Annotated in this window: 56 protein-coding genes (1 of these 56 running past the window's edge); 27 read left to right on the top strand and 29 right to left on the bottom strand. The window is 61.3% G+C overall.

The genetic code is table 11. From position 1 onward, the window contains the following. On the top strand, positions 1–1,452 hold a 1,452-nt coding region (locus LRS53_RS22260), incomplete at its 5' end, for a hypothetical protein (protein ID WP_231357369.1). Further along, positions 1,449–2,567, top strand: coding sequence for a hypothetical protein (locus tag LRS53_RS22255; protein WP_231357368.1), 1,119 nt, complete (start codon positions 1,449–1,451; stop codon positions 2,565–2,567). The genes LRS53_RS22260 and LRS53_RS22255, both read left to right, overlap by 4 nt. A 103-nt stretch (positions 2,568–2,670) precedes the next feature. Here the strand turns inward: LRS53_RS22255 and LRS53_RS22250 are convergent, their stop codons facing one another. Then, positions 2,671–3,762, bottom strand: a complete 1,092-nt coding sequence (locus LRS53_RS22250) for a phosphoadenosine phosphosulfate reductase domain-containing protein (RefSeq protein ID WP_231357367.1) — start codon at positions 3,760–3,762, stop codon at positions 2,671–2,673. A gap of 147 nt (positions 3,763–3,909) precedes the next feature. Here LRS53_RS22250 and LRS53_RS22245 point away from each other — a divergent pair, with 147 nt between their 5' ends. From LRS53_RS22245 to LRS53_RS22225, 6 genes are all read left to right on the top strand, one after another. Further along, on the top strand, positions 3,910–4,494 hold the full coding sequence (locus tag LRS53_RS22245; protein WP_231357366.1) for a hypothetical protein: 585 nt from the start codon (positions 3,910–3,912) through the stop codon (positions 4,492–4,494). After that, entirely contained in the window at positions 4,494–4,781 is a 288-nt protein-coding gene (locus tag LRS53_RS22240) for a hypothetical protein (protein WP_231357365.1), read from the top strand. The genes LRS53_RS22245 and LRS53_RS22240 overlap by 1 nt, the downstream gene beginning before the upstream one ends. Next, the gene (locus tag LRS53_RS22235) at positions 4,774–5,193 is read left to right on the top strand and encodes a hypothetical protein (RefSeq protein ID WP_231357364.1); all 420 of its coding nucleotides are present in this window, start codon (positions 4,774–4,776) and stop codon (positions 5,191–5,193) included. Before LRS53_RS22240 ends, LRS53_RS22235 begins: the two co-directional genes overlap by 8 nt. A 216-nt stretch (positions 5,194–5,409) precedes the next feature. Continuing rightward, positions 5,410–5,673 carry an EexN family lipoprotein gene (locus tag LRS53_RS24070; protein ID WP_442968542.1) on the top strand — a complete coding sequence of 88 codons (264 nt, stop codon included), beginning with the start codon at positions 5,410–5,412 and terminating at the stop codon, positions 5,671–5,673. A 237-nt stretch (positions 5,674–5,910) separates the two neighbouring features. Next, positions 5,911–6,210 (top strand): HigA family addiction module antitoxin, encoded by a 300-nt coding sequence (locus tag LRS53_RS22230; protein ID WP_231357363.1) that lies wholly within the window; start codon positions 5,911–5,913, stop codon positions 6,208–6,210. An 83-nt stretch (positions 6,211–6,293) separates the two neighbouring features. After that, on the top strand, positions 6,294–7,619 hold the full coding sequence (locus LRS53_RS22225; protein WP_231357362.1) for a type II toxin-antitoxin system HipA family toxin: 1,326 nt from the start codon (positions 6,294–6,296) through the stop codon (positions 7,617–7,619). A 131-nt stretch (positions 7,620–7,750) separates the two neighbouring features. Here the strand turns inward: LRS53_RS22225 and LRS53_RS22220 are convergent, their stop codons facing one another. Together LRS53_RS22220 and LRS53_RS22215 are read right to left on the bottom strand one after the other, a co-directional pair. Beyond that, positions 7,751–8,332: a hypothetical protein gene (locus LRS53_RS22220; protein ID WP_231357361.1), complete on the bottom strand. Its 582-nt coding sequence runs from the start codon at positions 8,330–8,332 to the stop codon at positions 7,751–7,753. A 253-nt stretch (positions 8,333–8,585) separates the two neighbouring features. Further along, a complete protein-coding gene (locus tag LRS53_RS22215; RefSeq protein ID WP_231357360.1) occupies positions 8,586–9,644 on the bottom strand; it encodes a hypothetical protein in 1,059 nt (352 codons plus the stop codon). Positions 9,645–9,891: 247 nt separating this feature from the next. Between LRS53_RS22215 and LRS53_RS22210 the strand changes: the two genes are divergently transcribed. The 4 genes from LRS53_RS22210 (at position 9,892) to LRS53_RS22195 (ending at position 12,335) form a co-directional block, all read left to right on the top strand. After that, the gene (locus LRS53_RS22210) at positions 9,892–11,031 is read left to right on the top strand and encodes a hypothetical protein (protein WP_231357359.1); all 1,140 of its coding nucleotides are present in this window, start codon (positions 9,892–9,894) and stop codon (positions 11,029–11,031) included. 113 nt (positions 11,032–11,144) lie between these two features. After that, positions 11,145–11,321, top strand: coding sequence for a hypothetical protein (locus tag LRS53_RS22205; RefSeq protein ID WP_231357358.1), 177 nt, complete (start codon positions 11,145–11,147; stop codon positions 11,319–11,321). A 5-nt stretch (positions 11,322–11,326) separates the two neighbouring features. Then, the gene (locus tag LRS53_RS22200) at positions 11,327–11,668 is read left to right on the top strand and encodes a hypothetical protein (RefSeq protein WP_231357357.1); all 342 of its coding nucleotides are present in this window, start codon (positions 11,327–11,329) and stop codon (positions 11,666–11,668) included. A gap of 358 nt (positions 11,669–12,026) precedes the next feature. After that, entirely contained in the window at positions 12,027–12,335 is a 309-nt protein-coding gene (locus tag LRS53_RS22195) for a DUF3509 domain-containing protein (protein WP_064306899.1), read from the top strand. 91 nt (positions 12,336–12,426) lie between these two features. Here the strand turns inward: LRS53_RS22195 and sppA are convergent, their stop codons facing one another. Then, complete coding sequence (gene sppA, locus LRS53_RS22190; RefSeq protein WP_231357356.1) at positions 12,427–13,371, bottom strand: signal peptide peptidase SppA; 945 nt, start codon at positions 13,369–13,371, stop codon at positions 12,427–12,429. A gap of 181 nt (positions 13,372–13,552) precedes the next feature. Between sppA and LRS53_RS22185 the strand changes: the two genes are divergently transcribed. The 3 genes from LRS53_RS22185 to LRS53_RS22175 all read left to right on the top strand — a co-directional run bounded on the left by LRS53_RS22185 (position 13,553) and on the right by LRS53_RS22175 (position 15,567). After that, positions 13,553–14,146: a hypothetical protein gene (locus LRS53_RS22185; protein ID WP_231357355.1), complete on the top strand. Its 594-nt coding sequence runs from the start codon at positions 13,553–13,555 to the stop codon at positions 14,144–14,146. Positions 14,147–14,581: 435 nt separating this feature from the next. Then, on the top strand, positions 14,582–14,899 hold the full coding sequence (locus tag LRS53_RS22180) for a hypothetical protein (RefSeq protein ID WP_231357354.1): 318 nt from the start codon (positions 14,582–14,584) through the stop codon (positions 14,897–14,899). 26 nt (positions 14,900–14,925) lie between these two features. Beyond that, positions 14,926–15,567, top strand: coding sequence for a DUF6012 family protein (locus tag LRS53_RS22175; protein ID WP_231357353.1), 642 nt, complete (start codon positions 14,926–14,928; stop codon positions 15,565–15,567). A 216-nt stretch (positions 15,568–15,783) separates the two neighbouring features. Here the strand turns inward: LRS53_RS22175 and LRS53_RS22170 are convergent, their stop codons facing one another. The 12 genes from LRS53_RS22170 to LRS53_RS22115 form a co-directional block, all read right to left on the bottom strand. Next, a complete protein-coding gene (locus tag LRS53_RS22170; RefSeq protein WP_231357352.1) occupies positions 15,784–15,984 on the bottom strand; it encodes a hypothetical protein in 201 nt (66 codons plus the stop codon). 100 nt (positions 15,985–16,084) lie between these two features. Then, positions 16,085–16,231, bottom strand: a complete 147-nt coding sequence (locus LRS53_RS22165) for a hypothetical protein (protein WP_231357351.1) — start codon at positions 16,229–16,231, stop codon at positions 16,085–16,087. Between the two features lie 10 nt (positions 16,232–16,241). After that, complete coding sequence (locus LRS53_RS22160; RefSeq protein WP_231357350.1) at positions 16,242–16,451, bottom strand: DUF551 domain-containing protein; 210 nt, start codon at positions 16,449–16,451, stop codon at positions 16,242–16,244. Positions 16,452–16,465: 14 nt separating this feature from the next. Continuing rightward, on the bottom strand, positions 16,466–16,720 hold the full coding sequence (locus tag LRS53_RS22155) for a hypothetical protein (RefSeq protein WP_231357349.1): 255 nt from the start codon (positions 16,718–16,720) through the stop codon (positions 16,466–16,468). A gap of 14 nt (positions 16,721–16,734) precedes the next feature. Next, entirely contained in the window at positions 16,735–17,007 is a 273-nt protein-coding gene (locus tag LRS53_RS22150) for a hypothetical protein (protein ID WP_231357348.1), read from the bottom strand. Positions 17,008–17,235: 228 nt separating this feature from the next. Then, entirely contained in the window at positions 17,236–17,862 is a 627-nt protein-coding gene (locus LRS53_RS22145; RefSeq protein ID WP_231357347.1) for a phosphohydrolase, read from the bottom strand. Between the two features lie 161 nt (positions 17,863–18,023). Beyond that, positions 18,024–18,524 carry a hypothetical protein gene (locus LRS53_RS22140; RefSeq protein WP_231357346.1) on the bottom strand — a complete coding sequence of 167 codons (501 nt, stop codon included), beginning with the start codon at positions 18,522–18,524 and terminating at the stop codon, positions 18,024–18,026. Between the two features lie 173 nt (positions 18,525–18,697). Then, the gene (locus LRS53_RS22135; protein ID WP_231357345.1) at positions 18,698–20,908 is read right to left on the bottom strand and encodes a DNA cytosine methyltransferase; all 2,211 of its coding nucleotides are present in this window, start codon (positions 20,906–20,908) and stop codon (positions 18,698–18,700) included. 165 nt (positions 20,909–21,073) lie between these two features. After that, a complete protein-coding gene (locus tag LRS53_RS22130; protein WP_231357344.1) occupies positions 21,074–22,249 on the bottom strand; it encodes a tandem-95 repeat protein in 1,176 nt (391 codons plus the stop codon). Between the two features lie 41 nt (positions 22,250–22,290). Further along, positions 22,291–22,602 carry a hypothetical protein gene (locus LRS53_RS22125; protein ID WP_231357343.1) on the bottom strand — a complete coding sequence of 104 codons (312 nt, stop codon included), beginning with the start codon at positions 22,600–22,602 and terminating at the stop codon, positions 22,291–22,293. Between the two features lie 68 nt (positions 22,603–22,670). After that, positions 22,671–24,140 carry an Ig-like domain-containing protein gene (locus LRS53_RS22120; protein WP_231357342.1) on the bottom strand — a complete coding sequence of 490 codons (1,470 nt, stop codon included), beginning with the start codon at positions 24,138–24,140 and terminating at the stop codon, positions 22,671–22,673. Between the two features lie 22 nt (positions 24,141–24,162). Then, a complete protein-coding gene (locus tag LRS53_RS22115; RefSeq protein ID WP_231357341.1) occupies positions 24,163–25,404 on the bottom strand; it encodes an Ig-like domain-containing protein in 1,242 nt (413 codons plus the stop codon). Between the two features lie 380 nt (positions 25,405–25,784). Here LRS53_RS22115 and LRS53_RS22110 point away from each other — a divergent pair, with 380 nt between their 5' ends. Continuing rightward, positions 25,785–26,399, top strand: a complete 615-nt coding sequence (locus LRS53_RS22110; protein WP_231357340.1) for a hypothetical protein — start codon at positions 25,785–25,787, stop codon at positions 26,397–26,399. Positions 26,400–26,534: 135 nt separating this feature from the next. On the opposite strand, the gene LRS53_RS22105 is transcribed toward LRS53_RS22110, so the two are convergent. Continuing rightward, positions 26,535–26,747 (bottom strand): DUF3892 domain-containing protein, encoded by a 213-nt coding sequence (locus LRS53_RS22105; RefSeq protein WP_231357339.1) that lies wholly within the window; start codon positions 26,745–26,747, stop codon positions 26,535–26,537. A 2-nt stretch (positions 26,748–26,749) separates the two neighbouring features. Continuing rightward, positions 26,750–26,914 carry a hypothetical protein gene (locus LRS53_RS22100; protein ID WP_231357338.1) on the bottom strand — a complete coding sequence of 55 codons (165 nt, stop codon included), beginning with the start codon at positions 26,912–26,914 and terminating at the stop codon, positions 26,750–26,752. An 855-nt stretch (positions 26,915–27,769) separates the two neighbouring features. On the opposite strand from LRS53_RS22100, the gene LRS53_RS23735 reads away from it, so the two are divergent. Genes LRS53_RS23735 through LRS53_RS22080 form a run of 4 tightly spaced genes read left to right on the top strand, consistent with a single transcriptional unit; the run spans position 27,770 to position 30,451 of the window. Next, entirely contained in the window at positions 27,770–29,263 is a 1,494-nt protein-coding gene (locus tag LRS53_RS23735) for an AAA family ATPase (protein ID WP_231357337.1), read from the top strand. Between the two features lie 15 nt (positions 29,264–29,278). Further along, positions 29,279–29,668, top strand: a complete 390-nt coding sequence (locus LRS53_RS22090; protein ID WP_231357336.1) for a hypothetical protein — start codon at positions 29,279–29,281, stop codon at positions 29,666–29,668. Further along, positions 29,662–29,853 carry a hypothetical protein gene (locus LRS53_RS22085; RefSeq protein WP_231357335.1) on the top strand — a complete coding sequence of 64 codons (192 nt, stop codon included), beginning with the start codon at positions 29,662–29,664 and terminating at the stop codon, positions 29,851–29,853. Before LRS53_RS22090 ends, LRS53_RS22085 begins: the two co-directional genes overlap by 7 nt. A 31-nt stretch (positions 29,854–29,884) precedes the next feature. Continuing rightward, positions 29,885–30,451, top strand: coding sequence for a hypothetical protein (locus LRS53_RS22080; RefSeq protein ID WP_231357334.1), 567 nt, complete (start codon positions 29,885–29,887; stop codon positions 30,449–30,451). A 514-nt stretch (positions 30,452–30,965) separates the two neighbouring features. Here LRS53_RS22080 and LRS53_RS22075 read toward each other — a convergent pair. Continuing rightward, on the bottom strand, positions 30,966–31,115 hold the full coding sequence (locus LRS53_RS22075; RefSeq protein WP_231357333.1) for a hypothetical protein: 150 nt from the start codon (positions 31,113–31,115) through the stop codon (positions 30,966–30,968). A 2-nt stretch (positions 31,116–31,117) separates the two neighbouring features. On the opposite strand from LRS53_RS22075, the gene LRS53_RS22070 reads away from it, so the two are divergent. From LRS53_RS22070 to LRS53_RS22055, 4 genes are all read left to right on the top strand, one after another. Continuing rightward, the gene (locus LRS53_RS22070; protein ID WP_231357332.1) at positions 31,118–31,507 is read left to right on the top strand and encodes a hypothetical protein; all 390 of its coding nucleotides are present in this window, start codon (positions 31,118–31,120) and stop codon (positions 31,505–31,507) included. Positions 31,508–31,509: 2 nt separating this feature from the next. Beyond that, a complete protein-coding gene (locus LRS53_RS22065; protein WP_231357331.1) occupies positions 31,510–32,319 on the top strand; it encodes a hypothetical protein in 810 nt (269 codons plus the stop codon). A gap of 196 nt (positions 32,320–32,515) precedes the next feature. Then, positions 32,516–32,749, top strand: a complete 234-nt coding sequence (locus tag LRS53_RS22060; protein WP_231357330.1) for a hypothetical protein — start codon at positions 32,516–32,518, stop codon at positions 32,747–32,749. Between the two features lie 65 nt (positions 32,750–32,814). Continuing rightward, the gene (locus tag LRS53_RS22055) at positions 32,815–33,354 is read left to right on the top strand and encodes a hypothetical protein (RefSeq protein ID WP_231357329.1); all 540 of its coding nucleotides are present in this window, start codon (positions 32,815–32,817) and stop codon (positions 33,352–33,354) included. 34 nt (positions 33,355–33,388) lie between these two features. On the opposite strand, the gene LRS53_RS22050 is transcribed toward LRS53_RS22055, so the two are convergent. The 9 genes from LRS53_RS22050 to LRS53_RS22010 all read right to left on the bottom strand — a co-directional run bounded on the left by LRS53_RS22050 (position 33,389) and on the right by LRS53_RS22010 (position 39,898). Then, on the bottom strand, positions 33,389–34,378 hold the full coding sequence (locus LRS53_RS22050; RefSeq protein WP_231357328.1) for a hypothetical protein: 990 nt from the start codon (positions 34,376–34,378) through the stop codon (positions 33,389–33,391). A gap of 39 nt (positions 34,379–34,417) precedes the next feature. Then, positions 34,418–35,572, bottom strand: coding sequence for a glutathionylspermidine synthase family protein (locus LRS53_RS22045; RefSeq protein WP_231357327.1), 1,155 nt, complete (start codon positions 35,570–35,572; stop codon positions 34,418–34,420). A 10-nt stretch (positions 35,573–35,582) separates the two neighbouring features. After that, positions 35,583–36,362: a DUF1190 domain-containing protein gene (locus tag LRS53_RS22040; RefSeq protein WP_231357326.1), complete on the bottom strand. Its 780-nt coding sequence runs from the start codon at positions 36,360–36,362 to the stop codon at positions 35,583–35,585. Between the two features lie 11 nt (positions 36,363–36,373). Then, on the bottom strand, positions 36,374–36,811 hold the full coding sequence (locus LRS53_RS22035; protein ID WP_231357325.1) for a DUF350 domain-containing protein: 438 nt from the start codon (positions 36,809–36,811) through the stop codon (positions 36,374–36,376). Between the two features lie 14 nt (positions 36,812–36,825). Then, a complete protein-coding gene (locus LRS53_RS22030) occupies positions 36,826–37,470 on the bottom strand; it encodes a DUF2491 family protein (protein WP_231357324.1) in 645 nt (214 codons plus the stop codon). Between the two features lie 483 nt (positions 37,471–37,953). Continuing rightward, positions 37,954–38,190 (bottom strand): hypothetical protein, encoded by a 237-nt coding sequence (locus tag LRS53_RS22025; RefSeq protein WP_231357323.1) that lies wholly within the window; start codon positions 38,188–38,190, stop codon positions 37,954–37,956. Positions 38,191–38,235: 45 nt separating this feature from the next. Then, entirely contained in the window at positions 38,236–38,571 is a 336-nt protein-coding gene (locus LRS53_RS22020) for a hypothetical protein (protein WP_231357322.1), read from the bottom strand. Positions 38,572–38,759: 188 nt separating this feature from the next. After that, on the bottom strand, positions 38,760–39,458 hold the full coding sequence (locus LRS53_RS22015) for a PspA/IM30 family protein (RefSeq protein WP_231357321.1): 699 nt from the start codon (positions 39,456–39,458) through the stop codon (positions 38,760–38,762). After that, entirely contained in the window at positions 39,455–39,898 is a 444-nt protein-coding gene (locus LRS53_RS22010; protein ID WP_231357320.1) for a DUF2170 family protein, read from the bottom strand. The genes LRS53_RS22015 and LRS53_RS22010 overlap by 4 nt, the downstream gene beginning before the upstream one ends. Before the next feature lie 369 nt (positions 39,899–40,267). Between LRS53_RS22010 and LRS53_RS22005 the strand changes: the two genes are divergently transcribed. Beyond that, positions 40,268–40,693 (top strand): hypothetical protein, encoded by a 426-nt coding sequence (locus LRS53_RS22005; RefSeq protein ID WP_231357319.1) that lies wholly within the window; start codon positions 40,268–40,270, stop codon positions 40,691–40,693. Positions 40,694–40,751: 58 nt separating this feature from the next. Here the strand turns inward: LRS53_RS22005 and LRS53_RS22000 are convergent, their stop codons facing one another. Further along, positions 40,752–41,288, bottom strand: a complete 537-nt coding sequence (locus LRS53_RS22000) for a hypothetical protein (RefSeq protein ID WP_231357318.1) — start codon at positions 41,286–41,288, stop codon at positions 40,752–40,754. 312 nt (positions 41,289–41,600) lie between these two features. Here LRS53_RS22000 and LRS53_RS21995 point away from each other — a divergent pair, with 312 nt between their 5' ends. Then, positions 41,601–42,239, top strand: a complete 639-nt coding sequence (locus tag LRS53_RS21995) for a hypothetical protein (RefSeq protein ID WP_231357317.1) — start codon at positions 41,601–41,603, stop codon at positions 42,237–42,239. A 220-nt stretch (positions 42,240–42,459) separates the two neighbouring features. Continuing rightward, on the top strand, positions 42,460–42,772 hold the 5' portion of the coding sequence (locus tag LRS53_RS21990; RefSeq protein WP_231357316.1) for a hypothetical protein. 128 nt of this gene lie beyond the right edge of the window; 313 of the gene's 441 nt are visible here — the first part of the coding sequence; its start codon is at positions 42,460–42,462; the stop codon falls past the right edge of the window.

Raw genomic sequence — 42,772 nt, 5'->3', positions numbered from 1 at the left:
TCGTATGCATACGACAAGATGGCCGGTGCCTCGGCCCGGTGCCTGGTGCCCGATTTGGGTAGCTCGATATTGTCGTATGCATACGACAAGACGGTCCGGTGCTCCCCGGCGCCGGCCGCTTCCACCCTGGACGTTCAGGATTTGTCGTATGCATACGACAAGATGGCCGGTGCCTCGGCCCGGTGCCTGGTGCCCGATTTGGGTAGCTCGATATTGTCGTATGCATACGACAAGACGGTCCGGTGCTCCCCGGCGCCGGCCGCTTCCACCCAGGGCGCCCGGGATTTGTCGTATGCATACGACAAAATCGACGAGGCTTCGGACCTGCGCCTGGCGCCCAATATGGATGGTTCAGACTTGTCGTATGCATACGACAAAACGATCCGGTGCTCCCCGGCGCCGGCCGCTTCCACTCTGGGCGCTCGGCATTTGTCGTATGCATACGACAAGATCGCCATCGCCTCAGACCTGCGCCAGGTGCCTGATCTGGTTACTTTGGTTTTGTCGTATGCATACGACAAATCGGTCCGGTGCTCCCCGGCGCCGGCCGCTTCCACCCTGGACGTTCAGGATTTGTCGTATGCATACGACAAGATGGCCGGTGCCTCGGCCCGGTACCTGATGCCCGATCTGGGTAGCCGGATTTTGTCGTATGCATACGACAAGATGGCCGGTGCCTCGGCCCGGTACCTGGTGCCCGATCTGGGTAGCCGGATTTTGTCGTATGCATACGACAAAACGGTCCGGTGCTCCCCGGCGCCGGCCGCTTCCACCCTGGACGTTCAGGATTTGTCGTATGCATACGACAGGATGGCGGGTGCCTCGGCCCGGTACCTGATGCCCGATCTGGGTAGCCGGATTTTGTCGTATGCATACGACAAAACGGTCCGGTGCTCCCCGGCGCCGGCCGCTTCCACCTGGGACGTTCAGGATTTGTCGTATGCATACGACAAGATGGCCGGTGCCTCGGCCCGGTACCTGGTGCCCGATCTGGGTAGCCGGATTTTGTCGTATGCATACGACAAATCGGTCCGGTGCTCCCCGGCGCCGGCCGCTTCCACCCTGGACGTTCAGGATTTGTCGTATGCATACGACAAGATCGCCATCGCCTCAGACCTGCGCCAGGTGCCCGATCTGGCCTCTTCGGCTTTGTCGTATGCATACGACAAAACGGTCCGGCGTTCTGCTGTGCAGGCCGCCTCCACCCTGGTCGCTCAGGATTTGTCGTATGCATACGACAAATTGGATGACCCCATTTATAGCTTCTGGGCCAACCGGCGATTAGCGCCGACCACGATTGGCCTCCCTCGCCAATCAGTAGGCTATGAGTCCGCTCCGCCTGATACAGGCCCACCACCACCACCTCACATAGACCGGCGCCGCCAAATCGGTAGGACGCCCAAGAAACCCGCCACTAGGCGGGTTTTTTTATGCCTAGGAAAAACACGATGACCACCCTATGCACTGTGAACGACCTCTACCATCACAGCAGATCGAAGCCCTTCACTATGATTCCCGTCACCTACCTGAGGCATCTCCAGCGCGCCGCTGAGATCGGCCTTGATAGCTTCGGAATGTGGCTCTCGCTTTACGATCTCTGCAGCAGCAATCCGAACATGGAGCGGGAGATCAGCTGGTCTTTCCTCGCGAAGCGTTTTGGGTTTTCAGAGAACACGGCCAAGCGCTTGTGCAAGCGACTGGTCGAGCGGGGGCTGCTTGAGGTCGTGGTACGAAGAGCAGAGAACGGCATGAGTCTGCCGAACGTCTTCCGCATTAGGCTCAGCGAAGTGATCCTGGCCAAGCTGAATGTCAGCTGCCCTGATCGAAAGCAGCGCGAAGCTGCGCTCGAAGGGTTAGTCGAGACCCTCGAGACCAGCGGGAGAAGTAACCACGTAGAAGGGGAGATCGGTGTGAAGCCGACGGGTATTCGTCAACCGGACGTGCCGAAGTCCACTGCCTCTACCCAGGGTGAGCTATCGGCTTCTGAAGGGCATTCAGATCAAATGGCAGTAACGGTGGAAGCGCACGGTGACGGGATATCCACCGGTGGTGACGTAGAAAGCATTTGCGGAGACGTAAAACAGGCGTGCGACACGGAGGTAGATGCTGCAATGGTCATCCAGGCAGCAGCTCGGAGAGAAGGCCGTTCACTCACTGCCATCGAGCGGCTTGCCCTCAGAAGCATCGGCACGAAACCGAAAGCGCCCGACGTGCCGAGCCGACTACGTATGGCCCACGATGCCCCTCGCGAAGCCGGTAATCAGGTGCCCGCGGCAGGGGGGCCAAATCTGAAAAGAGGGGGGACCAGAATTGCCCCCCAAGAAATAACTCTTCCGAAAGAAAAAACACAAAACGCGTCGTGGCTTTTTTCAATCATGGAAAAGCTTGTGAAGAGCGGCGTCGCCAGCGATCGCCTACCTCAGTTGGCCAAGGAGGTTTTTCAAAGCCTGCGGAATGGCGCGCTGGCCAAGCACCCAACAGCTAAAGCTATCAACATTGCTGCGAAGCTGATCAGGCAGGGCACGTGGACGACGCCAAGACTTCACCACCCGGCGATGCCAGCCTGATGGCCACGAAGCGATCACTGCACGCCTGGGTATTGGGCAGGGCGGGTGAACACTCAGCGTCGCGATCAGAACTCGAACGCGATCTGCGATGCAGCCGGGTGAATCAGGTGAACGGGTGCATCCACGATCTGATCGGGCTTGGCCGCGTACAGCTCCGCATAACGAGCCTGACCTCAGAGCCGGTGGTACACGCTACGTCGAGCTTCAACGATCGCGCGACGGTCAGCCGCACGCCTGCGAGCAGTTCAGCTTCCTGCGCGGTTGGGATACAGGTGGGCCAACCCGAGACGTAGTGGAGATGCCGAGGGATCGTCGCCTCCGCAGATTCGCGTATGCGGCATACCTCTTTCGCATTACGGATCCGCGCCAATGCCTTGTGGTCGAGCAAATGAGGGGCGATGTCGCCCAGCCAGGCGCCGGACTGAAACGAAAACGAAGACCTCGCTTCAAGGGCAACCATCCGGCGATAGGTATCCTGGTTGCTCGCGCAGGCGGCGGAAGCGATCAAATCAGGCTTGGAGGCCATGATGCAGAACGAGCAGCTCACTCGGCTCATGCCGTAACGCGTGTAGGCCTCGTGCAGCTCTCGGCCGTGGCCGGCAATCTCGCCCAGTACCTCAGGCAGCGTCCATTCGATGATCGAATTCCACACCAAGCCTTGCAGGCCGCGCCGGCTGAGTCGGGTGTCTATCTTGGATACCGGCATCTTGCTGCGGCTGGAGCTTTCCTGGCGACGGATGCCAGTGACGTTGATGATGTCTCGTTCGGGAAACCGCTTCTTGAGGTAGCTGGCGATCACCGCACTCTTGAGCTCCGAGGTGCAGAAGCGCATCGAGGGCGTGCTCCAGGGCAGGATCAGCTTCACGCACGAAAGCTCAGCGTAGCGACGAACGTTGTTCTCCCAACGGCCCTCCCATCGCTCCATCATCCCGCCCGCCTCACGGCGAACGACGGCGAGCTCCCAGCCGATCGTACTCGCCAGTTCCTCGCACTTGGGGAGGCTCTGCTCCCACTCCACCGAGCCAAGATCGGCATGGATCAGCAGCCGAGGCCCACGGTGGCCAACCTGGTCGAGGTAGGCGGCCGTTGCCAGTGCACAGGCGTCCGAGTCCTTGCCGCCGCTGACGCCGATGGCGACCACGGCATCACGGGAGAGGAGGGCATCGATTTCAGCAGTTCGGGCGACGACAGACATGGGGAGATCCGCAGTTGGAAGGACCTCTGCAGGATCTCCCACTCTCCAGGAATGCAACGTTTGCATGTTTTGCGTCCATGCGGGATTGCCCTTGCATTCTCAGGAAGGGTGCCAGGGTATCGGGGTACCCCTCATGGACCTGAGACGATGGATATCCGCTACGACGACTTCGTGGACTTACTCGAGCACCTTGCTCACGCGCCGGCGAAAGACATGCCGCCAATGACCGTCACATCGGTGATCAAAAAGGCGCGAGGCACCGGCAATCCGCGCTTGCACTACGCCCGCGGCCACGTGACGGTGACGTTCCAGACACAGTATGGGCCGTTGCAGATCGGTAAGGCGTGGGTGGCCTACCCAGGTCCGGATGACGATACGACCGAGTGGGAGGTGTTCATGGCGGTCGAGCTGCACGAGCAGACCTGGTCATTTGGCGACACCCGTATTGTCGACGAGCACGGCGCCTCGGCATTGATCGGAGCGGGTGACCTGTGCATAGAGCTGATGGATGCGATCAGTTGGGTCGGCTGGGAACCCTATGTCGAAGCCACCCTGCCACCGCGTGAGGCAAGCTGGAACGCGGTCAAGGAGCAATACCCTGACATCCGGGTCGACCCCTGGGGCGCGGGGTGGGGGAAATCAGGCAGGAAAGGTAGGAAGGGCCGAAAGAACCGCAGCGGAAAAGGCCGATCGGGCAGAAAATCCGGAATGGCGCGCCGAGGGGGCAAATAATGCGCAGTAGCAACCTACAGACGATCGATGAGCCGGTGTCCTGTCCATCCGGCGGAAATCGGGAGCATTTCTTCATCAAACGGCACTACCAGGGTTCAGGCGATTACTTCGTCGACCTGGGCGGAGGCACTGCGGACAACACCAACATGTACTCGAACCTGAAGGTCCGCGATGGGAAGATTCTCTACTGCGCCGACTGCGATGAGCCGGTTGCCCAATGGCGCCCGGGTGACCTAGGTAGGGTGCTGTCGCGGCGCGTCGGTGAAGAGGGGAGGGGAGATGGATGAGCTAAAGCCTGCAGGCGCCGTCTGGCACCTGCTCCACCTGCTCCACCTGGTCTCGCTGGATAAGCCGCCGCAGGGCAAGCCGTGCAACGGATGCGGCCTGTGCTGTATTGCCGAGGTGTGCGACCTCGGCAAGGAGCTGGGTGACGAGGAGAGCTGCCGAGCTTTGATCTCGCTCGGTACCGGCCGCTTTGCCTGCGGGCTGGTGGCCGATCCTTATCGCTTTCTGCCGCCGGAGCGGTTGGTGCCTTGGCATGCGATCGACCAGCTTGCCCCGGGCGGCCAGGGCGAACAGGCCTTAAAGGCGCATTTCGCCGGCCTGCTGGGCGTTGGCCGCGGGTGTGATGCTGATGACGAGGCGATCCAGGCGTTTCAAGACGAGGCGGATGCACACCGCCAGTTGCCTCTCTTGTGATGCAACAACAGCAGGCCCTGGGCGTTTACCCCGCGCTGTCTCGCACCTAGCCCTGGAGCATCGTGGGCGGGGCGTACCCATGACCCGAATCCATATGGGGCGCTACGACTCCAAAGGTAACGACCTGGCGCAGAGTTAGACGAGCAAGACGTTCCCGGACCGGGATGCTGTTCGGTATGCAAAGGCGCCGGAGATAATCGGACTTCCACCGTTTAGATCCGAGAAGTCACGAACAAGGCAGTTGTTGTCGTTTTCGCAGGATTGGCCCTCTTGGGCTGTAAAGATGAAAAGGTTGTGCAGACCAAGCAGTGGTACAAAGACCACGACAGTGAGCGCAAAGCGCGGGTAGAGGTCTGCCGGAATGACGTAAGGGAGGAGGCCACGCCCGACTGCCAGAACGCTCTAGAGGCGGAAGCATCGGTGTTCCTGTTTGGTAAGAATCCTTCCGATAATAGGTCGCCGGATATCACTCCCCGGTAAGGCCTTGCTCTGCCAGCGGCAGACTGGCAGGCCACCGGGTGCCCACACCTCGCAAAGGGTGCGTCATCGCCAACAGCGCGGATAAGGTCTCGGCGCGCCAGCGGCTTGCTGCAGAGCCGCCGAGGCTTCGCGTGACCGGTATCTGGTGATACGCCATCAGCCCGCTATAAGCTGTCCTCCTCTCCGCGGCTCGATGGCGGCATACTGACCTGACAAGCCGCCCCCAGGAGAATCGCAGTGATCAAAAACGGTATGCCGCCGATACACCCGGGCGAGATCCTCAGGGAGGAGTTCCTGGTGCCGCTGCAGACCGACATACTGGCGTTTGCTGAGCGGCTTGGCGTTCCGGCCGCTACGATTGAGGCGGTGGTGAATGAGCGCGCGCCTGTGACGCCTGAGCTGGCGTCGAAGTTGGCTGCACTGTTCAAGACATCGGAGGGTTTCTGGCTGTCGTTACAGGCCACCTACGAAGAGAGAAGTACAGCGGTCGCCCAACAGGCTGGCGGGACCATGCCCGCGTGCGGAACGAAGCAATAGCGTATGGCATTTCGACTGCATTCCGCTGCGCAGGCGACACGCCGATATTCAGCACCCCACGATGACAGCTCGGGCGGCAAGCCATGGCCGATCTAGTCGTCCAGGCGTTCGTGGATAATCATTGGCAGGATGCACTCAACATCCACTTTGACGATCCAGGCAGGCATCCTCTCAACAGCCCCTGCAGCTGCCGCTACCTGGCGTCATTTCTCGCTCAGTACCTGTCCGAATCCGGCCCATCGCTGCAGCACGCCGTGAGCGCGAATTTCCCACTGAGCTGGGACGTTTTTCGTCTCCCGCATTGGCCCGCGTTCCTGTTCGATATCGTGCCCTCCGGTGCAGCGCGTCGATTCCTGCTTCCCCGTCTCGCGCTCGTAAGCGGGCAAGCCACCCAGCCGGCATTCGAATTGCTAGCGCGCTGTACCCTTGCTCCGATCGGTCAGCTGCGGATCCGCGAAGCAGCAACGATCGGCGAGGAGCGGGCGCCGATCGCATTCCGGCGAGACCAGGTCATCGATCAGGGCCCCGACTTCCTTGATCACGCCTATGCGCAAGGTGCCCTCCTAGGAAGCGCGACCGGCGCTGGGGGCGATGCGCCAAAGCTGCTGCTGACCCAGGGTACTCAAGGCGAGCTTTACCTGGACGGCACTCTTGCTGACGACTTGGCCGCTCGGCACTGGCTCGTCAAATTTCCCCGCAACCAGGGGCGCGCCGCTGACCAGGACGTGCTTCGTAGCGAGTACCGGTACTACCTGGCGGTGGATAGCCTGGGCCTGGAGACGATCCCTGTTGATGGGCTCATGCTCGAGGAAGGTAGGCAACCGAGCCTATGGTTGCCGCGCTTCGACCGCCGACCCGGTGCCGCGGGTCTTGAGCGGGTCGCTGTCGAGTCTATCTATTCGTTGACGGATACGCTGGTGCCCGGGAGCTACCTGGGGCACCTCGACGCTATTGAGGCCCTGGTAAGGGTGTGGCGGGCTTCCGGCCAGGACGCCGCTATTCCAGGCTTACTCGATGAGTACCTGCTGCGGGACTTGCTCAATCAGGTGGTGGGCAACACAGACAACCATGGCCGCAACGCTGCGATCTTGCGTGACGGAGAGGGCGTACGGCTGGCGCCGATCTACGACCTGGCGCCCATGGTGATGGATGAGCAGGGGGTCACCCGGGCCACCAGATGGCCGGCGCCGGTGGAGCAGGGCGGCACCATCAACTGGCGGAAGGTTTGCCAGCTGTTGGCGGCATGGGACGATCCGGAGAGGCTGTGGCTGGCGCTGAGGAAGAACGCGGAGCGACTGCGCGCGCTGCCTGATCTCCTGCAGCCGGTGCTGCCGACCAGTGCCTGGGAGCACCCCAGGATCCCGCTGCGGTGGCTAGAGGGTTACCTGCAGAAAGCAGATCTGCGATAGCGAGGCTCGGCGCCGCAGGTGGTAGGTGGGTGCGAGAAAACTCGCCGGGCGCGCCGGCGAGAGGGTAAGCATGAGGACAGGCCCGTGCGATAAGGGCCTGCTGAGGCGGGGGCTGTGGTCGGCCGGAATGGCTAGCTGGCGAAGGCCGCGGCCAGGGCTTTTGCGCGAGCTGACACCTTCAGCTGGCGCAGCTCGGCGTCTTCGATGGCGAGAGCGCTGATGAGCTCCTCAGCCAGCTGGTCGGCAGTGCTCAGATCTGCCTGGTCGAAGTCCAACTCCAGCTCCTTGTACTTGCTGTACGCGGTGACCTTCGAGGCAATCGCCTGGATGGCGAGAGGCCCGTATGCATCCGGATCCTCGTGGTAGAAGGCGAAGTCGCCGACGGCAAGGTCGCCCGCTTGGCTGTGCGCGCCATAGGCCTCGGCCAGGGTGCGAGCGTAAGCCGCCAACTGGTCATGGCTCGCCGGTGTTGCCGCTTGGCCGGCGAGATCGATCACGACTTCCGCCAGCTGCGCGGCGCTGAGGAGCGCCTCCGGCTCAAACGGCAGGATCTGCTGTTGCTTCGTCGACAAGCCCTTTACCAGGCCATCCTGGCTCATTACTTCGATGGCACCGAAGCGGGATGGCTCATCGCGATGAAAGACCAGGCGACCCGGCACGACCGTGCCCGGTGCTGTAGCGGTGGTAGGGGAGGCGAGGGTTTCGGTGGTCATGGTGAGGCTCCTGGTTGATATCTGCCCTCCACCCTGACACAGCTTTTCAGAACGCAAACGGCGGCTCCTCCGGTAGGGCTTGCGTCGAACTTTGAAATTGCTGCGAGATTCTGAAAATACCAAAACCGGAAATAGCCAATGACAACAATCTACCCATAGCTTTCGTCCACAACTCGAAAGCCTATGCCCACCTTGCAGCAGTCGTAGTCACTCATACCATCAGCGACCAACGCTGAATAGGATTGCCGGAAGCCTACCCCGGCTCTCGACCCACTTTGCGTATAAGGGGCCCATAGTTTGGCTGTATTTGAAGAAGCCACATGCGGAGAATCTCTCCTCTATAGGAATCGTCAAAGGCGGGAGCCATCTCGCTTGGCGTAAGTTGAGGGGTGAGGCGAACAATGCGTGCATCCGCCGTCGTAAGCCACTCGAAATGCCGTGAGACCATGCCAGCGGTCGATCCAATAATCTCGAACTCCTGCGCCTCATTGCGATCGAGCGGCTGTGCAGAAAACTCTATGAAGTCCACCCTGTCGCCGTCCATCTTCGCAATGGGGGCGTGTTCTTCCCAGGTTGAGTGAAATATCAGATAGAACGCCACTTGCCGCTCTAAGTCACAGAGTATCTCCTTCCCCTCAGAATAGAACGAGATGCCATTGATAATGAAATTAGCGATTCCGTCCTCGCTAATTGAATTTGGGCATTCTGGCTTTGCATGTATGCGGCATACGAGCGGGGGAACTACGCCAATTAATCGGTCGCCAAAGGCTCCGGCGATGTTTCGCTGCAAGGCCTCTGGAAACCGTAGATTTATCGTACCTTTTGGTGTCTCGAAGTCTTCTACCTTGTTTATGGTCCATTTCCCAAGCGACTGCCAATAAACGGCAATCGTGAGTGATTGACCCTTGAGATAGGCATAGCGCTTGAGCCTTGCTAAGTAATTCTTGCTGAATGTCACTGGTTGATTGAAGTTCTCCGTACGCGCGTGCTTGACCTCCACGAAGTAGCGCTCACCGGTTTTGAGCGCTACGAAGTAGTCAGGGGCTTGGACATCGGCCCCGTCATAAAGTGGAGCCGCTGTATCTTCTGGAGCAATAAGATCTGCCTGCCCTAACGAAGCCACCATGTACTCGAACATCTTCTCAGCCCGGCGGCCTATCAGAAGGCGCATATCCTCGATTCCAAGCTTGGTGGCTTCGTCAAAGGAAAACACCTCGCCAATGCGGTTAAGTGAAAGATTAAACTCCCGGCCAATATCCGCTGCCAAATCTAATGCACCAAATTTGGTTGATTGTCTTGTTACGCGTTTCATTAAGTTATTCCTCACCCAATCGTTACCTGATAAATGTAGCATGCGCATTGGATTGCGACCCGCATAAACGCTTCACAGCACCTGAACATGTCTGCTTTCAGACTTAAGCCGTCGTCTATAGGAAAACTGTGAGGGCTGCTCTTAATTGGTAACTGCCCACCGCCAACGATAGCTTTGGGTCGGACACTGACCCCTTGCGTTCTATCGGTTCTTCGTACGCTGTCTGCATCAACTGCAGGCCACCAAGATGAAACCCATAGAATCCCTCGCCCAGGAACGGGCTTTTTTCCCCCTCGAGCACTACCGCCAGGCGATCCTGTGCAAGGAGGCCTATCCCTGGGCACGACGGTACCTCGCATACCTTCCGGCGGACGCTGTTCGTGACGTGCTGGCCGCAGTGCCCGTTCACCTGCAGCCGTCCGTCCAGCTCATAGCCGAAGCTGTCCAGTGTGGTTGGTTCGTGGTGCCCAACGGCAAGAACGGGACGTTCAGCGCTCGCCAGTTTGCCGAGCGCTGGCGGATGGCCGCGGCGCTTCCGTGGCTGCCAGACATCCTGCAGCGCGCGCTACAGGCGGATGCACGGGCGCAGCGCCACCGCCCCGCGCAACGTCACACCTTCGGCGTGCGACGGATGCCCGGTTTCGTAGACCAGGCCCTGGCCCTGCCTCACCGCCTGTCTCGGCTCCCGCTCGATCACCAGGCCGGCGCCATCACGACGGAGCTCTGGTTCCAGGTACTGGCGGACGTGCACGCTGCGACCGCCGCGCTCACGGCGCAGATCGAGTGCTTTGCGCCGGCGTGGATGTGGGATCCGGCCGCGTCACTGGAGCACCAGGTCGAGCGCCTGCGGCAACACGGATGCGCGCACCTGCTGGTTGCCTACGTGTCGCAGACTCGGGACCGCTGGATCGATAGTCACGAGCAAAGGAAGCTGGAGGATGTGCTGTACCGAGGGCTACCGGTGCTGGAGTACGAACGGTGGTACCTGGAGAGGGCAGCGCGAGTGCGAGCAGAGGATGAGGCACGCTGGCGCGAGCACTTTGCCCGGATCCGCGAGCTCGCCGGCATCTTCGATGATGCTCGCAGCTTTGCTCGCATACCCCTGGCAAGGCTGGTGCGCGAGCTTTCCGGCGGCCGCTTCCTCCTGCGTCGCGAAGCAGCTTCGAACCCTGGGCTGGTGGTTACAATCTCCCCGAACTACTCGGTCGCTGCAGGAGAGGGGATAGACGAGCCATTCGCGCTCGCAAATTTCTGCCTGGCGCTTGCCGATGCGCTGGCCGATGTTCCGTGTTCCTTTCCTGGGTACCTTGAGGCGTGCCGCCAGGCGCGCGCCTCGCTCGTCGCGTTCCAATCCGACATGGATGCGCCCTGCGAACGTGCCGGCTAGCGCCTGAGACGAGCTAACTGCAGGTTCACACCCCTGGCCGGCGTGAACCTGGTCCGCAGCGGTGCTGAGCTATGCAAGGATGATGGTCATCTGACCTATAGGGGATACCAACGATGAAGGTACGCATTGAAGTAACAGCGGACGAGCTCGAGGACATGGGGTGCGACTCGGTCGAAGAGCTTGCAGCCCGCCTGCGGGAGCAGCTGGATACCGGCGTTGTGGGCGACGCCGGTGAGGCGGGTAGCGATTGGCTCGTCTCCTACGAGCTGACGGCTGAGCTCGGGAGCTAGAGAAAATGGAAATCATCCCCGCCTTCTATGCCGACATCTTTTACGCCCTGATGTGGCTCTGCGTGATAGCCAGCGTCTGCAACGCGAGTGCGTGGCTGTGGAAGCTCCTCATCAACCTGGATATCCGGCAGGACTACGCCCCGGCTCTGTGGGCGCTAGGCCTGGCGTTGGTGGCCTTGTTGCTGTGGTATGGCCAGGGCGCGCTCGGCGCTGAAGCGCCGCGCTATGAACGAGGGGAGGCGACGTTCATCACCTTCTGGATCTTGCTGTCGGGCGTCTGCCTCGTTGGGCCTTTTGCACTCCTTTTCCATCGTTCGCCGGACTCACCCAGAGGGCCCGGCGCGTAACGCTTCAAGTCGCGCGCCTACGCCTTCTGAACAGCTTGGCAATCGCCCAGGTCAAACGCTTGCCCGCCGGCCTGGAAGCTGACATCCAGGTCGGTCAATCGCCTGTAGTGGTTTTGCCTGTCCGGCAATCTCCAAATGCCACGCGGGCGAAGGGTTCCCTCGTATCGGGACGGCGGCTGCCGGGAGCTCAGTCGTTGGGTGGGCTTATCCCCTAGCCCCCCGTCAGCAGACACGCCGGTCAGGCCCAGCCCACGTCCAAAGTCTCGTTTCCTCAGATTTCCCGCCGCAGTAGGACCTTTAAGCGAGATCGGCGATCTCTATGACCTCGGTAACACGTTGCCCATAGCAAGGAGAGGTCATGGAACAAGGAATCGATCGGCTTAGAGCGGCTCTAGCGCCGTACACCACCACAGCTGCGCCACGTCCGGCTGACAGGGCGCTGGTGGTAACGGTCAGTTATGAGGAGGCGGAGGTCACGCGCGCTGTGAAGCTTGCGGACCTGGAAGATCCGGCCAAGCTCGCCGATGTCATCAACGATTTCAGGCGCGATGTGGCACTGGGTCGGGAGGGCGGTGAGGAGGAGCACGCGAAGCTGATGCGGCGCCTAGGCTCGCGCGGGTTGGAGTCTTTCAATCCAGAGCTGCATGCCGCGCGCAAGGCGAAATAGCTCATTCGGACAGGTACAGATAGTGACCGCGCCTGAGGCATCGTAAGGCGCGGCTATCGCTATTGGGGAGGCCGGCGGCCGTCCCTACTCCTCATCGCAGCGACACACCACTGAAGCCGAGCGCCATCGACAGCTGCTGCGCAGCAGAGGCGCCCAGGCGCTTCGCGAACCGATCAAAGGCATTGTCCTTGACGGTGAAGTCGACCTGGCTGGTGGCGCCCACCAAGTCCCGGGCGACATAGTCGACATCCCCCAGCTTATCGATCAGCCCCAGCTGCTTGGCCTGCTCGCCGGTCCAGATCAGGCCGGAGAAGAGCTCCGGATGACCGGCATCCTTTAGGCGATCGCCGCGGCCGGTCTTTACCGACTGGATGAACTGCTGGTGTGTCTGCTTAAGCACGTCGTTCCAGAAGACGGTCTCTTCAGGGTTCTTCGGCTGAAACGGATCCAGGAACGCCTTGTGCGCGCCGGAGGTGTAGGCCCGGCGCTCTACCCCGACGCGGTTCATCAGGTCGACGAAGCCAAACGACGCCGCCGTCACGCCAATGGAGCCGACCAGCGAGGCTTTATCGGCCACGATCTCGTCGGCGGCCGCGGCGATGTAGTAGGCACCTGAGGCGCCCAGGTCCTCGATGACGGCGTAGACCGGCACCTTCGGATGCAGGCCGCGCTGGCGCTTGATCTCGTCGAACACCTGGCCGGCCTGTACCGGGCTGCCGCCGGGCGAGTTGATCTTGAGGACCACGGCCTTGGCGCGCTCGTCATCGAACGCGCGCCCGATAGCCTTCTTCAGCGCGGCGGCGTTTGCCTCGGCGCCGTCGGCGATTTCACCCCGCACCTGGATGACGGCCGTGATCTGCTTGGCTTCAGCCGCCTCGTCGAGTTGCAGGTGCTCGACCAGTACCGCACCTGCAACCAGCAGCAGGCCGGTACCCCAGAAGGAATACTTGAGCAGCTTGAGCCGACGGGAAGCGCGCCGCTCTTTGATGAGGTCGCGGATGAGTTCGGGAAGCAGCGTGTTGTCGTGTTCGGACATTGGAACCTCGTGGCGAGTATCAGACCTCCAGTGTCGCGAGACCTGCGCCGAAAAAGTCACGAGTTTGCCCCTCGGAAGGGCGTGTACTGGCCCAGTTCCCGCCCAGGAAAGGCGTGAATCACCAGCCCAAAGAGAGGTGGCGCGCTGATACTGAACCCTTCTTCCAGTCGGGATTCCAGCCATGAAATACGCGCTCGAGCACAGGGACGGTCGCACCCTGCCGGTCGATCCGGCCATTTATCTCAAGGCCATCAAGGCCCGTTTGGCATGCGCCCAGGCGCAAGGTGCCAGGAGCATCTGGATCGACCACCGCGATGGGCTGTGGCATGGCAAGGCGACCCATACCGCACTGATCAACGCCTTGGAGCAACTCGCTGCAGAAGGGTACGGATTGAGTTGGGACGAGATGCGTGGCATCCAGGTGCTGCGGTTGGATGTCGATCCGAAAGTGTCCCTGGCGCCGGCGGCCGTCCGCAGCGCGCTGGGCCTGGTCGAGACCTGGGACACCACTCCCTTTAAAGCCCCGGAGCCGGTGGTTGCGCCAGTGAGCCATGGTAGCCAGATGGGCGACTACCTCCTTTTCCTGGTGCTGATTGCATCCCTGGCCGGCGCCCCCTTCGGGTTGGCACGTATGCTCGACGCGCCTACACCGGGCCCCTGGCTACTAGCCTTCTACTACGGCGTGTTTGGACAGACCCTCTACACCTGGGGCTCGGTTCTGGTGAAGGGCTTCTTGGCTGCAGAACGTTCGCGCCGGCACACGCCGCCGGCCTGATACGCCACCGGCGCCTGTCGATGGCGCCCGGTGCTGGCGGCTGGCTAGATGTCCTCTTGACGCCGCGTGCTACCGCAATGACAGTCAGCGGCCCACGTTTCGGAGGGTGAACATGACTCAACCTCGTGCACGGGCACCGGGCCCGGCTACCGACCGACCGGCGCGCGGTCAATCGGCGCCGGCGGCTGACCACGATGCGCACTCGCTGGCCCGGCAGCTCCTAGCAGAACTCACCGGCACGCCTGGTGAGCTCCAAGCCGAGCTCGAAGCAGCATCTCGGGCAATCCCCGAATCCCCTACCAAGAAGGGCGTGAATCGCCGCTTGCGTTGAGAGCTGCAGCTGCACACTAGGCGGACCGCCCGGGTCGACGCCTTTGCTGCCATGTGGGAAAGCGCGTTGATCTGGGACGGACCATTTCTATTGAGGACGGCCCCATGCTCGACCTTTACAACATGATCGGTGCACTGATCCCCACGGCTGGCCCCACCAAGGCCCATCCAGATGACGCTTACCGTGAAGGCTACGCCGCCGCGGTTGACGACGCGCTGAAAAAGGTCGACCAGGCGCCTGATGCATCCACGGCCGCGATCGCCTTCGCGCTGGAGACTGACGAGGGAATGGCCTTCCTGCGCTGCTGGAACGAAGGAGACTTCGACGTTATCCGCCGTGAATGGCCGGAAGCGCCGGATGATGTCTTCGAGGGCGCCGATCCGCTGTTCAAGCGATCGCCCTCGAAGGTTTCGGCTGGCTAGCACCCCGCCGCGCGAGGCAGCCGCTCATGCTCATCCACCTGGTACCACGGTTCATGACCTGCCCGGTCTCGGGGCCGCACGTCCAACTGATCGACCTGCGGATCGACTCCATCGGCCTGCTCCTGCGTGATCGAGTGGACCTGGCCACGCGCCGGGCGATGCCGAACAAGCGCATGGCGATCGGCTGCAGCAAGCATGGCCGCCTGGCGCGGGTAGGTCTGCTGATCGATACGCGCCGGCCGGCCCAGCCATTCACCGTGGTGTATCGCTGGGCGGTAGCGGCGGAGCAGCTGATCGTGCATCGCGTGCACTATGAGCTGCTGGGCGAGCCGGACGCCTACCAGGTCGTCTCAGACAAGATGGCGACCTGGCCGCAGCGGCCGATGGAGCACCAGGATTCGATCCCGACCTTCGTCCAGCCGCGGCTGGAGGCGACGTGCCTGGTACCCCGCGACAAGGTCGTCAACCAGCGAGTAGGAAGCAACAGGCTGCTGCTCGAGCGCGAGGAGTCGTTCCAGGTCCCGCTGCTGGATCGGGGTGATTGGTTCAAGCGGCTGAACGAGTCCCTGGGTGATAGGGCGCCACGCATCGAGGACGTCGTGGCCTGTCCGCTCGGTACCGCAAGCCAGGGGATCGATCCCTATCCCTTTGCTGGCGGCGAGGACTAGGCCGGGGTGCTAGCGAAAGATTCTTTCGGCTTCCGAAACAACTGCGAAATCTAGCAACTAATTGCGACGGCCCTGGAGGAGAAAAGCACTCAGATTCGAGGCCGGTGGTGTGCAGTGGGGCTTTCTATTGTGTCTGTGACTGTCGGCAACCGACTCAAATAATCGGCTCCCGACAGGCCCGGCGCACCGGGCTTGCCTTGGGTCCCGTTGGAGCGATCAGCGAAGATCGACGGCTCCAGCAGCAACCAAAAGATCGGCATCGGTTTTACTGATCACAGCTTGAGCTGTTCCGCAGACGAACACTGGGCCTTGCGGATGTCCGCCTTTTATCGTCACTTTGTCGAAGGCAATATTAAAAGTCACCGAGTCGACGACGATCGTCGATGTGGCTTTGTGAATTGCTACTTTGCTAACCATGGTTATTCCTCCATCGTACTCCGGCCAATCCGAAGTGTTTCTACGGGCTTGGCCCCACGTTTGACGGTGGGGCATGGGGTGCAACTGAACGATTTCCTTCTTACTTCGCCAGGTCAGGCTTTGCCGGCTTCGAAGCCTGGGACTTGAGGTAATCGACCATCACCGCGTTCACGTCCGAGGTCTTCGCCTCTCCACCGCGAGGCCAGTGGTTGGAGCCGGGCTTAGCGAAATCTGCTTTGTTGGTCATTGGAAATTTCCTATGTAGCACCAGGTGGTGAAGGCAGGGGCTGCCAGTGAGTGACATTGCTATCCCAAAATTCGAATTTTCCTTTGTTGCCGGAACCCTTGTTCCAAACGGCACACTCAGAGATCAGCCCGCGACTGTGATGCTGGACGGCTACGATAACCACCAATCCATCAAGCTCGTTGCCTGGCTTCTTCTCGCTGTACTTGATCCATTCACTCACAGCTTTTTCCTTTATCAGTTTGCAGGATTGGCCAGCGTTTCGCGTTTCGCAGTGCTGTCCGCGGATACCGCCGTCGACCAGGTCAGCCGCTCGCCAGTAATCAGGGCTGCACCTTGCTTAGCCCCGCGCTCGGTGCGATAGAACCGCGGTAGCTCATCGAAGTGCTTGCCGCGTCCCGACCATGCGCAGTCGAGACGGTGGTGGCCTTGGGCATCACGCTTGATCCACAGGGCAATCCCTTTCTCGGTTTTGGCTTCAAGTCTGCTCACGACGCGGCGTTTTCCTAATCGGTGGTGATGTTCCGGCAATGAGGGCAAGCCCATACAGTGTGCCCATCCTTCAGGTACTGCTGCGAATAGTTCGCCGTGCCTACCGGGCAGGCTGGACAGGCTCGAAGTTTCCCACAGCGATTAACGAGAACTTCTTCATAGCCGCCCAGCTTCATGGCCATCACGAAAGGCGTAATCACTGGATCGCGGGGGCCTCGGTTTGGATCGCTCATCGTCGCGGCGCATCGTTGCCGGCCTTGTTCAAGGAGCGCGGTCGACATCTGCATACAGAATTTTCCTCGGGTTCGTTATGGACTCAGCGTCTCACGGGTCGCCGGAAACGCAAGGCCATGATCGGGCACCAATCAGCGTGCCAGCAGGCCACTCATGAACATATGCTCGGAGGGCAACGGCCATGGTCGAAATCCCAACGCTGTCCCGGCTTTTTCCCATACGCCAGTAGCTTGGAACCTTTCGCCCCCCCTGGACACCGCCCGGCCGGATCGCAGCTGACGCTACGCCTTTGTAAGATTCTTACACGGTGGAATGCCGGACAGCGTCCCAACGCGCTCAGGGGCTAGGCCTCGGCCGCCTAGTGCAACTGAGCGATCTCGCGCCCCGGATCGCACGAGCTGCTTGAAGCGTCTTTTGAATGCCAAGCGCGTGAAGACCGGCGCCCAGGGCACTATCTGGTTGGGAAGCGGATGGATCCCCTCGAGTGACGGCCACGGGGGGCCTGGGGGTAGCAGGTCGCGGCGCTCGGTTGCCATCAGCACCAGGTCTGCCTCCTTGATGCTGGCCGGCATCTGCGCAGCAATCCCGAAGCGCGCGGCGATGGCCATCCAGATCCGCGCCTCGATCACCTTGAAGCCGGGCAGCAGGTCCTTGAGAGGACTCACCATGTCGCCCACATAGGCCTCGGCGGCATCATGCAGCAGCGCGTGAAGCGCATCCGCTGGCGGCACCAGGTGGCTGGCCAATACGCTGTGCTGGCCAACGCTGTAGTGGGTCTGGGTGTAACCCGCGAATCGGCAGATGTTCGCCAGTGCATGGGCGATGTCTTCCAGCACCACCATGTCGGCTTCAGGGGCCAGCAGGTCAAACTGCTTTCCAGACTGGGTGAGGATCCAGCTTGCGCTCATGCGCTACTCCCGTGAGGCAAAAGACCAGGTAGTGGCCAACGTAACCCATCTCCGTCGACGCGCTAGTGCCAATACCCGCCTGTGGCGGGGCCTCAATAGCGAGGGCGCTCCTCCGCCCGCGCAATGCTCCCCGCCGCGGGATCGTGGACCGCAGCCGACGCTCAACCGGCGAGCTGGGCGCAGCGCAGTGCCAGCTTGTGGTGGTAGTCGGCACCGGTGCAGGTGCGCTCCAGGCGGATAACTTCGTCGAGCGCCACGTCGCGCCCGCTGCATTCGGCGGCGGCCCGGGCCAGTGCTGAGCACATTCGGACGACATAGCCGGGCGCGAGATATTGCGGATCCCGTGCGAGATCCCCCTTCGTGGTACCGCGAGCTTGTAGCGCCCGTTTGATGATTCCCGCATACGGTTCATAGTCCATCTGGGGCACGATCCTTTCCTTCAAAGTTTCCGCGTAGCGTAATGCGGTCCGTACCAGATGACGTCCGCCGGCGGCACGCGTGGCCTTCTGCGTCTTTTCGATCACGCGGCGAAGGCCATCGCGCGCAAGAGTCAGGCTGGTCGCCTCTCCGTCCGTGGCTTCGAAAAGCGCGTACAGAATACCGTCGGCTTCCTGCAAGGCATCCAGGTCCTCGGCCGACACGTAGATCGTTGCGCCGCTCATGGCTGGTCCGCCCGGGTGTTCTGGGCTGTGTTCATCACTAAGCGGCGACGGTGCTGCATCGCCTCCACCGTTGCGCCTTGAAATGAGTCGTTCACGTCGTTCTTCTCCTGAGCAATGGGTGTTGCTCCGATCGGCCAGGCGTCGCCGCCACCGGCCGAATCGGTGACTTGACGCTATGCCGCAGCTGTTCGCCGCGGAGTGGCCACTGCGGCGCGCCAGGGGTCGTTGGCCCGGGCAATCGCCGCCATGTGCGGCGGGGAGACGCTGTTGCCGCACATGTGGACCTGTTCGGACTTGGTGAACGGCTCGCCGTCGTGGCCAGATTCGATCTGGTAGGAGTCCGGGAAGCCCTGGGCGCGGTACAACTCTCGCGGCTGCAGCATGCGCAGGCCGATGTCGACCACGACGTAGGGGGTGCCTTGAATCGTTACCGTGACGAGCGCAAGGCGGTCTTTCGTCGTGACGGTGGGGGAGGGCTCATCCGGCCGACTGGTGTTGTCCGCACCGTAGTAGCTCATCAGGAAGGCGGCGACGCGCAGGGCACCGGCTTCGACTTCGGGCGAGAGCTGCAGCTCGACCACCGAGGTCTTGCCGCCGCCGCCAGCGGTGATGGTCGGCGCCGGCTCGTCGATGCGTTGGCCAACGGAGCCGCCGAACTGCCGGGACAGGAAGGCGGTGATCGCGCCGTGGTGCTGGCCGGAGGCACTGATGGTGTGCAGCGGCTCCTCGAGTGAGCGGGCATCGCAATTGCCGCGCAGATGGGCGAGGGTGGCCACCGCCAGACGCTGTTGGCTGCCCGTGTTGGTGATGGTGGTCATCGGCCGCTCGACGCTGTGTGCAGGCGTGGTGTTGAAACCGCCGTTCGCCTGTTCCAGGAACGCCGTGCAGACGCCCATCGCATGTGCTGCGCCGGCGGGGCGCTGGCAGTCACCGCCACTGGTGATGGTGGGCATCGGCTCATCGGCAGCGGCGCCGGCGGAGTCGAAGCGGAATTTCACCAGGTGCGCAGCCGCGACCGCGTGCTTGATCCCACCGGCCATCACCGTGCCCAGCGGCTTGTCCAGGCCCGGTACGCGCGGTTCCTGCCCCTGGCGCTCGCCGTAGCCCACCGATACGAGGGTCGGCGCCACCACCGCGCGGTGGTTCTCGGTCAGGATGCTCCCCAGCGGGGCGCCGGCGTCGGCAGGATTCCCTGCATAGGCCGGGCCTCCCAGGCCGATCAGCGTGGGGCTGACCAGCATCTGCTCGCCGCGGTTGGCGCACGTCACGGTCGGCAGTGGCTCACGCGGGTCGTGCACCCGATCAGCGCCCTGGTGGGTAGCCGGCGCGATGATCGGGCTTGCCACCGCGAAGGATCCGCCTCGAGGCCAAGCCGTGATGGTGTGCAGCGGCTCACCCACCGAGACGGCCGCCTCTCGGGACCAGTTGGCGATCGGCACGATGAAGGGATCAGCCGACTCCAGGACGAATTTGCGCAGGCCCTTGGCGACGCGGCGAAGTGTGGCCGCGGCCAACGGCTTTTTGCGCTTGAAGATCGACGGGCACGGGACTGACCAGTCGATGCACTCCGCGGCGACGCGCAGCGGCTTCTGTCCCTTGGCCGGCTTCTTGGCGTGGGTCTGTGCTGGCCAGACGATCGGCTGACCGTCGCAGCGAGCGATCATAAACAAGCGCTCGCGGCTAGTCGGCGCGCCATAGCTGGAGGCACGGCCCACCTCCCACTCGACTTCGTAACCCATGCCCTGCAGCAGTTGCACGAACCGGCGCCAGGTTTGCCCCTTGCGCTTGGGGTCAGGCACCAGAAACTGGTTGTGGACCGGCACCTGCTCACCGACGTCAGCTACCCGGTTCACGAACTTCTTGGGCTTCGTCGGGTGAGGGATACGGTCCAGGGTCACGACCCGGCCGGTTGCAGGGTCGCGCTTGGCGATCAGCGGGCCCCACTGCAGGATCTGCTTCACGTTCTCGAGGCTGATAACCCGTGGACGCTTCTTGCCCGCCCATTTCAGGCCTATCCAGCTGAGGTTGCGGATCTCGTGCTGCCGCGGCTGGCCGCCGGCCGCCTGGCTGTGGTGGGTGCAGTCGGGCGACATGTGAAACCAGCCTACCCGGCGGCCGCCACATTCCGTGTCCGGGTCGCCGTCGAAGACATCGGTGGTGAAATGCCGCGCCGCCGGATGGTTGGCGGTGTGCATGCTGATGGCTTTTGCAGAGTGGTTCTTCGCCACGGCGACCGGGCGTCCCAGGCCCATCTCGAGCCCGGTACCGGCGCCGCCGCCGCCACAGAAGAAGTCGACGACGATCTCATCTTCCTGGGCGGTGAAGCTCAGGCTGTACTGAGTCTTGAAGTCGACAGGTGGTTGCTTGCGGGGAAATGCGGTCATGGGGAGGAGCCTCAATGCGTCGAGGCGCCAGCCGCCTCATGACGCCCATCCTCCAGGCATCTCTAAAAACGCAAGCTCATGCCCTTTCCAGAGAAAGCCGCCCAGAGAAAGGCGGCGATCCCAGTGCCCGAAGGCGACGACGAAAGATTCTTTCGCCGAGCGCTGCTAGGGCGTCGTCACCTTGGCGCGGACCGTCACAGGTCTGGACTCCACCGTCTTTATCTGCAGCGGAGTCGTTGCAGTGGGCGCATCGTTGATAGCCCGCACCAGCACCGTCACCCTTGCAGCAGCCGAATAGGCACCCTCGGGGTCGCGTGCCCGGTAGGTGAAGCTGGCTGTGCCATTCCAGTCCTTGGCCGGCTCGAAGCGCAGATTGGCGCCCTGGATGGTTGCGATACCCACGGTCTTGAGTGGCGGAGAGACCAGCTCGAAGTAGGAGGGCGGCGCCGAGTCGATGTCGGTACCTGACAGTGTCGTCTCAACCGGCGTGTCCTCGTCCGTGGTCAGGGAAACCGGCTGGACGACGGGCGGATCATTCACCGGCATGACGACGATGGTGACCGTGCCGGTACCCGACGTGGCACCGCGGTTGTCGGTAACCTGGAACGTCAGCGTTGTGGTGCCAGACCAGTCGGCCGGCGGCCAATAGGTGATGGTCGAAGTGCTTTGAGTGATGGAGCCGACGCTCGGCTGTTGGAGGATCGTGTATCGGCTGATACTGCCGTCCGTGTCCACCGCTTGAAGGCTGAATTGACCTACGGTGTCTTCGTTCAGGGTAGCGGTTGAATTCAGGGCCGTCGGCGGCGAGTTCGGGATGACGCGGGTGATCTCACACATGTTACCGGTGTAGTGAACATAGCGCGCGGTAACGACATAGCTTCCGTAAATCTGGCGGGCAGAGTCGAGGCACTCTTTATCGAAGGTTGCTTGGTAGCCAGCGGGCCCGCCTTTGGACCTCACATCCGCGTCGGCCGCTTCATTCCACCGCTTGCTGAAGCTGGCATAGGTATCGTTGTACTTAGGGATGTCTCCTTGCCAATAGTCCCACCCGCCTTGATCGGGGCAGCGTCCCACGTTGGTCCCGTACTGCCGATAGACGGAGATGATGTGGTTCTTCCAGCCGGCGTCGAGCCCGCCTCTCCAATACCCGGGGGAGTTCGAGTCGCAGATGAAGGAGTTCTGGCTGAAGGTCGTGCCGACCTCGTCCGCACGTGATAGCGCGCTGAAGAGGCTGACCAGCAGGAGTAGGGCCGCAGCGACGATCGTGATCGGTGCAGGTGCGGTTGGGCGCGAAGGCATAGCCACCTCGGCATAGGGGAGTAGGACAAGTAAACGGGACATGGGATAGCCCTGGGGCGTGAGTTCACGCCGTGGAAAGGGATTCAACGGACCGTTCCAGACGTACGGGCGTCGATGAAGTCGAGGATCCGATTGATCCTCCACATCGCGTGACGACGTGAGCCCGGCATCGATCGAGGTGTTTTTCGCATCGCTCGGACCAATAGCCGTCCAAGTTGAGCCGCCGGCCGATCCGAAAGCTCCAAGGCCTCGAAGGCATCCGCTGCGTCCTGCAGCTGCAGGAAGTTGGCGACGTAGCACCAACGCGTGGCCAGGCGAAAGCGCCTGGTGGCGGGCTGGAAGAGCAGGTAGACCCGCTCGCCGCCGGCGGTGAAAGAGCTGCGTAGTACTTCCATAGGGCGCCTCACATGACTGGGTCAGTCAAGGCTATGTCCTATCTCCAGAATGCAAGGCCGGCTCAACGTCACTGGATGACCCGGGCACGCGTGGTCACTGGCACCGACTCTTTGGTTCGTATCTCCAACGACACCTCGGTGAGCGCTGGGGCGTCATTCACTGGCCGCACGGTGACGGCGACCACCGCCGGCGAAGACCAGGCGCCAGCGGTGTCCTGGGCGCGGTAGGTGAACTGGGTGGCGCCGTTCCAATCCTTTGCCGGTTTGAATGTGGCGTTGGCGTCGGCCAATGTGACCTGGCCGACCGCCGCCGGCGGCACGGCGACGAGTTGGAAGACGGTCGGAGCAGGTGAGTCAATGTCCGTTGCGGACAACAGCACGCTGGCCTGGGTGTCCTCATCGAGGATCAGGCTCTTCGCCTCGGCGACAGGGGCATCATTCACCGGCCGGATGGTGATCGACACGGTGGCCACGTTCGACCAGGCGCCGCTGGGGTCCTGGGCGCGATAGGTCATGGACGTCGTGCCATTCCAGTCAGCTGCAGGCGTAAAGACGACGGTGTTCCCGGCGAAGCGCGCGGTACCCGCTGCAGCAGGCGCTGCATTGACGATCTGGTAGGTGAACGTCGAGTGGTCGTCGGTGACTGGCAGGGCGCCGCTGACCGGCGTGTCCTCATCGCCGGCGATCGCCAGGTTGGCGGCTACCGGCGTCCGGTTGTAGCAGGTGGCGGTATCGGTCCAGGCGGACTCATTGCGCCGGCTGCCGTCGCTGTAGACGTCATAGGTGCGGCGCTGGGTCCAGGGTCCTGTTGGGGTCGCAGCCGGGCAGGCGAGCTGCCGCGTCTCCGATGCGCTCGAGGAATAGACCGCGGTGCAGGTGTTGCCCGTGGTGGTCCAGCCGGAGTCATTGCGCTGGCTGCCGTCGGACCACACCTCGTAGGTCCGCCGCTGGTTGATAGTGCCCTGGGGCTGCGTAGCGGGGCAGTTCTGGTATCGGTACTCGGTCTGGGTCGAGTTGTAGACGGCCTGGCAGGTGCGGCCGGTTTCGCTCCAGCCTGAATAGTTGCGACGGCTGCCGTCGGACCAGAGCTGATACGTTCGACTCTGGGTCACCGATCCTGCGGGCTGGCTGATGGGGCAGTTCGTTTGCTGGCTCTCGGACTCGGTCCGAACGTAGAACACGTTCGCTGCCTGGCAGATCGCCCAGGTATACGCAGTGCCTCCGCTGTCTGGTTGCGATGATGAAAATGGTCCTACGAAGTAGCGCCTTCCCTCTCGCTCGACGATCGCGGATCCATCACCTCCCCACTTCGATCCCGGCCAGTCATCCCAGACCATCCACGAGGCGTCCGGCGGACCGAGCACTGCGGTGTAGCCGTTTGCCGCGGAGCGGGTCGTGAAGTAGCCATAGGAGCAATCAGCGCCTGACATCAGCTCCGGGTGATAGCCCTGCGTCGGCGGGTTGGGATATGCCATGCCGTAGTTGGGCGACACGAGTGCGCCGCCAGCGGACAGTGCGATCAGCAAACGACGGATCATGTTCACTCCCCCTATGGAGCGGTCAGCGGATAATCACTGCCCGTGTGGTCACCGGCAGGGATTCCTTCGTCCTTATCTCGAGCGAAACATCGGTCAGCGCAGGCGCGTCGTTTACTGGCCGCACGGTGACAGCCACCGCCGCCGGCGCCGACCAAGCGCCAGCGGTGTCCTGGGCGCGGTAGGTGAACTGGGTGGCGCCGTTCCAATCCTTGGCCGGCTTGAAAGTGGCCGTGGGTCCGGCGAGGGTGACCTGGCCGACCGCGTCCGGCGGCACGGCAACGAGCTGGAAGACTGTAGGGGCAGGAGAGTCGATGTCCGTTGCCGACAGCAGCACGCTGGCCTGGGTGTCCTCATCGAGGATGAGGCTCTTCGCCTCGGCGACAGGGGCATCATTCACCGGCCGGATGGTGATCGACACGGTCGCTACGTTCGACCAGGCGCCGCTGGGGTCCTGGGCGCGGTAGGTCATCGACGTCGCGCCATTCCAATCAGCTGTCGGCGTGAAGACGACGGTATTACCGGCGAAGCGCGCGGTGCCCGCGGCTGCAGGCGCCGCGTTGACGATCTGGTAGGTGAAGGTCGAGTGGTCGTCGGTAACCGGCAGTGTGCCGCTGGCCGGCGTGTCCTCGTCGCTGGCGATCGCAAGGTTGCCCGCGACGGGCGTCCGGTTGTAGCAGGTGGAGGTGTCGCCCCAGGCCGACTCGTTACGATGGCTGCCATCGGTGTAGAGGTCATAGCTGCGGCTCTGGGTCCAGGTGCCGCTCGGCGTCGCGGCCGGGCAGCTCAGCTGACGGCTCTCCGATCCCTTGGACGAGTAGATCGCGGTGCAGGTATTGCTGGTCGTTCTCCAGCCGGAATAATTGCGGCGACTGCCGTCCGACCACACCTCATAGGTCTGCTGCTGGGTGATGGTGCCCTGGGGCTGCGTCGCCGGGCAGTCCTGATTGCGCGACTCGGTTTGCGTCGAGTTGTAGACCGCCTGGCAGTTGCGCCCTATTTCGCTCCAGCCAGAGTAATTGCGGCGACTTCCGTCGGACCAAACCTCAAATGTGCGTTGCTGAGTAATTGAACCGTTGGGATGAGTCGCAGGGCAGTTGGCCTGCTGTGTTTCCGACTGGGTGCTCTGATAGGTCGGACCAAAGTCACCGCAAAGCTCGGACATGTACGTCCCAACGAAATTTTCGTTGGTCAGTGCCCCCGGCCGATAGGTCTTTCCATCAGATGCTACAAAAGGCCCTGGATGCTCAGGGTTGTAGCGACTCACGATCGATAATTCCTGACCGTCGCGGAAGACCCGCACATAGATAATGGCGTTGTAGTCGTCAGGCTCCTCCGAATAAAAAGTCCCCCTATCAAACCGACACGTGTCGGCCAGCGCCGTACCGCCTACGAGCGCTAGAGCCAAGAATAGAAGCGCACGTAGGCTAGGGGTCGTAGCTCGACGTTTGGGGAGAAACCAGGAGGTCAGTGGCATGAGCGAGGTCGATGATTGTTCGTACCTTGACGTTACCTCCGGCCCGGCATGCTAACGCCGCCAATTCGCTCCCAAAAACGGCTTGGATAGCATCGTTTCACAGCTGAAATTTGGACGAGTTGCAATTTTCAGAAGGCTGGCACGCTGTAATTTTCTGAAGAGAGCTACCGATGTCCGCCAACCACTTCTCCGCCGCTACACGCCGCATGTGCGGCCACACCGATAACGCGTCCTTCCACTACCACTCCAGCAAGGCCCGGCAGGACGAAGAGCGCTACGCGCGCTACTCGCTATGCAGCGATTGCTCCAGGCTGTTGCGATCGGCCTGGACAAGCGCGTCGGCGGGGAAGGATGTCGCCGATTCGGGACTCCCTGACCTGTGGGGTGGCTCTGCCAAACAGCAGGCCTGGGCGGACCGAATTCGCCGCTCGCGGCAGCAGCTGGTTTCGGCCTTCCGCGTTCGCGCTGCGGCGACGCAAGAGCCGCTACTTGAACTGGCGAGCCTCACTCTCGACCTGATGTTCCGCATCCAGGATCCGGGCTTCTGGATCGCGTCCGAGAAGGCTGGCTTTCACGTCGACTCGCTCAAGGTCGATATGGAGCTGCTGCTGAAAGGCCGGCTTTCGCCGCTGGATCGCACAATGGCCGGCTCGGTCATCGGGTACTGGCTGCAAGCTGATTGGTCGGCCGTCAGCTCAATAGCACGTGACGTCAGCGATCGAATCAAGCCGCGGATTGCAGGGGACCAGTCAGGGGAGACGCCCGCGTTCATGCAGACGGCTTAAGGTGGCGCGCCCGGTATCACCGAGGAGACGCTGGTGTGGGATTAGGAGCGACTTGAGCTTTGCCGGCACCGCGCCGACGCGACTCAGGTGTTCCTGCGAGAGGGTAGTGGTAGGCCATCCCTGGCCGGAGTAAAGCTATTCCTGGTCGACGTTGTTGCCTTTGCGCCCGTCCGGGTTCGCCCGAACATAGGGCGTCCCATTGCGGGTCACGATCCCGAAGTCCGGGTGCTTCCCTGCTTCGACCTCCCGCACCAGTTGGGGCCGCGGGACATTGCCCCGGCCCGGGATGGTGTAGGACTGGTTCTCGCCGTTCTTGCCGTCACCGTTGCCGCGAATGTGCTTGGCCATGCTCAGTCCTCCCCGAAATCGAAGACAAGCTGTGGCTGTGGCAGGCTGCGGTAGTGCTGGCGGACGTTCTCCCAACGCCCAAGGCGGAAGCGCCGATAGCGGTGGACGAACACGGTTTTGATGCGAGGAATGCGCCGAATACGGCGACGTCTTACGATGTGGCTCATAGTCTGTAAATCCTAAAGACAGACGTTATCGGAGGGTGAGCGATCCCTCAGCCGTCATCAAAACGCGTTGACGTGATAATCACGCGAGGCGTTAAATACGGCCTTCCGAAGTGCTGCTCACCAGTGTCATTTCGGAGCCACGGGTGGCTGCGGTGCGCCGTCGGAAGCTAGTCGCAGTCCACCCGTATCCTATCTCCAGGGGAGCCTAGGCCACCCTCATCTCCGGCATCCATGCCAAGCCAACTCGTTCCGAGGTGGCCCTTTATCATCACATCCTACGTTTAGTGCCTTCTGCCATCCACAACACAAGCAGTGGGGTTGTTGTGCTAGGTCATGGTGTTGACCTATCACACTAGTATTAGGGCGACAGGATAAGCCCTCCTCGCTAGGGGAGACAGTCTTGACATAGGGGTGTTTCGCCGTCCCAGGCGATGCCGGGAAGTCGCTATATATGGTGTTGTTGGGAGTCAACGCCCACTAGATGTGGATTTGATGCGTTTCAGGCTGTGGATAAGACGTGGATAACGTGTTCAAGGATAGGGGATATCTGTGGGGACCGAACCAGCCTGATGCGCATGGATTGCGAGGTAAGTTTAGGGTGGTCAAATAACGTACAACTTGCCAATTGCGATGGCTTGAAATTGTCAGGGGATATACCGGGCCGCTATAAGCAATCGCTCGTTCAGAAGAAAACGTTCGATGGCCGCTGCGACGTTCTGCCCCGGCGTACAGCTGCTTAGGCCGCTCCACACCATTCCCGCCGGTTCGCCCCCGCCAAGGGCGCAAACTGCGCCCATTTCGATTCGACGTAATGACAACCTAACTCCAACGCCACCATGCATAGGAGCTTGGGTCGTGTCTCAAGAGAACGAAGTCCTCGAACGCATTACCGCCGCTTTTCGCTGCGCCTTCCCCGTCGTGGCCCTCAAGACGTTCGAAGTTGCCCGGGCGCGCGCTGCGGTCAAGAAAGTCGCTGCGGACCTGGGCCGGCATTACCACGAGATGCCCTTCAAGCTGGTACCGGACCCGGGCCAGATCAAGCAGATCGCAGAGGGCCCTGACGCAAAGCGGGGCGTGGTGATCTTCGATCCGTATTTTCAGGACCGTCAGCGAAGCTCCAGCGAAAACCTGCCTGCCCTCAAGGGCAGCCTCGGGGTCCTCGAAAAATACGGCGTCAGCTACGTCATCGCCGGGCGAGAGGGGCTATCGGAGGAGTTCGTCTACCACATCGACCTGCCGCCCATGTCCAGGGCGGAAGTCATCGCCGTCATCAAGACCGCGGAGCAAGACGTGCAGCGGTCGCTCAATGGCGGCCGCGCCACGGCGAGCGGCGCGGAAGCGTCGATCTTCACGGAAGAGGAACGTGGCGTGGTCGCGAACCACGCGATGGGGCTGAGCCACACCCAGATGCGCAACGTCTTCATCCTGGCGGCAAACAGCCGCCGCAATGGGAAGGAGTACCTGTCGGAGATCCGCCGCGAGAAGCACCACATCCTGCGCGAGGTTGGCCTGGATGTCCTAGAGCCGGTAGAGATCGACACCGTCGGCGGCCTGGAGCCACTCAAGCGCTTCCTGCGCGGCCGTAAGGTGGGCTGGGAGAAGAACCTGCCTCTCAAAGGCGTGCTGCTGGCTGGCGTGCCGGGCGGTGGCAAGACACTCATGGCCAAGGCCGCCGCCGGCGTCTTCGGTACCACGCTCGTGCGCCTCGACATGAACCGTTTCTACTCCAAGTACCAGGGTGAGACCGAGCAGCGGTTCCGTCAGGCCCTGCAGACGATCGAGCAGATAGCGCCCGTCACCGTGCTGATCGACGAGATCGACAAGGCCTTCGCCAGTGGCGAGGCGGACAACGAGATTTCGCGCCGCCTGCTCGGTAGCTTCCTGTACTGGCTGCAGGAGCGCCGGGAGCAGGTCTTCATCGTCGCTTCGGCAAACCGGGTCGCGGCGCTGCCGCCGGAACTGATGCGCGCCGGCCGTTGGGACCGCTGCTTTTTCATCGACCTGCCGAGCGCAGACGAGCGCGAGGCCATCCTGAATATCCATCTGCGGATCGCCGAGTGCCAGGCAGAGGATCTGGATCTTCCTGCGCTGGTGAGCGAAAGCGATGGGTATACCGGCGCCGAGATCGAGCAAGCCGTCACCGATGCGCGGTATCTGGCGGCCGAGCACGACGCTCCGGTAGGCCAGACCCTGCTGCTGCAGGCGCTGGCGGACATCAGCCCTTCGAGCGAGACCCGCAAGGCCGACATCGACGCCATTCGCCGCCTTGGCGAGGACGGATTCACGCGCGCCAACACACTCGACCCAATCGTCGAGACGTACGGCGGACGTGCCCTGGAACTGGGTTAAGAGGAGTTATCAGACATGAGCCATATCGTGAAAGGGAAGGTTACGGTCGCCTACAGCGACGCAGTGGTCTTCAAGACTGCCCTGGCTGAGCTGGGCATCGTGCTGACCAACGAAAGGCTGTACCGGGTCATGGTCGGCTACACCACGGAGCGCTACGACCTGGTGCTTCAACACCCGGAGAGGCCGCAGTTCCGTCTGGGCTTCAATCTCGAGCACGGCCGCTACATGCCCTACCAGGAAGACTACGGTGACGTGGGAGAGTGGACGCGCCGGGTTAGCGCAGAGCTGGCCGATATGTACCTGGCGCAGCACTACGCCGCAGCCCTGCGTGCCGAGAATTACCAGGTGGAGATCCGGTGGGAGAACGGCCATTTGGAAGTGATTGCCGAGGAGGCAGTATGGTGAAGCGCGTAGTGGTGACGATCAAAGCGGCAAAGGTGACCGCCGACTTCCAGGGCTTTGAGGGCAAGACGTGCGAGGACCTGGAGCATCGGCTGCGGCTGGAAGGGACTGAGGTCACCGAGGTCGAGCTGAAGCCGGAGCGTGCATTCGAGCTGCAGGCCGTAAGCACCCAGAAGGTCATCTACTGACGTCGCCGACTACCTACCGCATGGTCTACTCATGAAGAAAAGACACCACTGCACCCTGATTGGGATCGCAACCCTGCCGCCGGTTGCAGCCTGTCTCGCGCTCAACTGGCTTGGCTGGCCATCTGCATCGGTCATCGATCAGCATGTACGACTCTGGGTCTTCGGATCGTTGGCTGTCGTCTGCGCCATTGCCATCCTGTTGTGGCTTGCTAGCGGAGACTTTGGCGCATGGATTTACGGTCCAGTGATCGGCCTTTGGAGCTCCCTGGTATTTGCCGCAGCAACCGATCTTCCTGCAGGGATGATGGTGTTCCTCGAGGTATGCGCCGCGCTGGTGATGCTCGGTGGGCTGATCTTGGCGCTTGCCGATCACTGGTCGCCAACGGCGCCCAGTAGAGCCGCGGGGCCTACCGAGGTCGAACCCCAGCCTGTTAATGCTATGCCGGCTTCAACCCAGCCGGTTGAGCCGCAGCTGCTCCAGCAGCCTAACGCCGCGCCGGTGGATCAGCGCGTCGGTGTCGAACAGCCCGCGGCTGCAGCTATGGATACCGGCCATGTAGGGCGCCGCCTGTTCCTCGACGAAGGACCGCAAGCATGACCTGCTCCGTGCATCAGCAATCTGCCGGTGGCCGGGCCGCAGCGCCCCGGCGCATCGTGATATCTGCAGGGACCGTGACCACCTACCGCATGGTCTACTTATGAAGAAAAGACACCACTGCACCCTGATTGGGATCGCAACCCTGCCGCTGGTTTTGGCCTGTCTCGCGCTCAACTGGCTTGGCTGGCCATCTGCATCGGTCATCGATCAGCATGTACGACTGTGGGTCTTCGGATCGTTCGGCGTCTTCTGTATGGCAGCCTGGGTGTGGTGCCTTGACCACGACTACGACTCCGCAGTCTATGTTCCAACGACCGGTGCTTGTTTCGCAGTTGGACTGGCCTTAGCAACCGATCTCTCTCCAGCGCTGATGGTGTCCTTCGAGGTAGTCGCCGTAGTGGTGATGCTCGGATCCCTATTCTTGGCGCTTGTTGATCACTGGTGGACACCTGGCCCTGGTGGGGCCGCAACGCCTATCGCGGAAAAACCCCAGCCTGTTCGTGCTGTGCAGGCCTCACCTCAGCCAGTTGCGCCACAGCTGCTCCAGCAGCCTACCGTCGCGCCGGAGAATCAGCGCGACGGTACCGAACAGTGCGCGGCCGAAGGGATAGGGATGGATACCGGCCATGTAGGGCGCCGGCTTTTCCTTGATGAAGGAGCGCAAGCATGACCCGCTCCGTGCAGCGGCAATCTGCCGGCGGCCGGACCGCCGCACCCCGGCGCATCGTGATATCCGCAGGGACGGTGACCGGCTTCCAGGACGAAGTGAGCTTTGCCGGCCTGCAACTCGAGTCGTTTGAGCGCAAGCGGGTTTCCCACGTGGTACCGGCCGGCGCACTGAAACGGCTTTTCTTCGGCGCCATTCGCAGCGTAGCAGGAGAGTCGACGAAGCTTGCCACCTGGACCAGGACCTGGCGGTGCGCCTGGCTCGTTCTAGTCGACGAGAAGCGGTATGGCCCGTTCATTGAGCGGCACGAGGCGATCGCCTTCGAGAAGCAGCTGATCAGGGCCCAGGGCAAGCACCTGCCACGAATTGATCAAGAGGCTGGAGCATAGTGGTGACCCGACTGCACGTGTTCTGTTTCGCTCTGCTCTGCTTCACTACGTCGTCTGTGCTTGCCGCACTTCCAGATCTGGAACCACGTAGTCAGCCCAGCTTCGTGGCCAGTAAGGCGTATTTCATCGCCGACGATCAGTACCTGGTGGCAACCAAGCCTGATGGCGCAGACGAGGTTCGAATCTGCCCAGGGCATTACATCGAACGCGCCAGCGGACCAGTGTGCCGTGTCCTGGATCCTGATGGGCTCAATCACTTTCTCGGCGGGACGGTCACCGGCGAGATCTTCACCTTGGATGAAACCGTGCAGCGCCTTTCCGGGGGTAACGGGAGCTTCAAGGAGATGACTCGCTTGCGGGGGGACACCCCGGGCTTCCTATTATCCGTCGCCTATCCCTCTACCACCGGGCCGCAGATGCAGAAATCGTTAGGGGACATCGCCGTAGCGATACCGACCGTGGCGGAAATTGCCGGCCGCTCATTTGCCATCACGTGGTTCCTGGGCGGTATGGGTCTCGTCTTGCTGCTGACTGCTGGCATTTGTGGCCACCTCTGGTGGGAGACTCGACGCGAAGCCTTGCAGCGCGGTCTACAGAACCCCTTGATCCAGGCGTACGCTACAGCAGCGCGAGCGCAGTCTGCAGCGTCTCAGACGACGAGCGCACCAAGGCCTCTCACACATATTGCAGCGGAGCAGACTAGCTCCAGACCGTCCGCGCCGATCGTTTCTCCGAGGGAGGCGCCAACGCCTCCCTCGGTAACGCCCAACAGCGATATAGCGCAGTCTGGACGCAAGCTCTTCCTTGACTGATAGGGCGTGTCGGGTGTGAGCCTGAAACCCCTCTGGACCGTGCGTTTGGCGCGTCGTAGAATCACCGTTCTTGATCTGCAACATGCGTTGCGGTCCAGACGGCCATCCGGCCACCCTCAGCTGCTCTGCAGCACTCTCCCACCCATACGGGCCAATCCCCGTATGGGGAAAGGTCCGTCCATCGATGAGACCTTTCATGAAAAACTCTCGCTTTCTCCTGTTCCTCCTCACCTTCGTGTTGGCGTCCTGCACGCTGCTCGGCTGCACCAGCGCACCTGTACCGCCTGCCGTGCCCGGATCCCTGGTCCAGGCAAAGCGGATCGTGCCGGTCTGCCAGGCAATAGCTGGCAGCTACCAGTGCAACTGGATCGAACTGAACGCACCTGCCGCCCGCCCGGTACCGGCAAGCGCGCGTCGCATCATCCTCTGACCATCACACGGACGTGACGGCTGCGCCCCGCTATGGGGCGCAGCTGGAGATCCAGGAGAGCACCTATGCACTACGCACGCTTCGCCAACGGCAACATCTGGCCTATCGAGGGCTCGACGCTGACCGCCTATGTCGGGATGGGCATCGCCGACGTTCATGACTTCGACGAGCACAACCTTCGCGACCAGGTCCATCAGGCCGCGTTAGGTGCCTTTGCCCTTCGTCGGGTGCAATGCACGGTCGCCTGGGGCAATCCCAAGGAGATCGTGTTCCGGCTGCAAGGCTGGATCGACTGGAGCGCCTTCCCTGTTCGGCCGGACGAGGTCTGGCAGATCAGGGAGGTCATCGAGCACTACGGCAATCTGTTCGGCTGGTCGATCGACGAGCAGATGCACGCGCTGAAGGCGCATGGCGCTCCGGCGCCGGCGGAGGACATCGTGATGCTCGGCTCCGGCCGAGAATTGCGAACCCCCGCTGTGCCCAGTGTCAGCAGTTACGCACGGATCTGCCAGTTCGGGTTTGAGCTGGCCAGGCTCGATGTGCCTGCCGATGAGATCGGGATGGGCCTTCATGGCCTTGTCCGAGCTTGCACGGTTAGTGGTTGATCAATAAAAAAAGCCCGGCATTGCCGGGCTTTTTTTATTTCGTGAATTGAAATCCTGTCGTCCACGGGACGAGCTGGCTGCCAAGGTTTGGGTAGTTGGTAACAAGATGAATAACTTCCCAAGTGGTAAACTTCCTTATCGGCAGTACGCCAAACCGCCTCTTCGGATCTAACAGTTGGAGCCTTTCAATCGATTTGGCTATGGTGGGCGTTGTAGGAGCGCCGCAGACTGTGCAAGTCACTTCAGCGAAATCTGGCATTGTCATTATTAGCAGTGTGTTATTAATACGCCCAAACCGCATTACGAGTCTCATAAGTAGAGCAAGCCGAAATATCCGCACAGTCAGGACACGCCAGAACCGCCTGGGCTTAGCTTTAATCGTTTCAATCAAAGCGGTTAATTTAGGGAAGATGAGTAGTGCGTGCAGCGTATGCAACTCGCTTGCTGATCGGTCACTAACATGACGAAGAAAGAGCCAGCTCTCCAAGCGAACTGTCGATGGTAGGGCCGAGGCCTCAAACAGTTTGGCGTAATCGTCAATCCTCTTGGTAATATTACCCCTTAGCGCCTTAAGCACTTCATTTGGTCGGCCAGCGAGGTGCAAGGAGAGTATATTTCCTCGATCCCAAGAGACCTTAATGTTTTCTGCGACATGACAGCCGAGACCCTGTGAGTGCATGACGCCGACGAATAGATATAGTGCTAAAAACAGAGGAAAGATAATGCTAGGGTCGAATGCGTCTGGCAATACGAAACAAGGGTCATACGACGTTAATTGCTTTTTAATTAATTCGAATCCGATCACAATAAAGCAAAATATAAGCGCCATTGCCCAGCGTTGGCGATTAACTTTCATGAAATAACGAAGTAGTGTGCCTGAGCGGAGAATTATCGGTTTTTTGTTGTTGTATTGGATGGCGTAAATTGCCCAGATTAATAGGAGCGCCACTCCAATAGTCATGAGGATAAACGCCAAAAGCGATTTGGTGAATGGCCAAGCGCTAGGTATTGAACACAGATCCATGAATTTCTCTACTTCATATTTATAGTGCGGATTTCAGTGTTAACTGAGAATTAGGTGAGGAACGAAGCGAGAGCTATCCTTGGTGACCAAGGTGCTGTCCTCTCGAATACCGATTCCGGCCGAACAGTCGCCGATCACCCAGCTGCCGATCAGGGTGTAGTCCTGGCCGAAACGTGGCAGCGGCGCGCAGCGCTGCAGGATCTGGGGCGAATCGCCGTAGGGGCCGTCCACTACCTCGCGTTCGCCGGTAGCGGTGTGCAGCTCGATGTTCGAGCCCTCACGCGAGAAGAAGGGCTTGCGCACCCAGCCCGCCGGTACCGGGGCGGAGCGCGTAGTGTCGACGTGGCATTCCAGCAGATTCGGGTGCCCGCGGTGCATCTCCCAAAGCAACGGCAGCATGCCCTTGTTCGAGATGATGGCCTTCCACATGGGCTCGATGAACTGGGTGTCCGACTTGGCCACCGCCGCGCCAAACTTTTCCTCGAAGATGAATTCCCATGGATGAAGCTTGAAGAGGTGGGGGATCCACCGGTTCTGCAGATCGACGAAGCGACCTTCCTGCAGACCAATCTCCTGCAGGTAGATGTGCTCGGTCTGCAGGCCGGCCTGCTCGGCAACAGCGCGCAGGTAATCGCAGGTGCCTTTGTCTTCCTCGGAGCCGTCGATGGAGGCGAAGTAAAAGGGGTGCTTCAGGCGCAGCGCCTGGAACGCCTGGCCCAGTCTTTCTTCGATGCTGTTGAACTGGTCGCTTCCCTGGGGGAGCAGACCGCGCGCCATGCCATCCTCGAGCCAGTCCCATTGGAACGCTGCCGCCTCGTAGATCGACGTCGGGGTGTCGTAGTTGGCTTCGATCATCTTGGCCGGGCGCTTGCCGTCGTAGACCAGGTCGAAGCGGCCGTAGAGGTGCGGATGCCCCTCTCGCCATGACTCTGCGATCGGGTCGAAGAACGCCTCTGGGATCCCCAGGCGCTTCAGCAATTGCTCATCGCGAACAACACGGCCTACCAGGTCAAGGCACATGTGGTGTAGCTCTTCGGTGGGCGCCTCGAGGTCCTTCTCGACCTGGTCGAGGGTGAAGGCGTAGTAGTGGCGCTCGTCCCAGTAGCGCTCACCCTCGATGGTGTGAAATTTGAAACCGTTGCGCTCGGCCCGGGCCTGCCAGTCTGGTCGTTCTTGATGAGCAATGCGTTGCATGGTGTTCTCCCTAGCCGCCGAAGCTGCCGCCGCTGAAGCCGCTTGCTCTCGCAACGGCGCTGCCGCCAAAGCCCCCACGCGAGGTGGCGGCGGCGGTGTTGATGGAGGACCGGCTACTGCCGACTGAACTGGTGCTGGTGCTGGGGGAGCTGGAATAGCGACTGGTAGTCGGCGGACTCGTGTAGCCGCTGCTTACCCGGGGCGCCGGCGCGGTGTAGGCATTGCTCGTGCGCGCCTGGGTCGAATTGGAGAAACGCGATCCCGTCTCGATGCGCCGATTGAGGCTGGAGGAGGAGAAGCCGCCGCGATCATCCCGGTAGCGATAGACCGGCTCGCTGTAACGACTGGCACCGCCGTTGTTGAGCATGCTGCCGATCAACAGCCCGGTCAGGAGGCCGTCGTTTGAGCCACCCGCATGGCCGGTGTTGGCTGCCGCTTGCGCCGCGGCGATCTGCGATTCGGTAGCGCGCCCGCTGGCGGCGATCTCGAAACCGCCAAATTTCGGCGCGAATTTGCCGGCATCGGCTGTTTCGCAGTAGCCGGCGACGAAGTCTTCCTCGCACTGCGCCTGGGTGTCATAGGTGGGCGCGCGCCGTTTGTGCTCGGCCAGCGCGTTCATGTAGGACTCGGCGCAGATGTTCTCCGGAATGCGCGCGTCGACGCACTGCTTCACGGAATCGAAGGACGCCACCTTGTTGAGGACGTGGCCTTTTTCCGGGGCATCGCACCCGCTGACTGATACGACCGCTACGGCGAGCAGGGACAGCTGGACTCGTGAACTGCGTTTCATGGCGATCTTCCTCAGGCGCTGGGCGTCATGCAGGCGGCGTTGATCAGGCCTACGGCGATGGCCACCGCCGCGACGTAGATGCCGGCTGCAATCTCGCCGTTCTCGATGCGGGTGCGCAGCGGCCGCAGCACGAGCGACGTCGCGAAGAACGCGCCCAGCTGGATGAAGGCGCCCAGAACGGCCCAGACGACGAAGTCGAGCAGGTTCACGGAATAGGCGATGACGTTGCTCGCCGGCAAGGCAAATCCGATGATGGCGCCGCCCAGGGCGATAGCCGCTGCGGTGTTGTTTGCCCGGATCAGCGCCCATTCGTTGTGCGGGGTGACCTTGGTGTAGGCGAACTGGAACAGCGCGAGCAGGACGCACGCTGTTGCGACGTACAGGACGAAGCCCAGCAGGGCGGTCGGATTGAGGGACAGGGTCAGGGTAAGTTGCAGGGCATCGAGCATGGTCGTTCCTTGATTTAGATGAGGTCGTGGGCGAAGAGCGTCAGGCCACGCGAGGTTGAAACGGATACCTCGCCCTGGGCGTTTTCCTCGACCGAGAACAGCAGGAACTCCCGCCGGCCAGGGATGCCGAGGTCGCGGCTGTAGAGCATGGCCCGGTGCTGCACCTGGTCCCGGTGGTCGTTTGCCGGCGGAAAGCGCTCGGTAAAGCTCTGGAGCTCTGCTTGATTGCCGGCGGCACCCCAGTCGCGACTGAAGGTGGTTCCGTCGAGCAGGTAGGTGGGCCGGCCGATCGGGCTGCCGGGGCCGGCGGTCTGTACCAGGTGCTCTTGCGACTCCATAGGCACCCAGCTGAGGTAATTGAACAGGACGATCGATTCGACCTGTCCGTGCTCTGTGTGCACCTGGAGCCAGTAGTCCTCATCAGCAAGGTAAACCCGGTAGAGCTGGGCGCCAGCACCGAGGTCAATGACGCCGATGTTCAAGATTGGCTGCGCACCGGGGAAGTCAACCAGCGTCAGGCCAGTCATGGCGCTGGGCAGCTGGGGGTCGATGGTGAGGGGAAGACCCTCGCGCAAACCCAGGGGATAGCCTACGACGAGTTTTCCGGTTGGCACGGCGCTGAAGCCCAGTGCGCTGCGGATACGTTGCAAGAGTGACATTGAGGATCCTCGTGACGGTCGGAATGGCAGTTAGCCGCCGGCAAGGTCCGTTACGCGTTGCCGGCAGGATCACGCTACCGGCAAAGGTAAATATGCAAGCGCCGAAGGGGTGGCGAGTTCGCCCCGAGACAGGGCGTGAACCGGGCGCTGGCCGCCGGTGCATCACGCCACCCAGCGTGACCAGGCATGAGATAGCGCGGACCGGTGTGGTCGTCGCGTGGGGTGGTCTATCTGTCCAGCCAGGCGAGTGCACAATGGGCGATACCGTAAAGCACTGCTGGAACCAATATCGCTGCCAACAAATATATGCTGAAGATCCGGAAAAACTGTTCTGCAGATTGGATATCGTGCAGCACTACGATAGCTGGCACCGCTATCGTGCAGATAAGAACGATGAGCACTCTAAGGATCATGTTGGCATCACTTGCTACTTGCTACTTGCTACTTGCTACTTGCTACTTGCTACTTGCTACTTGCTACTTGCTACTTGCTACTTGCTAGTTTGGCTTTTTCCTTTTCTTCCTTGGCATCCTTTCTATTTTCGCTCCATACATAAAGATAGATGCCTGCGATGGCAATAGCCGCGACGAGGCAACCCGCGCCCATCACGTACGAAATAAAAATGTCGAAAAACTGTTCAATCGATTGGATATCGTGTGCCGGGATGACAGTAAACACGAAGACGAAACAGGCTAGAAGGATCAAGAGAGCGGCAGGCATATAGATGGGTCCTCAGAAAAAAGTGATGTTAAAACTTGACCATTTTCAGCTAAATGGCTTGCTAGACTGGTCCAGCGTTGGATCAACGAAGTCTGGATTGGCTCGCGTGATCTTCGTCAAAGGTGTTCTGGGCTCTTGCATATGAGCAAGTAGCAACCGGAAAAACATGGCGAACATAGCGAAACCCGGTGCCGCCCAAAAACAAACCTCCACACAAAGAGTCATTAATGAGCGCATGAGACCTTCAGCATCATTCATCTCGTACAGAGCTGCCGTCATTGTTCCTAGGGTAAAAGGAATAAACCATAGGCTCGTCCGTGCAGCCGTTGTCAGTTCCTCACGACGAGCTTGTACAAGATCTTCACCGTGCTCAACAATCATAAATTAACCTATCACTCCGAAGCGAATAAGTTGAAAAAGAGGCACTCACATTCGCGTCTTAATAAGTTTCGCCAGCTGTTCGACTCCTTGGAATGGCGCCATGCTGAACGTAGAGGGATTTAGAGCGTCAGGTAACCCAGGCAGAAGCATCTGCCCGGATACCTGATCCCGCGTCGGGACAGCTGACGTCAGGCGGACGGCTGCTTCAGTCGTTCCAGCACGGCGGCTGCACTCTGCTTGCCGAGTGTGATGCCGGCATTCTTCAGGCGCTCGTCGAGATCAGCACCCGACGCCTCCTTGGCCAGCTGCTCAGCAGCGTCCTGAGTCGCCGTTTGCTGCTGCAGGCGCTGCTCCATGCGTGCGAGCGAGTCAACCGCGGTCTTCATCCGGCCATTTGCCTGTCCGCTGGCCAGGGAGGCGTTCGTCCGGGCGCTGTGGGTGACCTGGTGCGCCTTCGCGACCTGGATACGCTGCTCCAGCTGCTGGATGGTGCCGGCCGAGGTATCGAGGCTGCCTTTGATGGAGGCGATGTTGCGGGCATAGTCCGCAGCCATGCTGCGCTTCCCTTCGAGGGCGGTCTCGGTGCGTGCGATCCGGCCAGCTACCTCTTCTGCCAGGTCCTGCGCGCCTTTTTCAAGCGCGGCGCGCGCGGCTTTCTCGTCCTGCTGGATAGACGCCTCCAGCTGCTCGATTTCGCGCTGCACGAGGGTCTGCTGGCCCATGAGGGTCGCCAGCTCACGCTTGCCTTGATCGATCGCTGCCCGGGCATCACGGATTTCCTGGTCGATGATGGTAGTCGCGTTGGCGTCGATCACCGCGGTACCGGCCTCGGTGACCTTACCGCGGAACAGGGTGACGAGTTTGGAGAGGATGGAGGGGCTGGTCATAGGGGATCCTGCTGCTTAAAGAAGGATTGGAAGGTCGCGGCCGCGGTCTGCACGTTGGTTGCCAGGGTGAAGATCTCGGTCAGTACGGTGGCCAGATCGGAGCCGGCATGCAGCGAGCCATACATGACGTAATGGCCAGTGCCGTCAGCTTCGGTCTCGAGGCCGATAGCGGAAAGCGGGAACAGGCTGCGAGATGAAAGGACTGCAGCATTGAAGGCCTGGGCGTCGCTGACCGCCGCAGCGGGCACGAGAGCCGAGTCGACCACGACCACGTCGTTGACGACAGCGATGTAGAGCTCGAGGTCGCCCATCGCCGGCAGCACGACGCGAATCGCGTCTTGCTGGTCCAGGAGGGTGACGTCGAAGGCGAAGTTGCTGACAGAAACGCCAGACGCCAGCGCGGCGTAGAGCGTGGAGGGGGTCCAGTTCGGTGAAGGCATGCATCGCTCCTTGGCGGTGGCAAATAGCAGCGTGACGCTGCCAGAGCCAAGCTTGCCGCCTTCCGTGGGAATGCAACTCCGAGTTCGCCCCGCCTGGGGGCGTGAACCCAATATTCCGCCCATATGCGGCGCCTTCTAGGCCAGCAGAGTGGGTTCCTGGCCCGAATGTCCGTCGAGCCCCGCGACACTGCGGACGGGTACAATCCACGTCTCCGCTTCACCCACGCCCGGGCTTGCCGCGTACCCGCCGCGAGGCCAAATGTTGCGGCGAGAGTCCGTCTATGAGTGGCCTCGCTGCCCCGATCTGATGACGCTCAGAGCGATGCGCGCTGTGCTCGCGAACCACAACCACCCGACGAGGGCCAAGGGATGCTTCCCGATTTCAAGAACGAGCCAGTCGAACGAGACCTCGACCGAGTGCTGCAGCAAATGCAGACCCTGGATCGGCGGGAAGCGCTTGGCGTCGGCGCTATCCATGCTTACCTGTCGGCGCGTCCTTTCTTTGCCGGCCGGCAGGGCCTACTGGCGTGGGGGCTGGTGCTGATGTCCTTGAGCATTGCCGTCAGCGTCGCCGGCGGCTGGCGCTGGTGGATGGCGATCCTGCCTTCGATGGTTCTGGCGTTCCAGATCGCCGCGTACGTCTGGCTGCACAGGGAGGCCACCGAAGGCTATCGCCTGGTCAAAGACAAAATATCGCCCCGCTACCTGGCCGCGGCTGTGCGGAATCGCGCGCTGCTAGACCGCGTGTTCCGGGAGCAGCTTCTCAGGGGGGGACACGGCTCTGCCGGTGAGTGATCGTGGGCAGCCGCCTGGCTGGGCGCGCCAGCATCCTCAGTCCCTAGACCTCCATGCCCTAGAGCCTGGATAGCAGGGATTTGATCGCCGACAGCAAGCCACCAGGCGCGGGCTCGGACTCGGTCTGTCTGGAGGCCTCGCGATAGGCTGCCATCAGGGAGGCATCGCGGGAGAGCATTCGGAGCACGCACATGTTCGCATCCGGCGTCGGCTTTTCGAGATGGTAACCGTGTCGATCCCGTAGATAGGCAGCAGCTGCTGCGCTTCTCGATCTGCCGGCCTGGCAGTTGATCACCACGAATACGCGCTCCGCCGCCAGAGTATCCAATCGAATTCGCAACTCCTCTGCCTTGGGCATCAGCAGGTAGTCCCGAAAGGTGCGTTCGAAATTGCTGCCATACAGCGCGATGGTCTCCTCATCGAAGCCTGCGTCGATGAAATGGTGGTAGCTGACGCTTTCCCAATGGTTTTCGTCGATCGCTGCCGGGTCCTCGGGCCCATCGGAGATAGACACTAGGTGGCTGCCGGCGGCTGGCCGGAATCGTTCCGCATCTCCCCGGGAGAGGAATAGGCACTGCGCTTCGTGAGCTTTCATTTGAGGTGCATCGATCCGGCTAGGTGAGGTATCGCCAGCGCCGGCACACGGCCGCACAGGCTTACTGCCATACCTTGGCATCGCCCCAGCAGCAGAATGGGCAGGTTCACCCCCTTTTGGGGCGCAAATAAGCCATCGACTGAGCCTTACTAGCGCTGATCATTCCCTGGCCGCGATACGCAGTGGCCTTTGGCCGTTAGCTACACGCGGCGACCGAGCCCAAGGCGGGAACGGTAAAACCGGCACGCAACGAGCAACAGCCGCTTTCATCAAGTGAGCTTGAATCGGGCGTGTGCGCATCGGAGGATCTAAATGAGCGCCATTCACCGCTTTCGAGGCTGTCTGCTAGTCGGATGTATGGGTGGGTTAGGTATCGGAGCCCTGAGCACACTGGCAGGCGTCGGTGTGCAGGGCACAGCCATCGCTTGGGCGTCCTGGTATTACTGGGGCTGCCTAGGTATCTGCAGTGCTTTTGTTGTCGGTTTCAAAGACGTCCGCGGACAAGCAATGTGGCCAGCTGCTTTCGTTGTCGCGATTGCGTTGATGGCTTTCGGTGGCGTCGGGATTTATCACGTCGGCGCGCTGATCGGCGACGGTACGAAGCCGATCGGCTTCACCTACTCGGCACACTGGTACTTCACCGTATGTGTCTGCCTCGGAGGTTACGCCGCGTTGGTGATCGGTATCGGTATGGCCAGGAATTATGTTCTGTGGATGTTGGCGTTCGCCATAGCAAGCGGCTTACTGATGGCTTTCGGCATACAGAAATTCCCCGATGTGCCAGATACCAATGGCGTTGCCGAGCGGCTACAGCATGATCTCGAAGCCTCAGCCGGCGTCGTTGCCCGTGTCTTCATGTGGATAGCGCCAGGGGCGCTGGCCGTAGCCTACGGTCTGATTGCGTTTCTAGCGTCGAAGGCGAGAGTAGCCCGCAAACTCACCGCTGCGTGACTGATGCCACCTGGTACGGGCCGGCGCAGAAGCAGGACGCTGCGTAGTTGAGCTCGTGTGGCTTTTGCCCAGTGCGCCGGCTCTGCCTCTTTAGAAAGCGATATCTGGTACGCACTGCACCCTAAGGGTGGTGACTGCTGGTCCAGCTCTAGCTGAAATTTTCCGTCAGCTCACGCACCTGTGTGGCGCGGATAACATCCCCCCGAAACTGGAGAACTAGATGAAAGCGATTAGCCGTTTGTTTTGGAGTTTGGTAGCTGGCTCTTTCTTGGGTACCGGTATCGCGTTTTTCAGCGTGCTGATTGGCAACGGCGGGGAGGAGCTTGGCTTCACTGCCTGGACGTTCTGGTACTACACGATCTGCATGGGGCTGTGTGTAGGTTTGCTGGTCGGCTTCGATACCGTCCGTAAGCACGCTGCTTGGATGCTGGCATTCGCGATCGCGATCGGACTCGTCATCAACGTCGGGTTCGTGGGCATGATGGATGTGCAAGCCACCGGCGATATGGCCGAGCGGATGCAACAGCAGCTAG

Origin of the sequence: Pseudomonas sp. PLB05 (genome assembly GCF_021106615.1) — a bacterium.
In the GTDB taxonomy this organism is placed as follows: domain Bacteria; phylum Pseudomonadota; class Gammaproteobacteria; order Pseudomonadales; family Pseudomonadaceae; genus Chryseomonas; species Chryseomonas benzopyrenica.
The sequence above is the reverse complement of the archived record's forward strand: the minus strand, read 5'-3'. Positions and strand labels throughout refer to the sequence as shown.

Excerpts from the sequence above, each read along its gene's own strand:
- LRS53_RS22045 (WP_231357327.1), bottom strand. The coding sequence starts at position 35,572 with ATGCAACGCATTGCTCATCAAGAACGACCAGACTGGCAGGCCCGGGCC.
- LRS53_RS22185 (WP_231357355.1), top strand. The coding sequence starts at position 13,553 with ATGAAATACGCGCTCGAGCACAGGGACGGTCGCACCCTGCCGGTCGAT.
- LRS53_RS22080 (WP_231357334.1), top strand. The coding sequence starts at position 29,885 with ATGAAGAAAAGACACCACTGCACCCTGATTGGGATCGCAACCCTGCCG.
- LRS53_RS22085 (WP_231357335.1), top strand. The coding sequence starts at position 29,662 with ATGGTGAAGCGCGTAGTGGTGACGATCAAAGCGGCAAAGGTGACCGCC.
- LRS53_RS22205 (WP_231357358.1), top strand. The coding sequence starts at position 11,145 with ATGAAGGTACGCATTGAAGTAACAGCGGACGAGCTCGAGGACATGGGG.
- LRS53_RS22135 (WP_231357345.1), bottom strand. The coding sequence starts at position 20,908 with ATGACCGCATTTCCCCGCAAGCAACCACCTGTCGACTTCAAGACTCAG.
- LRS53_RS22165 (WP_231357351.1), bottom strand. The coding sequence starts at position 16,231 with ATGACCAACAAAGCAGATTTCGCTAAGCCCGGCTCCAACCACTGGCCT.
- LRS53_RS22140 (WP_231357346.1), bottom strand. The coding sequence starts at position 18,524 with ATGAGCGGCGCAACGATCTACGTGTCGGCCGAGGACCTGGATGCCTTG.
- LRS53_RS22020 (WP_231357322.1), bottom strand. The coding sequence starts at position 38,571 with ATGATTGTTGAGCACGGTGAAGATCTTGTACAAGCTCGTCGTGAGGAA.
- LRS53_RS22110 (WP_231357340.1), top strand. The coding sequence starts at position 25,785 with ATGTCCGCCAACCACTTCTCCGCCGCTACACGCCGCATGTGCGGCCAC.
- LRS53_RS22245 (WP_231357366.1), top strand. The coding sequence starts at position 3,910 with ATGGATATCCGCTACGACGACTTCGTGGACTTACTCGAGCACCTTGCT.
- LRS53_RS22015 (WP_231357321.1), bottom strand. The coding sequence starts at position 39,458 with ATGACCAGCCCCTCCATCCTCTCCAAACTCGTCACCCTGTTCCGCGGT.
- LRS53_RS22145 (WP_231357347.1), bottom strand. The coding sequence starts at position 17,862 with ATGAGCGCAAGCTGGATCCTCACCCAGTCTGGAAAGCAGTTTGACCTG.
- LRS53_RS22130 (WP_231357344.1), bottom strand. The coding sequence starts at position 22,249 with ATGTCCCGTTTACTTGTCCTACTCCCCTATGCCGAGGTGGCTATGCCT.
- LRS53_RS22125 (WP_231357343.1), bottom strand. The coding sequence starts at position 22,602 with ATGGAAGTACTACGCAGCTCTTTCACCGCCGGCGGCGAGCGGGTCTAC.
- LRS53_RS22090 (WP_231357336.1), top strand. The coding sequence starts at position 29,279 with ATGAGCCATATCGTGAAAGGGAAGGTTACGGTCGCCTACAGCGACGCA.
- LRS53_RS22055 (WP_231357329.1), top strand. The coding sequence starts at position 32,815 with ATGCACTACGCACGCTTCGCCAACGGCAACATCTGGCCTATCGAGGGC.
- LRS53_RS22240 (WP_231357365.1), top strand. The coding sequence starts at position 4,494 with ATGCGCAGTAGCAACCTACAGACGATCGATGAGCCGGTGTCCTGTCCA.
- sppA (WP_231357356.1), bottom strand. The coding sequence starts at position 13,371 with ATGTCCGAACACGACAACACGCTGCTTCCCGAACTCATCCGCGACCTC.
- LRS53_RS22070 (WP_231357332.1), top strand. The coding sequence starts at position 31,118 with ATGACCCGCTCCGTGCAGCGGCAATCTGCCGGCGGCCGGACCGCCGCA.
- LRS53_RS22150 (WP_231357348.1), bottom strand. The coding sequence starts at position 17,007 with ATGCAGATGTCGACCGCGCTCCTTGAACAAGGCCGGCAACGATGCGCC.
- LRS53_RS22255 (WP_231357368.1), top strand. The coding sequence starts at position 1,449 with ATGACCACCCTATGCACTGTGAACGACCTCTACCATCACAGCAGATCG.
- LRS53_RS22220 (WP_231357361.1), bottom strand. The coding sequence starts at position 8,332 with ATGACCACCGAAACCCTCGCCTCCCCTACCACCGCTACAGCACCGGGC.
- LRS53_RS22195 (WP_064306899.1), top strand. The coding sequence starts at position 12,027 with ATGGAACAAGGAATCGATCGGCTTAGAGCGGCTCTAGCGCCGTACACC.
- LRS53_RS22250 (WP_231357367.1), bottom strand. The coding sequence starts at position 3,762 with ATGTCTGTCGTCGCCCGAACTGCTGAAATCGATGCCCTCCTCTCCCGT.
- LRS53_RS22050 (WP_231357328.1), bottom strand. The coding sequence starts at position 34,378 with ATGGATCTGTGTTCAATACCTAGCGCTTGGCCATTCACCAAATCGCTT.
- LRS53_RS22035 (WP_231357325.1), bottom strand. The coding sequence starts at position 36,811 with ATGCTCGATGCCCTGCAACTTACCCTGACCCTGTCCCTCAATCCGACC.
- LRS53_RS22120 (WP_231357342.1), bottom strand. The coding sequence starts at position 24,140 with ATGATCCGTCGTTTGCTGATCGCACTGTCCGCTGGCGGCGCACTCGTG.
- LRS53_RS21995 (WP_231357317.1), top strand. The coding sequence starts at position 41,601 with ATGAGCGCCATTCACCGCTTTCGAGGCTGTCTGCTAGTCGGATGTATG.
- LRS53_RS22200 (WP_231357357.1), top strand. The coding sequence starts at position 11,327 with ATGGAAATCATCCCCGCCTTCTATGCCGACATCTTTTACGCCCTGATG.
- LRS53_RS22225 (WP_231357362.1), top strand. The coding sequence starts at position 6,294 with ATGGCCGATCTAGTCGTCCAGGCGTTCGTGGATAATCATTGGCAGGAT.
- LRS53_RS22215 (WP_231357360.1), bottom strand. The coding sequence starts at position 9,644 with ATGAAACGCGTAACAAGACAATCAACCAAATTTGGTGCATTAGATTTG.
- LRS53_RS22180 (WP_231357354.1), top strand. The coding sequence starts at position 14,582 with ATGCTCGACCTTTACAACATGATCGGTGCACTGATCCCCACGGCTGGC.
- LRS53_RS22175 (WP_231357353.1), top strand. The coding sequence starts at position 14,926 with ATGCTCATCCACCTGGTACCACGGTTCATGACCTGCCCGGTCTCGGGG.
- LRS53_RS22060 (WP_231357330.1), top strand. The coding sequence starts at position 32,516 with ATGAAAAACTCTCGCTTTCTCCTGTTCCTCCTCACCTTCGTGTTGGCG.
- LRS53_RS22040 (WP_231357326.1), bottom strand. The coding sequence starts at position 36,362 with ATGAAACGCAGTTCACGAGTCCAGCTGTCCCTGCTCGCCGTAGCGGTC.
- LRS53_RS22005 (WP_231357319.1), top strand. The coding sequence starts at position 40,268 with ATGCTTCCCGATTTCAAGAACGAGCCAGTCGAACGAGACCTCGACCGA.
- LRS53_RS22030 (WP_231357324.1), bottom strand. The coding sequence starts at position 37,470 with ATGTCACTCTTGCAACGTATCCGCAGCGCACTGGGCTTCAGCGCCGTG.
- LRS53_RS22010 (WP_231357320.1), bottom strand. The coding sequence starts at position 39,898 with ATGCCTTCACCGAACTGGACCCCCTCCACGCTCTACGCCGCGCTGGCG.
- LRS53_RS22000 (WP_231357318.1), bottom strand. The coding sequence starts at position 41,288 with ATGAAAGCTCACGAAGCGCAGTGCCTATTCCTCTCCCGGGGAGATGCG.
- LRS53_RS22025 (WP_231357323.1), bottom strand. The coding sequence starts at position 38,190 with ATGCCTGCCGCTCTCTTGATCCTTCTAGCCTGTTTCGTCTTCGTGTTT.
- LRS53_RS22100 (WP_231357338.1), bottom strand. The coding sequence starts at position 26,914 with ATGAGCCACATCGTAAGACGTCGCCGTATTCGGCGCATTCCTCGCATC.
- LRS53_RS22105 (WP_231357339.1), bottom strand. The coding sequence starts at position 26,747 with ATGGCCAAGCACATTCGCGGCAACGGTGACGGCAAGAACGGCGAGAAC.
- LRS53_RS22210 (WP_231357359.1), top strand. The coding sequence starts at position 9,892 with ATGAAACCCATAGAATCCCTCGCCCAGGAACGGGCTTTTTTCCCCCTC.
- LRS53_RS22170 (WP_231357352.1), bottom strand. The coding sequence starts at position 15,984 with ATGGTTAGCAAAGTAGCAATTCACAAAGCCACATCGACGATCGTCGTC.
- LRS53_RS22235 (WP_231357364.1), top strand. The coding sequence starts at position 4,774 with ATGGATGAGCTAAAGCCTGCAGGCGCCGTCTGGCACCTGCTCCACCTG.